49 protein-coding genes (2 of these 49 only partly in view) are annotated in these 57,671 nt (G+C 56.5%); 11 read left to right on the top strand and 38 right to left on the bottom strand.

The window, feature by feature from the left end:
• The 9 genes from OZX62_RS03460 to OZX62_RS03420 all read right to left on the bottom strand — a co-directional run.
• A protein-coding gene (locus OZX62_RS03460; protein ID WP_277176618.1) for a chloride channel protein crosses the window boundary here: on the bottom strand, positions 1 to 656 show its 5' portion. It extends 652 nt beyond the left edge of the window; the window shows 656 of its 1,308 coding nt (coding positions 1-656); it begins with the start codon at positions 654 to 656; its stop codon lies off the left edge, out of view.
• Positions 657 to 981: 325 nt separating this feature from the next.
• A complete protein-coding gene (tig, locus tag OZX62_RS03455; protein ID WP_277176617.1) occupies positions 982 to 2,361 on the bottom strand; it encodes a trigger factor in 1,380 nt (459 codons plus the stop codon).
• A gap of 49 nt (positions 2,362 to 2,410) precedes the next feature.
• The gene (locus tag OZX62_RS03450; RefSeq protein WP_277176616.1) at positions 2,411 to 3,742 is read right to left on the bottom strand and encodes an HRDC domain-containing protein; all 1,332 of its coding nucleotides are present in this window, start codon (positions 3,740 to 3,742) and stop codon (positions 2,411 to 2,413) included.
• A 138-nt stretch (positions 3,743 to 3,880) separates the two neighbouring features.
• Complete coding sequence (locus OZX62_RS03445; RefSeq protein ID WP_277176615.1) at positions 3,881 to 4,354, bottom strand: ASCH domain-containing protein; 474 nt, start codon at positions 4,352 to 4,354, stop codon at positions 3,881 to 3,883.
• 76 nt (positions 4,355 to 4,430) lie between these two features.
• Positions 4,431 to 6,422 carry a DNA helicase RecQ gene (gene recQ / locus OZX62_RS03440; protein ID WP_277176614.1) on the bottom strand — a complete coding sequence of 664 codons (1,992 nt, stop codon included), beginning with the start codon at positions 6,420 to 6,422 and terminating at the stop codon, positions 4,431 to 4,433.
• On the bottom strand, positions 6,422 to 7,045 hold the full coding sequence (locus OZX62_RS03435; RefSeq protein ID WP_277176613.1) for an isochorismatase family protein: 624 nt from the start codon (positions 7,043 to 7,045) through the stop codon (positions 6,422 to 6,424). The genes recQ and OZX62_RS03435 overlap by 1 nt, the downstream gene beginning before the upstream one ends.
• A gap of 117 nt (positions 7,046 to 7,162) precedes the next feature.
• A complete protein-coding gene (locus tag OZX62_RS03430) occupies positions 7,163 to 7,657 on the bottom strand; it encodes a PIN domain-containing protein (RefSeq protein ID WP_277176612.1) in 495 nt (164 codons plus the stop codon).
• On the bottom strand, positions 7,654 to 8,019 hold the full coding sequence (locus tag OZX62_RS03425) for a type II toxin-antitoxin system RelB/DinJ family antitoxin (protein ID WP_277176611.1): 366 nt from the start codon (positions 8,017 to 8,019) through the stop codon (positions 7,654 to 7,656). The genes OZX62_RS03430 and OZX62_RS03425 overlap by 4 nt, the downstream gene beginning before the upstream one ends.
• A gap of 138 nt (positions 8,020 to 8,157) precedes the next feature.
• A complete protein-coding gene (locus tag OZX62_RS03420) occupies positions 8,158 to 9,966 on the bottom strand; it encodes an alpha-glucosidase (RefSeq protein ID WP_277176610.1) in 1,809 nt (602 codons plus the stop codon).
• Positions 9,967 to 10,225: 259 nt separating this feature from the next.
• Here OZX62_RS03420 and OZX62_RS03415 point away from each other — a divergent pair, with 259 nt between their 5' ends.
• The 3 genes from OZX62_RS03415 (at position 10,226) to OZX62_RS03405 (ending at position 12,022) form a co-directional block, all read left to right on the top strand.
• Positions 10,226 to 10,720, top strand: coding sequence for a hypothetical protein (locus tag OZX62_RS03415; RefSeq protein WP_277176609.1), 495 nt, complete (start codon positions 10,226 to 10,228; stop codon positions 10,718 to 10,720).
• Complete coding sequence (locus OZX62_RS03410) at positions 10,707 to 10,910, top strand: helix-turn-helix transcriptional regulator (RefSeq protein ID WP_277176607.1); 204 nt, start codon at positions 10,707 to 10,709, stop codon at positions 10,908 to 10,910. The genes OZX62_RS03415 and OZX62_RS03410 overlap by 14 nt, the downstream gene beginning before the upstream one ends.
• Positions 10,911 to 11,029: 119 nt before the next feature.
• Positions 11,030 to 12,022: an NAD(P)-dependent oxidoreductase gene (locus tag OZX62_RS03405; protein WP_277176606.1), complete on the top strand. Its 993-nt coding sequence runs from the start codon at positions 11,030 to 11,032 to the stop codon at positions 12,020 to 12,022.
• 140 nt (positions 12,023 to 12,162) lie between these two features.
• Here the strand turns inward: OZX62_RS03405 and OZX62_RS03400 are convergent, their stop codons facing one another.
• From OZX62_RS03400 to OZX62_RS03380, 5 genes are all read right to left on the bottom strand, one after another.
• Positions 12,163 to 12,948, bottom strand: a complete 786-nt coding sequence (locus OZX62_RS03400) for a dipeptide/oligopeptide/nickel ABC transporter ATP-binding protein (protein ID WP_277176604.1) — start codon at positions 12,946 to 12,948, stop codon at positions 12,163 to 12,165.
• Positions 12,941 to 13,729, bottom strand: coding sequence for an ABC transporter ATP-binding protein (locus OZX62_RS03395; protein WP_277176603.1), 789 nt, complete (start codon positions 13,727 to 13,729; stop codon positions 12,941 to 12,943). The genes OZX62_RS03400 and OZX62_RS03395 overlap by 8 nt, the downstream gene beginning before the upstream one ends.
• Before the next feature lie 107 nt (positions 13,730 to 13,836).
• A complete protein-coding gene (locus OZX62_RS03390; protein ID WP_277176601.1) occupies positions 13,837 to 14,709 on the bottom strand; it encodes an ABC transporter permease in 873 nt (290 codons plus the stop codon).
• Complete coding sequence (locus tag OZX62_RS03385; protein WP_277176600.1) at positions 14,706 to 15,677, bottom strand: ABC transporter permease; 972 nt, start codon at positions 15,675 to 15,677, stop codon at positions 14,706 to 14,708. Before OZX62_RS03385 ends, OZX62_RS03390 begins: the two co-directional genes overlap by 4 nt.
• A 307-nt stretch (positions 15,678 to 15,984) precedes the next feature.
• On the bottom strand, positions 15,985 to 17,715 hold the full coding sequence (locus OZX62_RS03380; protein WP_277176599.1) for an ABC transporter substrate-binding protein: 1,731 nt from the start codon (positions 17,713 to 17,715) through the stop codon (positions 15,985 to 15,987).
• Between the two features lie 189 nt (positions 17,716 to 17,904).
• Here OZX62_RS03380 and OZX62_RS03375 point away from each other — a divergent pair, with 189 nt between their 5' ends.
• On the top strand, positions 17,905 to 18,681 hold the full coding sequence (locus tag OZX62_RS03375) for a type III pantothenate kinase (RefSeq protein ID WP_277176598.1): 777 nt from the start codon (positions 17,905 to 17,907) through the stop codon (positions 18,679 to 18,681).
• 110 nt (positions 18,682 to 18,791) lie between these two features.
• Here the strand turns inward: OZX62_RS03375 and OZX62_RS03370 are convergent, their stop codons facing one another.
• Both OZX62_RS03370 and OZX62_RS03365 read right to left on the bottom strand, forming a co-directional pair.
• On the bottom strand, positions 18,792 to 20,192 hold the full coding sequence (locus OZX62_RS03370; RefSeq protein WP_277176597.1) for a sugar ABC transporter substrate-binding protein: 1,401 nt from the start codon (positions 20,190 to 20,192) through the stop codon (positions 18,792 to 18,794).
• 189 nt (positions 20,193 to 20,381) lie between these two features.
• On the bottom strand, positions 20,382 to 21,404 hold the full coding sequence (locus OZX62_RS03365) for a LacI family DNA-binding transcriptional regulator (RefSeq protein WP_277176596.1): 1,023 nt from the start codon (positions 21,402 to 21,404) through the stop codon (positions 20,382 to 20,384).
• Between the two features lie 214 nt (positions 21,405 to 21,618).
• Here OZX62_RS03365 and OZX62_RS03360 point away from each other — a divergent pair, with 214 nt between their 5' ends.
• The 4 genes from OZX62_RS03360 (at position 21,619) to OZX62_RS03345 (ending at position 25,879) form a co-directional block, all read left to right on the top strand.
• Positions 21,619 to 22,872 (top strand): extracellular solute-binding protein, encoded by a 1,254-nt coding sequence (locus OZX62_RS03360; RefSeq protein ID WP_277176595.1) that lies wholly within the window; start codon positions 21,619 to 21,621, stop codon positions 22,870 to 22,872.
• A 135-nt stretch (positions 22,873 to 23,007) separates the two neighbouring features.
• Positions 23,008 to 23,955: a sugar ABC transporter permease gene (locus tag OZX62_RS03355; protein WP_277176594.1), complete on the top strand. Its 948-nt coding sequence runs from the start codon at positions 23,008 to 23,010 to the stop codon at positions 23,953 to 23,955.
• 95 nt (positions 23,956 to 24,050) lie between these two features.
• The gene (locus OZX62_RS03350) at positions 24,051 to 24,845 is read left to right on the top strand and encodes a carbohydrate ABC transporter permease (RefSeq protein WP_277177017.1); all 795 of its coding nucleotides are present in this window, start codon (positions 24,051 to 24,053) and stop codon (positions 24,843 to 24,845) included.
• A 107-nt stretch (positions 24,846 to 24,952) separates the two neighbouring features.
• Entirely contained in the window at positions 24,953 to 25,879 is a 927-nt protein-coding gene (locus OZX62_RS03345; protein ID WP_277176593.1) for a family 43 glycosylhydrolase, read from the top strand.
• 116 nt (positions 25,880 to 25,995) lie between these two features.
• Here the strand turns inward: OZX62_RS03345 and OZX62_RS03340 are convergent, their stop codons facing one another.
• The 5 genes from OZX62_RS03340 to OZX62_RS03320 form a co-directional block, all read right to left on the bottom strand.
• Positions 25,996 to 27,024: a glycoside hydrolase family 43 protein gene (locus tag OZX62_RS03340; protein WP_277176592.1), complete on the bottom strand. Its 1,029-nt coding sequence runs from the start codon at positions 27,022 to 27,024 to the stop codon at positions 25,996 to 25,998.
• A gap of 334 nt (positions 27,025 to 27,358) precedes the next feature.
• Positions 27,359 to 28,711: an extracellular solute-binding protein gene (locus tag OZX62_RS03335; RefSeq protein WP_277176591.1), complete on the bottom strand. Its 1,353-nt coding sequence runs from the start codon at positions 28,709 to 28,711 to the stop codon at positions 27,359 to 27,361.
• Positions 28,712 to 29,007: 296 nt separating this feature from the next.
• Positions 29,008 to 31,089, bottom strand: coding sequence for a beta-galactosidase (locus tag OZX62_RS03330; RefSeq protein WP_277176590.1), 2,082 nt, complete (start codon positions 31,087 to 31,089; stop codon positions 29,008 to 29,010).
• Between the two features lie 42 nt (positions 31,090 to 31,131).
• Positions 31,132 to 32,064, bottom strand: coding sequence for a carbohydrate ABC transporter permease (locus OZX62_RS03325; protein ID WP_277177016.1), 933 nt, complete (start codon positions 32,062 to 32,064; stop codon positions 31,132 to 31,134).
• Positions 32,065 to 32,216: 152 nt separating this feature from the next.
• The gene (locus tag OZX62_RS03320; protein WP_277176589.1) at positions 32,217 to 33,146 is read right to left on the bottom strand and encodes a sugar ABC transporter permease; all 930 of its coding nucleotides are present in this window, start codon (positions 33,144 to 33,146) and stop codon (positions 32,217 to 32,219) included.
• Positions 33,147 to 33,428: 282 nt separating this feature from the next.
• Here OZX62_RS03320 and OZX62_RS03315 point away from each other — a divergent pair, with 282 nt between their 5' ends.
• Positions 33,429 to 34,415, top strand: a complete 987-nt coding sequence (locus OZX62_RS03315) for a LacI family DNA-binding transcriptional regulator (RefSeq protein ID WP_277177015.1) — start codon at positions 33,429 to 33,431, stop codon at positions 34,413 to 34,415.
• A 128-nt stretch (positions 34,416 to 34,543) separates the two neighbouring features.
• Here the strand turns inward: OZX62_RS03315 and OZX62_RS03310 are convergent, their stop codons facing one another.
• The 11 genes from OZX62_RS03310 to OZX62_RS03260 form a co-directional block, all read right to left on the bottom strand.
• The gene (locus OZX62_RS03310) at positions 34,544 to 35,281 is read right to left on the bottom strand and encodes a pseudouridine synthase (protein WP_277176588.1); all 738 of its coding nucleotides are present in this window, start codon (positions 35,279 to 35,281) and stop codon (positions 34,544 to 34,546) included.
• Between the two features lie 5 nt (positions 35,282 to 35,286).
• On the bottom strand, positions 35,287 to 37,176 hold the full coding sequence (glmS, locus tag OZX62_RS03305; protein WP_277176587.1) for a glutamine--fructose-6-phosphate transaminase (isomerizing): 1,890 nt from the start codon (positions 37,174 to 37,176) through the stop codon (positions 35,287 to 35,289).
• Positions 37,177 to 37,638: 462 nt separating this feature from the next.
• Positions 37,639 to 38,433, bottom strand: a complete 795-nt coding sequence (locus OZX62_RS03300; RefSeq protein WP_277177014.1) for an amino acid ABC transporter ATP-binding protein — start codon at positions 38,431 to 38,433, stop codon at positions 37,639 to 37,641.
• A gap of 149 nt (positions 38,434 to 38,582) precedes the next feature.
• Positions 38,583 to 39,572, bottom strand: coding sequence for an amino acid ABC transporter permease (locus OZX62_RS03295; RefSeq protein WP_277176586.1), 990 nt, complete (start codon positions 39,570 to 39,572; stop codon positions 38,583 to 38,585).
• A 201-nt stretch (positions 39,573 to 39,773) separates the two neighbouring features.
• Positions 39,774 to 40,703, bottom strand: a complete 930-nt coding sequence (locus tag OZX62_RS03290) for an ABC transporter substrate-binding protein (RefSeq protein ID WP_277177013.1) — start codon at positions 40,701 to 40,703, stop codon at positions 39,774 to 39,776.
• 131 nt (positions 40,704 to 40,834) lie between these two features.
• Positions 40,835 to 41,314 carry an SsrA-binding protein SmpB gene (gene smpB / locus OZX62_RS03285; RefSeq protein ID WP_277158969.1) on the bottom strand — a complete coding sequence of 160 codons (480 nt, stop codon included), beginning with the start codon at positions 41,312 to 41,314 and terminating at the stop codon, positions 40,835 to 40,837.
• 158 nt (positions 41,315 to 41,472) lie between these two features.
• Complete coding sequence (locus OZX62_RS03280; protein ID WP_277176585.1) at positions 41,473 to 42,804, bottom strand: CHAP domain-containing protein; 1,332 nt, start codon at positions 42,802 to 42,804, stop codon at positions 41,473 to 41,475.
• A 103-nt stretch (positions 42,805 to 42,907) separates the two neighbouring features.
• The gene (gene ftsX, locus OZX62_RS03275; RefSeq protein ID WP_277176583.1) at positions 42,908 to 43,831 is read right to left on the bottom strand and encodes a permease-like cell division protein FtsX; all 924 of its coding nucleotides are present in this window, start codon (positions 43,829 to 43,831) and stop codon (positions 42,908 to 42,910) included.
• Positions 43,828 to 45,150, bottom strand: coding sequence for a cell division ATP-binding protein FtsE (ftsE, locus tag OZX62_RS03270; RefSeq protein ID WP_277176582.1), 1,323 nt, complete (start codon positions 45,148 to 45,150; stop codon positions 43,828 to 43,830). The genes ftsX and ftsE overlap by 4 nt, the downstream gene beginning before the upstream one ends.
• Positions 45,151 to 45,243: 93 nt before the next feature.
• Positions 45,244 to 46,407, bottom strand: coding sequence for a peptide chain release factor 2 (prfB, locus tag OZX62_RS03265; RefSeq protein WP_277176581.1), 1,164 nt, complete (start codon positions 46,405 to 46,407; stop codon positions 45,244 to 45,246).
• A 215-nt stretch (positions 46,408 to 46,622) separates the two neighbouring features.
• Positions 46,623 to 46,754 carry a hypothetical protein gene (locus OZX62_RS03260; RefSeq protein ID WP_277176580.1) on the bottom strand — a complete coding sequence of 44 codons (132 nt, stop codon included), beginning with the start codon at positions 46,752 to 46,754 and terminating at the stop codon, positions 46,623 to 46,625.
• Positions 46,755 to 46,879: 125 nt separating this feature from the next.
• Between OZX62_RS03260 and dapD the strand changes: the two genes are divergently transcribed.
• Positions 46,880 to 47,884: a 2,3,4,5-tetrahydropyridine-2,6-dicarboxylate N-succinyltransferase gene (gene dapD, locus OZX62_RS03255; protein WP_277176579.1), complete on the top strand. Its 1,005-nt coding sequence runs from the start codon at positions 46,880 to 46,882 to the stop codon at positions 47,882 to 47,884.
• A 150-nt stretch (positions 47,885 to 48,034) separates the two neighbouring features.
• On the opposite strand, the gene OZX62_RS03250 is transcribed toward dapD, so the two are convergent.
• The 3 genes from OZX62_RS03250 to OZX62_RS10000 all read right to left on the bottom strand — a co-directional run bounded on the left by OZX62_RS03250 (position 48,035) and on the right by OZX62_RS10000 (position 51,846).
• Positions 48,035 to 49,330, bottom strand: a complete 1,296-nt coding sequence (locus OZX62_RS03250) for a citrate synthase (protein WP_277176578.1) — start codon at positions 49,328 to 49,330, stop codon at positions 48,035 to 48,037.
• A 325-nt stretch (positions 49,331 to 49,655) separates the two neighbouring features.
• The gene (gene map, locus OZX62_RS03245) at positions 49,656 to 50,432 is read right to left on the bottom strand and encodes a type I methionyl aminopeptidase (protein WP_277176577.1); all 777 of its coding nucleotides are present in this window, start codon (positions 50,430 to 50,432) and stop codon (positions 49,656 to 49,658) included.
• Positions 50,433 to 50,694: 262 nt separating this feature from the next.
• The gene (locus OZX62_RS10000) at positions 50,695 to 51,846 is read right to left on the bottom strand and encodes a DUF308 domain-containing protein (protein ID WP_348519301.1); all 1,152 of its coding nucleotides are present in this window, start codon (positions 51,844 to 51,846) and stop codon (positions 50,695 to 50,697) included.
• Between the two features lie 220 nt (positions 51,847 to 52,066).
• Here OZX62_RS10000 and OZX62_RS03235 point away from each other — a divergent pair, with 220 nt between their 5' ends.
• Complete coding sequence (locus OZX62_RS03235; protein WP_277176576.1) at positions 52,067 to 54,145, top strand: M13-type metalloendopeptidase; 2,079 nt, start codon at positions 52,067 to 52,069, stop codon at positions 54,143 to 54,145.
• A gap of 132 nt (positions 54,146 to 54,277) precedes the next feature.
• On the opposite strand, the gene OZX62_RS03230 is transcribed toward OZX62_RS03235, so the two are convergent.
• The 3 genes from OZX62_RS03230 to OZX62_RS03220 all read right to left on the bottom strand — a co-directional run.
• Positions 54,278 to 54,925: a single-stranded DNA-binding protein gene (locus OZX62_RS03230; RefSeq protein WP_277176575.1), complete on the bottom strand. Its 648-nt coding sequence runs from the start codon at positions 54,923 to 54,925 to the stop codon at positions 54,278 to 54,280.
• A 390-nt stretch (positions 54,926 to 55,315) separates the two neighbouring features.
• The gene (locus OZX62_RS03225; protein WP_277176574.1) at positions 55,316 to 56,164 is read right to left on the bottom strand and encodes a 3-hydroxyacyl-CoA dehydrogenase; all 849 of its coding nucleotides are present in this window, start codon (positions 56,162 to 56,164) and stop codon (positions 55,316 to 55,318) included.
• 273 nt (positions 56,165 to 56,437) lie between these two features.
• A protein-coding gene (locus OZX62_RS03220; RefSeq protein ID WP_277177012.1) for a proline--tRNA ligase crosses the window boundary here: on the bottom strand, positions 56,438 to 57,671 show its 3' portion. It continues 581 nt past the right edge of the window; only the last 1,234 of its 1,815 coding nucleotides appear in the window; its start codon lies off the right edge, out of view; it ends in the stop codon at positions 56,438 to 56,440.

The raw sequence follows: 57,671 nt of genomic DNA, 5'->3' as shown, positions 1-57,671 counted from the left end.
ATACCGTAGAAAGTTCCGCGCCCACGAATCATCGAGGCGATGTAAGCGGATACTGCCGATGTACCGAGCGCCATAGTGACGGTTTCCATGGTGATGTCGGAAAGCAGGATCTCGAGGGCAAAGAACGTACCGGCAAGCGGGGCGTTGTAAACACCTGCAAGACCAGCTGCTGCAGCTACGGCCACAACGGTTCTGCGGTCTTTTTCGTCATTCAAGCGGAAAAGTTGCGAGAAGCGTTGGCCCAGCATCGCGCCGAACTCACGCGGTGCCACCTCGCGGCCGATGGACGAACCGGAACCCACAATAAAAATCTGAAGCAAGACATGGACGGTGGTCTGCCAGACCGGCATCCGCTCCCCCGCCACGGCTTTTTTGACCGACGGTACTTTGGTGGTTTTGGTGCGCAGCAGCCACCAGATAACCGCGGCGAAAACCGACCCGCCCACGATCGAAGCGATACGTCGCCATGCCGCCACCTGATACGGGCTCGGGTCCTGCGGATTCTCGACATACCCCAGCATCAGGCGTTCGACACCGCTCAGCATCAAACCAAGCAGCCCGGAGCTCACCCCGACGACACCACCAAGCAGGAATATCACGGCGGCGATGATGCCCAACCGCTTCAATCCGCTATTGTTATCCTTCTCTTGTTCCACCAGTACTTCCGACTTTCCGCAATCTTCATTTGCACCGAAGTTTCCGCTACCTCCGGCTTTACTGTCTGGAACCAATATAACCATGCCCGCGAAAAATAGAGATATACAATGACCAATTCGGTTCGTTCATCATTGACATTCGACAAAGCGGAAAGCAACCGAAAAAACAAAAAGCTCATAGCCACGAAATTTCTATGGCATCACATGATTTCGAATTCGAATGCCAACACCGAAACACGAACGTCGAGCATGCAGAAAGGGAGCCGGGGCGAACCCCGAACTCCCTTTCAGAAATTTTAATCAGAGATCAGTCGCTACTGCGATTTCACTCGGACTTGTCTTGGTCGGAAAGCTCGTCGGCGACGGCGGCAGCGGCGGATGCGGCCTCGACGCTTTCGTTCTCTTCGGCATCTTCAACGGCCTCATCCTCACCGAGGAACGGGGTCAGGTCGAGATCCTTGCCGTCGCAGGTGAACTTGACGGCGCGCATGCCGGCAAGCAGACCCTTGGAACGGCCGACTTCCTGAACGGCGGAGCCGAGCTGGCCGTTCTGGACGATGGCGTTGATGAAGGCGCTCGGATCCATGCCGTACTGCTGGGCGATGGAGGCGAGGAAGTTGGTGACGTCCATCTGGGAGACCTTGACGTCGAGCTGCTCGGCCAAGGTGTCGAGCACAATCTGGTCCTTGAGCTCCTTGTCGGTGGCCTCTTCGGCTTCCTTCTTCTGCTCGTCGGTGGCCTTGTCTGGATCGGCGGTGACCTGCTTCAGGCGGTCCTCAACCATATCCTTGCGAACACCTGCGGGCAGCGGAATCTCCACGTCCTTCTTCAGCGCATCGAGGAACGCATCGCGAGCCTCATTGGCCTGGCGGCCTTCGCTGTCACGCTCGCACTGCTTGCGAATGTCGGCCTTGAGCTCGTCAAGGGTGTCGAACTCGGAAGCTTCCTGAGCGAAGTCGTCGTCGAGCTTCGGCAGTTCTTCAGCCTTGACGGAGTTGACCTTGACCTTGATCTGGGCCTTCTCACCTTCGTGATCGCCGCTTTCCAGCGTGCCTTCGAAGGTGGTCTCCTCGCCGGCAGACAGGCCGTCGAGTGCTTCGTCGATGCCATCGAGCAGCTTGCCGCTGCCGAGCTCGTAGCTCACGCCTTCCTGGGAATCGACGGACTCGCCGTCAATCTGGGCGTCGAGGTCGATGTTGGCGAAATCACCCTTCTTGGCAGGACGATCGACGCCCACGAGGGTGCCGAAACGCTGACGAAGGTTGTCGAGACGCTTGTCGACGTCCTCATCGGTGACCTCAGTCTTCGGGACCTCAAGAGTCATGCCGTCGAGCTTCGGCAGCTCGATTTCGGGGCGGCGCTCGACGGTGGCGATGAACTTCACCTTGGTGTCGTCCTTTTCGCTGGTCGGCAGTTCCTTGACATCAAGCTCAGGCTGAGCCATCGGGCGAATCTTCTTCTCCTCGAGAGCCTTGGAATAGAGCTCCGGGACGGCGCTGTTGACGGCCTCACCGGCGACGGCACCGAAGCCGACGCGCTGGTCAATGATCTTGCCGGGCACATGGCCCTTACGGAAGCCCGGGACGCTGATCTGCTTGGCGATTTCCTTGCGGGCCTGATCAAGATAGGGGTCGAACTCTTCCGGATCGACGGTGACGGTGAGCTTCACCTTGGTGGGCTCGAGATTCCTCACGCTGATTTTCACGCTAGTGCTCCTGACGATAATTCCAACTACTTCTGCCTTTAGGCAACCCTCATATGATAACGCGACTTACGGACTCGGAGACAAGCGCAATCTGCCATTGCCGCGCCCCTTGCTCGCGCAGAAATTCGGGGATATCAAGCTCCGCTGCATTATCCTGCCAGCAAAGGTTGCGGATGATCTGCGGCTTGATGACCACATCCGGCGGAGTCCTCGTGTCATCGGCGATCTGGGCGATGACGGCACGGACTTTCTTGAGGCGGGCGAAACGATCCGGGTGATGAACAGACCAATATTTCATCGAACGCGGCGCGTTGGCCTGGGCTTCCTGCGGAGGTGCCGGGGGTTCCGGCCAATCTTTTGGCTTAAGCTTCAGAGCTTCCTGGATGGTGTCTTTCCATACGCTGGGCTTGATGGAGCGCTGGATGGGCGCATACCGTTCGAACATCTTGTCCTGCTCGTTACCCATGTGGATGCGCACGCGCTCGTTCAGGCTGCGGATGGCACGGAACTGTCGGGCGTTGTGCGGCTTCTTCTGCGCGGCCTCGATGATGGCGGCATCGCTTAGGAGCAGGGTCGGGGCGATGTCGTGTTCGCGGGCAAGCTCATCTCGTTTCTCCCAGAGGGCTTTGGCCACAGCCTGGCCACGCCTGTCGTGGCCGAGAGCAGTGAAGTGAGAAATGCGCATCCACGGCACCGGATGAGGCGTTTGCGGGCCGGTACCTTGAGCGAGCGCATGGCTGAACTCCTCGTTAGCCCATTCCATTTTGCCGGCCTTTTTCAAGTCGGCACGCATTTTCGCTTCGAGTTCGATCAATAGCTCGACGTCTAGCGCCGCGTAATTGCGCCAATCTCTAGGCAGAGGACGATACGACCAATCGGCAGCGGAATGCTCCTTTGCCAATGTAATACCAAGATAATGTTCGGTGACCGCGGCCAGGCCGAAACGCTTCAGCCCCAGCAGCCTTGCGGCGATTTCGGTATCAAAAAGATCGCGGACCTTCATCCCCAAATCGGTGAAACCGGGCAAATCCTGCAGGGAATCGTGGATGATCCATGTGGTATCACCGACGGCACGGTTGAATTCGTTCCAGTCCGCTCCCGCTTTGTTCAGAGCTATCGGATCGAACAGGACGATACCTGAACCGGTGCGTTTGAACTGCACCAGCCAATCCTCATGACCGTAACGATAGCCGGAAGCACGCTCAGCATCGGCGGCCAGTGAACCATTGCCAGCAGCTAACCTATCGCAGGCCTCGCGGAATCCGTCGAGCGTATCGGTCACTTCAGGTACGCCTTCACGCGGCTCTTCCTGCAATCGTGGCTCGCTCAAAACCGAACTCCTACTCCGTCCGCTACTAGGTCCCGTCGTCGCACTTTTCATAAAAGACGCCACGAGTCTCTATCCAGTGGACACTGCTATACACTAAATCCGGCGTCCACCATATCGCGAGCCTTGGGCAGCGCTACCTCCTACCAACTGGGACTCGGTTACGTCAATCATGATGCGGCCACTATCGGTTCAAAGTCGTTTGACCACACTGAAGCGTTCACAGACGACCTCGGTATCGTCATTAATCTTGAAATTGGGGTCACCTATTTCTTCCCGGAATTCGTCGCTTTCCCAAAATTGCTCATGCGCCTTGCGCCAGCCCGCCACATCGCCGTAGCCTTCGCCTTCGCCACGGGCATGTTCATCAGTAATGTCGCTTATTTTGCAGACCGTGACTTCCATCAGCCGGGTCACACATACCGGCTTGTCTTCGGAATCAACCACCACAGCGAGCTTTCCGACCTGCGGCAACGGCTCACGGTCGTGCTGGTATTCGACAAGCAACGAGGTCGTCCTCGTTTTACGCCCCTCAAGAATCGCCTCAACCAAGCTATCCCGCATAGGGCCGGGAAAGCCGTACTCATCACGTTCGAGGCTTGCCAAATCAACGATATCGTCTTGCCTGCTCGCTATATCGTCTGATTCAGAATGGCTGTTAGTCATTACTTCTCATTTCTTCGGCCGATGGCCCTTATTAGCCCTTAATAGATTTATCGTTTAGGCCGTTCGCTTCCGTTTGCTACTGCGCACGCACCACATCCATAAAACGAGGGCCGTAGAGATGCAGCTTGTTTTCGCCCACGCCGTTGACCGCGAGGAACTGGGCGTCGGTGACCGGCTTGATACGGGCCATGTCGCGTAGGGTCTTATCGGAGAAGACAATGTAGGGCGGCTTGCCGATTTCCTGGGCGATGGTACGCCGCAGCTCGCGGAATTTCTGGAAGAGTGCCTCGTCTTCGTCGGTGACTTCATAATCCCCGGCTGAAGAAACCCCTGCACGCATATCAGAGTCGGCATCGTAAGAGCCGAAAGCGGAACCCGACGTTGCCCCCACAGGCTTCTTGCGCTGGATACGTTTGATTTCATAGTGAAAATCAGGCTTGACCGTCTCCCCTGCACGCGCGCCGAAACGAACGATCGGCAGTCTGCCTTCAGAAACGAAGAGATAGCCGTCGGTTGCCATCTGGTTGATGACATCACGAATCCTGGCATCCGGCACATCGTGCAACGCACCGTAACTTGGCACGCGATCAAGGTGTCGGTTAATCAAGTCCTGTGCTTTCGAGCCTCGCAATACAGAGACGATTTTGCCCATGCCGAAGCTTTGATTGATGTCGTGAACACAACGGCTGACGGCCCGAGCCACGTCGGAGACGTCGATGGTCTCAAACGTGCTTTCGCAATTGGCGCAGTTGCCGCATTTATAGATTTCACCGTTTGTCGGGTCTTCTTGCGGTTGACTGTTTTCCGTAGGATTGACACCATTGGGATCGGCGAAATACCGCATGATATAGCGGTGCAGACATTCGGTCGTGCGGCAATAGCCGATCATGGCATTCAACAGACGCCGATGACTTTGGCGAACGATTTCCTGTTCCTCTGGACTCATCCGGTCGTTGTCGGAATCCATGTCCAGAAGCCTGCGGCGGGTGACGATGTCCGATTCGTTCCAGAGCAACGTGCAACGTCCGGGTTCGCCGTCTCGCCCAGCTCGACCGGCCTCCTGATAGTAAGCCTCGATGCTTTCCGGCATATTGTGATGGATGACGTAGCGGACGTTGGACTTGTCAATGCCCATGCCGAAGGCGTTGGTGGCCACAACCACCGGCACCTGATCGGTGACGAAATCACGTTGCGCCTTGTCGCGAGCCTCGGCGGACATGCCGCCGTGATAGGCTGCGGCACCGATGCCATGCCGGTTCAGCTCGTTGGCAAGCGACTCGGTCTCCTTGCGGGTGGCACAATAGACGATGCCGGATTCGTCGGGATGGTTGGCCGCATATTCCGTAATCCATACGTTCTTGCGTTTCGTCGGCATATTGATGATATCAAAATAGAGGTTGGGCCGGTCGAAACCGGTAACCGTGACTTTCGGAGTCTTCAAGCGCAGCAGACGTACAATATCGCGACGCACTTTTTCGGTCGCGGTCGCCGTGAACGCCGCAACGGTCGGCCGTACCGGAAGACTGTCAATGAACTCTCCGATACCTAGATACGACGAACGGAAATCCTGCCCCCATTGCGAAACACAGTGTGCCTCATCAACGGTAATCAGGGAAATCTTGACCTGCGAAGCGAAGCTGCGAAATCGTTCGGTTTCCAGGCGTTCGGGAGCGACGTAGAGCATTTTCACATCGCCACGTCGAGCTTGGGCGAAGACCATGGATTGCTCGTCACTTTCCTGCGTGGTGTTGATGAACGCAGCCTTGATACCTGCATCATTCAAAGCATCCACCTGATCGCGCATCAATGAGATCAACGGGGAGATGACAATGGTCAGCCCCGGCAGCATGGTGGCCGGCACCTGATAACAAATGGATTTGCCAGCGCCGGTCGGCATCACTCCCAGCACGTCATGACCGGCAAGAATGGCATTGACCAGATCCTCCTGCCCTTCGCGGAACGAATCGTAGCCAAAATACTGCTTCAGGGCTGCGAGCGCACCGCTGGAAGACCCAGACGATACAGACTCAGTCTGGGCCGATGACGAGGAAAAGGTCAATGCAGGCATCAGTCACCCAGTCCGTTCTTCAGCTCGATGCCGGCTTCGTTCATTTGCTTACGAGCGCTCACACCCTGATCCTCACTGACTGGTTCGGTCATGTCTTCAAAAACGGTAACGGAATATCCCAGCTTCTTAGCGTCAAGCGCGGTTTCCTTGACGCAATGCGATTCGGCCAGACCGACCACATCGACATGATCGACACCGACATCCTTCAGCCCTTGGGCCAAGGTCTTGCCGTCCTTCTGCATCTGGGCAAATTCCTCGCGGGTCTGTACGCGATCGGTATTGTCTTCGATACCTTCGAAGCCGGAATACGCCGAAGCATACTGGCCCTTCTTGAAATGATGCTTGAGATTCAGCGCTGCAATCTGCGGCATCAGCTCAGCATTCGGCGTGCCAGCAACACCGTGCTTCGGCCACGAATCGACGAAATCGGGATGATCGGAGAAATGCGAACCCGGTTCGATATGCCAATCCTGCGTGGTGGCGATATAGGCGTACTCATCACCATGCGCCTTCACATACTCGGCGATGCGGTCGGCCACAGCCGTACCGCCTTCGACGCCAAGCTCCCCGCCTTCGCAGAACGTGGGCTGCACGTCCACGATAATCAATGCCTTGCCTGCCATATCGACTCCTGCCACTACTTGAATCCGAACGATTTGTCGAATCCCAAAACCAACTCTACAAAGGTTGCACCGCTTAAATCGCCGAGCGCGAACCCACTCAACTCGAACCTCAGACGATCAGTCTTCTTCAATCTGTTTCAGCGCATCCTCGACGCTGACGCACAAATCCGGAAAATGCTTGATCAAATCCTGGTCGCCGGTCACCACCATGTCGGCATTAGCCTGGCGCGACGCGGCGATAATGAGGTCGTCCTCATAATCAGGATGTGCAGAACGCAATTTCAGCGCATTTTTGCAAACTTGACCATCAACAGCAACGACCTCACAAACCTCCATGATTGATTCAACACTGTTCCAGCCAACCTGAGCAACAAGCTGCTGCACCGTGGCCTGCTCAACGCCTGCCATGGCATCTTTGAAATCCCGTTTGGTGTTCACTTTCACAATGTAATCAACATCTTTGAGCGACAATGCCACGCACATAGGATTTAAAGTCTGATTGGCACATACGTCCATGAGCTTTAACGCTGCGGACTCCCGCAATGAACGATGCATAACGATATCGATAAGGATATTGGTATCAAATACAATATTGCGTTTGCTTTCCTTCATCGTACTGCCACGCTTTCTTGAATGTAATCCTCATACCGTTGTTCGTCCGCATAATCATGAAGTTCCTTTGCAGACATCGACTTGAACGGATCATCGCCACGCCCGATAAGTCCCATATCGCTCAAAGTTCGCGGGACTATTCCGCTCATATTGTCGATCTTCTCAAGTTTCTTTCGTTTTTCGAGCTCCTGATCCTTTTTCTCGCGAGCCGTTTCCAAATCGGGAATCTCGCCAGAATCCTGGATGTAGTCCCACAGCTCGCGGATCACGGAACTCGGAGTCTTGCCAATACGCTTCAGTATCTCGTCGACCTCGTCTTTCAAGTCGGCATCGATACGAACGTTCATCTGCACCATCGACATGGTTTCTCCTTACCGCGAATTCATAACTCTATATGCTATACAATATATTATATTGTATAGCATAATGAAAGTCAAAACGAAACAACAGCATTATCATACCTGATTTTTAAAAGGTTTCAGCTATCAATAGCATTTATGCTATACATAATATACAAAACCTTCCCACGGTCCAAGCTGACCATTCACGGGCAGCGAACCAGTGACAGAAATCAGTAACCGACCCTCATCAAGCTTCCCGCTCGACGCCAGCAACTTGGCCGCCTGACGCGGAATCGGAACGGTCTGACCAGAACAGTTCACTGCCACCAACAACTTCTCGCCACCCAACGAACGAGTGAAAGCGTAGACATGCTCGTCATGAGCATCGACCAGCTTCCAGTCTCCAGCGGCGACCACAGCATTGGTGTGCCGCAGCTCGATAAGCCTCTTATAAAACGAATACACAGAATCCGGATCGCCCACTTCCGCCTCAGCGTTGATGACATCATGGTTCGGGTTGACGGCAATCCACGGTTCAACCGAAGCATCCGCTGCCGTAAAACCGGCATATTTGCCGCCATCCCACTGCATCGGCGTACGCGCGTTGTCGCGGCTGCGCTTGGCCAGCACGTCCATCATTTCCTCGGGAGAAACCCGATGCTGCTCGTCGACGCGTTCCTTGTAGATATTAAGCGATTGGATGTCGCGGTATTGCTCGAGCTGCGTGAAGTGGGCATTGGTCATCCCCAGCTCTTCGCCCTCATAAATATAGGGAGTTCCGCGGTGCATGTGAAGCAACAATCCAAGTGCCTTGGCGCTTTTGACCCGCATCGCCTCGCTGTCGTCACCCCAACGCGAAAGCGCACGCGGTTGGTCGTGGTTGCTGAAATACAGGCTCGCCCAACCGGCTTTGCTCACCACCTTCTGCTCCTTGGCCATGATTTTGCGCAGGCCGTCGACCTTGAACGGCACCGGCGTCCATGTGTCGTAGTTCTTGCAATCGAACAGCACATGGTTGAACAGGAACATCATATCGAGCTCACCGTGAACCGGATCGGTGATATAGCCGTCGCGTTTCAAGCGGATCCCCGGAGCTTCGCCCACGGTCATATAGCCTTCACGCCCGTCGAAAACCGCGTGCCGCATCTCGCGCAGGAACTCGTCGAGCCGCGGCCCGTCGGTACAGGCCAGGAACGGCGTGGAATAGCCATGATTTGCCGGCAAGTCTGGAATATGGCCGCCCTGTTCGCCCGGCAGTTTGCCGTTGGAATCGACGCGCTTGGAGATTTCGGCGATGACGTCCATGCGGAATCCGTCGATGCCGCGATCCATCCACCAGTTCATCATCTTGTAAATGGCCTTGCGCACCTTGGGGTTCTCCCAGTTGAGGTCGGGCTGTTTGGCGGAATACTGGTGAAGATAGTATTCACCCCGTTTCTGGTCGTAAGTCCACGCCGACCCACCGAAATAGCTGCCCCACTTATTCGGCTCCGCGCCCGGCGTGCCTGGTTCGTGCCCCTTGCGCGCCGGCCTCCACCAATACCAGTCGGCATGCTCGTCGTTTTTGTCACGGCTGGCCCGGAACCATGCGTGCTCGTCCGAAGTGTGGTTGACCACGAGGTCCATCACGATCTTGAGCCCGCGTTTGTGAGCTTCTCTCAGCAGCTCGTCCATATCGTCCATCGTGCCGAATCTGGGGTCGATGTTCTGGTAATCGGCGATATCGTAACCGTTGTCGACCTGCGGCGAAACGTAGACCGGACTCAGCCACAGCACGTCCACGCCGAGACCTGCCAGATAGTCAAGCCGCGAAATAATCCCTTGAATGTCGCCGAAACCATCGCCATTGCTGTCTTGGAAACTGCGCGGGTAGATCTGATAGACCACCGCGTTGGCCCACCAGGGATTCGGCGTAGCCCCGTTGGTCCGCACGTCGTCCGCAATCGTCATTCGCTGCCCATCAACCATTGCCAACACCTCTTTTCGCTGCTGTATCTTCGCGCTACGTACCAAATCTCGATATTCATCATATTCGTGCTGCGAGAACTTGAAATCCTTCGATGCTTCGTTTCTCACGACCCGCGATTGCCACACGTCATTCCGCTTTGCCTAAGCCTTGAATCGCCGACAAGACCGAATCAACAATGTGATATATTTGCAACATAGTGATAAATACATCACTACATTTACAGCCACGAAAAATCTGTAATTACGGAAAGGAACCAAGATGCCAACGCCGTCACATCGTTTCAATCCCAAAAGCTGGTCGCTGAACCAGATTCGCAAGGCGCAATTCGTTTGCATGTTGCTCGCCACCCTTGTTTCGCTTCCCTCGGTGTTCTTCCCCGACACTTGGATCTGGCAGCATTTTCTTTGCATGGTTGGCTTCATCGTTCTGACAGGAATCGATGTCGCCTTCAACAAACTCATTTCGCGCGGCCCAAACGGTATGTTCACCATGGGATTGAACGACTCGGCGGAAAACAGACTGAAGGACGAAAGTGCGCTGCTCCACGAGAATCAGGCGAACACCATGTCCATTTTCATCCTGTTCTTAGTACTCATCTGCATCGCCATGATCAACCAATTCGTTTTAAACAATTGGCTGCGTTTCAACGTCTATCTTCTGCTTTTCCTTGTCTCTTTGATGGAGACACTGCAACTGGGCTGCTATCTCTGCCTCGAACGCCGTGACTTGAAGGCCGCCGATGCCAAGGCTTAACACCACCCTTAAGCAGGTTCGTCAAAACGCCGGCATGACACAATCCGAACTTGCCGCTCTCGTCGGTGTGCGACGCGAGACCATTATCCGGCTGGAAGCAGGGGCCTACAACCCCTCACTCAAGCTGGCGCTCGACATCGCCCACGTCTTCGACACCACCGTCGAAAAACTGTTTTCCTTCGACGATTAATACATAAAGCCAAGCACTGCTACAGCAGACATAACTCCCGGCGATATCCATCCACGACATCTTTCGTAAAGCGATAGTCTTCGTTTCCATAGGCCAGAGGCGGAATTATCCTTGGGGGTATGGAGTATATCGAAACGCAATCCGAACACACCGAACTGCCGCTGGTGGTCATTCCCTCGATGTTCGAGGCCATGTACCAGCCCATTGCCACGAGCATGCGGATGTTGCGCAACGTCGCGCGCGTACGGATGTACAAGGATTTCAACATCGAACCCGACACCATCCTCGAACGCTGCAAAAACGCCGATATCGTCGTGGTCATCGGCTTCCACGTCACCGGCAGACTGCTCGAGGAGCTCGGCACCCACGTACGTTGCTTCGTTTTCGGTGGCACCGGCGTCGCCAATTTCATCGATCTCAACCGCACCCGCGAGCTGGGTATCCGTGTTTGCAACACAGTCCATTACGGCGACGAAACCGTTGCGGAATATACGTTCGCGCTGATTCTCGAACTTGCGCGCTCAGTCGGCGCCATGGACCACAACATCCGCGAGGGCAATTGGAGCGGGCTCGAAGGCATGTCGCTCAAGGAAAAGACGATAGGACTGATCGGTTTCGGCGGTATCGGCCAGACCGTCGCTCGCATCGCCGACGGTTTCGGCATGCATACGCTGGTCTGGAACTCCCACGTCAACGCCGCCACCGCACGCTCCCTGAGGACGACACCTGTTGACGATATCGGAGAGCTTATAGCCCATTCGGATATCGTGAGTCTTCATCTGCCACTGAACGAGGAAACGCAGAGGGTCGTGACCGCTGCCGACCTCGACCGACTCAAGCCAGGCAGCTACTTCATCAACACGGCACGCGCCGAGCTCATCGAGGAAGGTGCGCTGGTCAACAGGCTCAAGCGCGGCGACGTCAAGGCCGCCATCGACGTCTACGACAAGGAACCCCTGCCGCCCGACGATCCGCTGCGTTCGGTTCCCGGCACCATCCTCACCCCGCATGTCGCCTGGCGCGCGGACGATGCCTATCGTGATCTTTCACGCCAGCTTGCACGCTCGATTCACGCCTTCTGCAACGGCGAGCGCTTTAACGTCGTGGAGTGATCGCTGACATCAACACAACGGGGCACGATTTTCGACAATTCCGCCCTAACTTTACAGACACATGGGCTCAGCCAACGCGGTCAAAAGCACCTTTCTGCATGCTTTGGCCTCAGTCATCACCAATCGACAGCCAGCAAACCCTACAGCGATGCGGCTGCAACCAGCTCGCAGGTATAGGCGGTTTTCGGACGATTCAATACATCATCGGTGCTGCCACTTTCCACTACGTTGCCATCGTGAAGGACGACGATCCGGTCGGCGATGTGCTGCACCACACCCAAATCGTGCGAAATCATGATGATGGCCGTCTCCGGTCGGGACTTGCGGATGGCGGCGAACGCTTCAAGTATCTGCAGACGTGCAGCCACGTCAATGGCGCTCATGGGTTCGTCGGCGACGATGAGTTTGGGATCGGTGACCAATGCGCGGGCGATGGCGACGCGCTGCGCCTGCCCACCGGACAGGTCGATGGGATAACGATTCAAGAACTCATCGGGGTCGAGGCCGACCAGAGCCAAGGACTCACGCACTTTCGCGGCTATATCCAGATTGTCGGTTTTCGTACGCTTACGCTGAATATTCAGCGGTTCCGCCACGGACTTGGCCACCGTCCAGCGCGGGTCGAGCGAAGTGAACGGACTCTGGAACACGAGACTTGATTCGCGTCGCAAAGCCTCATATCCAGCGGATTTGCGCCCGTCAACTGGCTCGCCTTCAAACGTCACCGTCCCCGAAGTCGGTCGGTCAAGTCCCAGCAGAATCCGCGTCAACGTCGATTTGCCCGATCCTGAACCTCCGATCAATGCAAGGCACTCCCCCGACCGCACTTCGACGCTGACATCATCCAGCGCGGTCTGCCGGTTTTTGCCTTTTCCGAAAACTCGGGTGATTTTCTCGCCGGTCAGCAGCATCTGTTGTTCAGTCATCACCATCCTGCTTTCGTTGCAATGTCAGCTCTCTCGCTGCACCGACCAATTTTTTCGTCTGTTCGTTTTGCGGATTATCCAACAAATCAGCAGTATCTCCGGATTCGATAATCCGACCATCATCAAGCACATAACAACGCGTTGTGGCACGGGCGAGCACCGAGAAATCGTGGGTGATGAAGAGCATCGAAGCACCAGCCTTGTCAACCAATGAAACCAGCAAATCAACGATCTGACGCTGGGTGATGGAGTCAAGCGCGGTCGTTGGTTCGTCGGCGATAATCAAACGCGGCGAAGTGATCAAAGCCGTGGCGATGCCGACGCGCTGCTGTTGACCGCCGGAAAGTTCGCTGGGATATTTTTTCGCCGTCGCTTCGTCAAGCCCCACTTTTTCGAGCATGGTGAGGACGCGCTTCTGACGGTCGGCTTTATCCAAGTCATAATGGAGTTTCAGCGGCAGCTCGATTTGCTTGCCAACGGTCAAAACCGGATTCAACGATGACGCGGGATTCTGGAACATCGCGCCGACATAACGCCCGCGCAAGCTTGCGAGAACGGTTTCATTGGCCCCAATAACCTGCGTATCACCGAGCATCACAGAACCGGAAGATTGCGCGTTTGTCGGCAAAAGACCAAGCATGGCCTTGGAAATCATAGATTTGCCGGAACCGGACGAGCCGATGAGCCCGACCCGTTCGCCGTCGCCGATATGCAAATCAACACCGCGAACAATCTGTTTACCGGCAATGGAAACGCCAAGCTGTTTCACTTCAACGCTCATGACTTGCCTTTCCACTTTGGTATCCGTACATTTTCCCTTCGCAAGCTGCGAATACCTGATTGACGCAATAACGCAGCTTCGTCATGTCTGATTGACAAACCGTCATTTCAGGACCTCCGCAATTCCGGATTCGTCACAGGATCGATGGCATCGCGCAACACGTCGCCAAAGACGTTGAGCGCGACTACAACAATGGTGACGATAAGCCCCGGCCAAAGCACGGTCAACGGATAGACGTTGATGAACTTGACTGACGTGGCCAGCGAATGGCCCCAGCTCGGCACACCGCTGGGCACGCCGACGCCGAGATAGGTCAGGCCGGATTCGGCCAATACTGCGGTCCCTGCGGATAGCGAGAGCTGGACCATGATGGTCGGCATTGCGTTGGGCAGGATATGGTGCAGCATTACTGAGACTCCGGAAGCGCCATAGGAAAGTGCCGAGCCGACATAGTCGGAATTGGCCGCCAGCAACGCCTGAGGCCGTGCTATACGCGCCAAATTGAAGCCGTAACCAATGCCGCAAGCGATGATGATGACCGCAACGGAAGCGCCCATCGGAACGGCCAGAATCAGGGCGATAAGCACAGTCGGTATGGAAATCAACGCGTCCACCGCGACTACCGACACGTTCGCCACTGCCGAGTTGCGTGAGACCATCGCGCTCATCAGCAATATGCCCAATGCGCCGGCGAAAACCACGGCCAGGATGGCGATGAAAAGGTTCGTGCGTGCCCCAGCCATCAGCCAGCTGAACACGTCCGCTCCGGTTCCATCGGTACCGAGCCAATGCGCGGCGGACGGTTTGGCCCACACGTGATAGCCGTCGGTTTTCCATAGCGATTGAGGCGTCCAAACCAGCGAAATCAGCGAAACCACAACCCACAACGCCAACACAATGAGCGCAAACTTACCTTCCCCGCGTCGCCAGATAGAACGTAATGCAACAGCGAGCTTGTTTGAAGACCTGGTTTTCGTCATTGCGCACCTCCTTGGACAGCGTGCTTCAGGCGCGGGTCAAGGAAACGATGCAGCAAATCAACAAGGAAACCGACGAAGAGGAAGAAAGCGGCCAGCATGAACAGTTCGCTTTGCACGGCGATGAGGTCACGGTTGCCGAGGTCGGTAACCAGTCCCGCACCGATGCCGGGCAGCGCGAAAAGGTTTTCGATGACCATGACGCCGGTGATCATGCCAGCGAACATCAGCCCGACCACGCTCACCAGCTGCGGCGTCGCCAACCTCAGTCCGACCTTGAACGCGGCCTGACGGCGCGTATAGCCGCAGGCCATCGCCTGGTCCATATAGCCGCTGTTCATCACATCGCCCAGCGCCGAGCGAGTATAGCGCATGAGGCTTGCGCCGTCGATGATGCCGACCGTCAACGCCGGCAGCACCAGCGAGGCCAGCGCCGAGCCGAAGCTGCTCCAACCGGCCTCAGGGAACCCTTGCGAGGGCAAGATGCCCAGCAGTCCGGTGCCGCGTCCGAACAATAGAATCAGCAGCAATCCGCCCCACAGAGCAGGGATGGCACCGCCGACGATGGCGACGAAATGGAACGCTGAACGCACCGCCGAACGCGTGGCTAAAGTAGCCACCACCCCAAGCGTCAGGCCGATGGCGAGCGCCACGACAAGCCCCAGCACGATAAGCGGGAAGGTGACGGAAGCGCGCATGGCGACGGTCGAGCTGATCGAACGGCCGGTCAAAAGCGAGGTGCCGAAGTTGCCGCGCAGCAAACCGCCCATCCAGCTGAAATACTGCACAACCAGCGGCCGGTCAAGCCCCATCTGCGAGCGCAACTGTGCCACACGTTCCGGCGGCGCGTTGAGTCCGGCCATCACGCTGGCCACGTCGCCCGGCAGGATGCGCAGCGCCGCGAAAATCACCACCGAAATGGCGAGCAGCGCCGCCACAAACAGCAGGAAACGCCGAATGACGAATCGCATCGATTCACCTATTCCTTTCCAAACCAATCCCCTGAGGCAAAAACATAAGCTCGACTACCTTGATTTCGTGATTTACTCTGTATAAACTCCGAAATCGCAATGCAAATCACGTTTGTTGGCCACATTTCGTGATTTATTCTGCACGGACTCTGAAGTTGCAATGTAAATCATGGAATACGGCCACATTTCGTGATTTTCTCTGCATGCATGCTACTTTTGCAGAGAAAATCACGATTCCGCGCTCCATTGCCGATTTCCATCGCATCTTCATCATGAGTCCCAAATCGCATAACACTCACGCAACCAGCTATTTGACCGGCGTCATATACCTTACGTTGTAGAGCGGCAGCAGCGTCTGGTTCAGGTTGAGCGGGAAGCTCGACACGCCATTCTTCATCGCCGTAGTGATGCGGTAGTTGAAGAGCCAGTCTGCCGGCGCATCCTCGCTCACGACGCGGGCGGCCTTGGCCAGCAACGCGTCGCGCTGGGAATCGCTGGAAGCGGCCATCGCCTGATTGTAGTAGTCCTTGACCTTCTGATTGCTGTAGTTGTAGTAGTAGGTGTCTTGGGTCCACTGCGAGAAGTCGTGACTTTCGTTGTGGTCGACCAGCGACAGATCGTAATCCTTATTTTTCAGCACATCCTGCAGCCACGTGGAGAATTCGACCACATTGACTTTCAAGTCGATGCCGATGGGCTTGAGCTGGCTGCGCAGCTGGTCGCCGAGCTCCGTGCCGTAGGTGTTGGCATAGGTCAACCGCAGCTCGAGCGGGTGGTCGGGCGTATAGCCGGCCTCCTTCATCAGCGTCTTGGCCTTGTCGACATTGTGCGGATACAGACCTGTCAGGTCCTGATAACCCGGATCGAGCGAAGGAATCGGCCCGCCCAGCACTTTGTCTGCCCCACCGCGCGAAGCGATGAGCTGTTTGTGGTCGATGGCGTAGCGGATGGCCTGGCGCACGCGCAAATCCGAGGTCTTGGCACCTTTGGAATTCATGGCGAGTACGAATTTATCAGTGTCATCGCCGGCCGCGACGCGATAATGCTCACTATCTTTCACGAAAGGCTCGGCAAGATTTTCCGTCACGGGCGCCAGCACTTGAACATCCCCGGACTTCAGCGCGTTGACAGCCGCGTTGTCATCGCCAAAATAGCGCAGCACGATGATCGGGGTCACAGCCTTGTGCACTCCCCAATACTTCGGATTGGCTTTCAGCGTGATGGAATCGTTCGGCACGAACTTGGCGACGGTGTATGGTCCGGAGCCAATCGCCTGCGTCTTCATATCGTAATTGGCGTTCTTGTCGAACACCAGTCCCGGCCGGCAGGCCAACTCCCACAGAAGGTTGGCATAGGGTGCGGTCAGGTCGAGCCTGACAGTATCGGCGTCTGTGGCCGTCACCGCCTTGAAGTTCATCAGTGACTCGGAATCGTGGTAGTGCTTGGCGATCAGCTCGTTGATGGACCACGCCACGTCACTGGCGTCGAGTTTGTCGCCGTTGGAGAAGTTCATGCCGCGGTTGAGATGGAATGTATAGCTCGTACCATCGGCGTTTTTCTCCCAGCTTTTGGCGAGCCCTGGCACGACCTTGTTGTTGGAATCGCGGGCGACAAGCCCCTCATAGACATTGCCGACGAGCACCTGGTCGAGCGAGGAGCCGGACTGGTTGCGGATATCGAGGTTCGTGGGGGCAAGTTTGAGCCCGACGGTCACGGAATCGGCTGTATGAACCTGGGCAGGCGCGATACTGGCTTTTTGATTGTTGCGAATCACGACAAACGCAGCGACAAGCGCCACCACGACGATTGCCGCAACACTCGCCCAGATCCAGCGTTTCTTCTTGCCTTTTCCGGTCTTGCCGTCGGAACCATTACCGGTGTTTCCGCCTTTTACATGCGCATTGAGCGTTTCATCGGTGCTGCCCGCATTGGCCGAACCGGCTGCAGCGTTCGTCACCATCTCATTTACGTCGGTGCTGCCTGTTGATTTGTTATCGGTTGCGTCGTTTTCGCCGTACGCACCTGAATTGGTAGGCATACTTTCCTCTTTGATAGATATTATTAAATTCGCTAGCCGCCCTCACGGGTCGTCTGCAATTCACAATCATACGAATACCGATAGATTTACACCGCCCGCAGCGTATGATGGGACGCAAGACGAAAGGCGATACGGCACCCCTATAAAGCGCCGTAAAATACGCCGGTAAATCTTTGGAAGGCGGACAACATGCTACTCGCGATTGACATCGGCAACACGAACATCGAAATCGGCGTGGTGGACGACAGCTCCCCCAATACCGCCATCACCGACACGTGGCGCATCACCACCAAAACCTTCCGCACCAGCGACGAATACGGCCTGTTGCTGCTCCAATTCCTCGAATCTGGTGGATACACCGCGGACGACGTCGACGATGTCATCGTCGCTTCGGTCGTCCCACAAATCATGCATTCTTTCCGTTCCAGCATCATCAAGTTCCTTGGCATCGACCCTATCATCGTCGGTCCTGGCGTGAAATCCGGCCTTTCCATCCGCATGGATGACCCGAAATCATTGGGCGCGGACTGCCTGGCAGATTGTGTCGGCGCCTACGGCACATACGGCGGCCCGGTGCTGGTTGCAGATTTCGGCACGGCGACCACCTTCAATTACGTCGATGGCAACAAGTCCATCACCGCAGGCCTTATCAGCCCCGGCCTGCAGACCTCCATCAGTTCCTTGGTTTCCGGCACCGCCCAACTACCCGAAGTCGAAATCACAAGGCCAGACTCGATTCTTGCCAAAGGCACTAAAACAGCCATGCAAGCCGGACTATATTACAACTTCCTCGGTGGCATCGAACGCACCATCAAGCAGTTCCATCGAGAGATAGACGAGGATTTCAAGGTAGTTGCCACCGGCGGTCTCGGCGCGGTTTTCAAAGACGATACTAAAACTATCGACGTCTATGACCCTGACCTCATTTTCAAGGGCATGTCCATCATCTACCGCCTCAACGCCTGAAGCGTTCCAAACAGAACTGGATGACATCTCGCAACTTCGAATTGCGCTAAATACGACTTTCCGCACATCTCAGCGCCGCGTTTAGCCCATGTTGGTCCGGATTAACCCCATCACTGCAGCGTAAAGCCTTGATTGGTGCCGTATTCCTTGATGTCCTTCTGCCAGAGCGCGATTCCTTGCATCAGGCTTATCTTCGGCCCTGGGTCCTGCGGCAACGTCAGCGGGCTTCCGTCCGGATTGGTCTGCCCGGCGTTGATTCGCTCCTGCACCTTTTGCACCGCACGCGTGGCATTCGCCCATTTATAGGACTGCCCGACAGTAGCTCTGAAATCGCCCCGGGCATAGACCTCGAACGGCAGATACTGGTAGCCAAGAGACACTTTCTCGGCGGCACGCGAAAGCACACGGTTGAATTGTTGCCCGCCGAAATAGGGCACGTCGATGCCTCGCGAGTCGCGAATCGTGGTCTTCGTCAGGAACGCGTGGCTATTGAGCGTAGCCGTGTCCGCAGGAAATGCGCCACCGTCCACGCGCTTGGCGATGCCAGAAGGGTCGAGGCAGACATAGCGGATGAAGCGCATCGCCGCTTCCGGCTTACGTGTCAAATGTAATACAGAGAGCGCCGACCCACCGTTCTCCGAATTGGTTTGTGTTCCATCGGCCGTCGGCATCGGGGCGACGCGCCACAGCCCTGCGCTGCCCGGCACGTCGGAAAGCAAAAGCGAAGGCATCCAAGCCCCGGTGAAAACGGAAGCGACGTTGCCTACCGCCAATGCGTTCTTCCACCCGTCCGACCAGGTGTTGAGCTGGGTGTTGATCAGCCCTTCGTCAATCATTTTCTGCCAAAACTCGCTGAAACCCTTGGTTCCCGAGTCATCGGTGAGATTGACGGTAACGGTTTTGCCGTCACCGGTGGTATGGAACGGACGCCCGCCGTTGAGCCAGATCATCGCATTGTAAAAGCTCGCATCCCCCGCATCGGCGGCGATATAGACGCCTATCGCCTTGAGCTTTTTGGCCGCTTCATAGTAATCGTTCCAGGTATGGATCTGCGAGGCGTCCACGCCGGCCTGGCGGAACACGTCATCGTTATAGAAGAATGCCATCGGCCCCGAATCCATCGGCACCCCGTAGACCCGACCGTTGGTGTGCACGCTCGACCATGTGCCGGGCGTGTAATTGTCGCCGTAACCCTGCGTCTGATCGGTGATGTCGCGCAGCTGGCCGCTGACCGCGTACTGCGGCAGGGCGAAATATTCGAGCTGCACCACGTCGGGCATGTTGTAGCCGTCCTGGATGGCGGAATTGAGGTTGTCGTAGCCGCTGGTGGATTTGATGTCGACGCGGATATCGGGGTTGGCTTTTTCGAAGTCCCGGGCCTCGGCCTCCATGCTGGGTTCCCACGACCAGACGGTGATGACGGTGCGGTTGTCCTGCGTTCCGCAAGCGGCCGTCGCCGCGAGCAGCAGCCCGGCACATACCGCCGCAAACAGCCGTCGGACCTTATTCATACCACCCCTGTCGTCAATCCACCGTTCATTCAACGACAAGTCTATCCTCACCTTGCGAAGCCGCGGAAACCAGAAACCCAAACCTTTCCAGCATTAGCAGACATATACCACGAACACACACCACAAAGCTGCGCCGCCAGACCCACATGACAAATCCATGCAGCTAATTTGGAGCACAGGCCCTTGTACTCAGCGCCTTTTCGCAGTAGATTCGCGGGCCACAAGCTTAAATTTTGCAGTGAGTTTTTCGGCCACGAAAGGCTCATCACTACCTTCAAACCGCTTGAGAAGCAGTGAGACCGCTTTATGGGCAAGATCCTCGATGTCTACGCTAATCGTCGACAGGGAAGGCGTCATATATTCGTCTTCCGCCACGCCGTCGAATCCCATCACCGCCACATCGTCGGGAACACGCAGTCCGCAATCCACCAACCCTCGTATGGCTCCGAACGCCAAGGAATCCGTCATACAGAAAAGTCCGTCGAAAGATCGTCCCGATTCAACAAGGCAATGAACCTGTTGTCTGGCAAGCGAAAAATCCCATTGATCACATTGCACAAAGTCATCTTCCGTAACTGCCATGCCAGATTCAGCAAAACCTTCAAGTGCGCCCTTGAGCCTTCGTCCCGCAACCGTCGTCGGCTCCCCGAGTGCACGCAACGGTCGATAGCTGTTGCCCAGCACGCAGATATGACGACACCCGACATCGACAAGATGAAGAATCGCCGCTTTGGCACCGGCTTCGCAAGGGGTGAACACCGTGTCGAATATCGCTTCGTCGGAAAAATCATCCAGCAACACCATCGGTTTGTTGTCGGAAAGGGCACGAATCTCCTCATCGGACACCTGTCCGGGACTGAAAATAGTCCCGTCGCACAACTGGCTGGTCACCTCTTTCAACACCGCTATCTCCCCCTCTTGGGAATTCGATGTCTGTTGAACGATGGCTTGGAGACCTTTACGGTTCACTTCCTTGGAAATCGCCGCGCTCATCTGCGACGGGTAGGCTTTGTCAAGTTCGAAAATCGCCACGCCGATAACACCATTACGCCCGGAGCGTAGAGAACGTGCCGAAAGATTGGTCGTATATCCCAGCGTTCTGGCGGCCTTTCGGACTTTTCCCGCCGTTTCTGGCACGATCCTCGGGTCACCGCGCAACGCATAGGAAGCCGTGGCCCTCGAAACGCCGGCAACCTTGGCGACATCACCCATTGTGACCATATTCTGTCACCCTTTCGAATCGCACCCCATCATGAAATTGTGGTCCATTTTGTCTGACCTGAATCAGCTTACCATCTCAAACGCCAATTTGACACGATTCAAAAATATGGTAAAACTGGAGCTATCCGCTTTTGAATCGTGTCAACGATGGCCGAACCAAACGGATACCACATAAATCTTTTCAGATTTTTGCAAAGGAGAGACAATGAAGTTGCACAATTTCATCAAAGCCGGCATAGCCGCACTCGCGGCCACTGCCATGCTGCTGCCCATGGCGGCCTGCGGCTCGAACAACAACGCTTCCGGACAAGTAAAGCTCAGTTGGCTGAGCTGGAACAATGAGCAGGCCTCCAGGCCCTTCATCGACGAATTCCAAAAGGAAAACCCGAACATCAAGATCGATTTCTCCTATTCGCCGCCGACCCCGGAATACATCCAGACCTTGCAGACCCGTCTTGTCGGCAATCAGGCTCCCGACGTGTTCATCATCACCTCGGAAAACAAGGCCGACCTGATGAGCAACCATTACGTCAAGGACCTCACCAAAGAACCGTTCATGAAGAACATCTCGCAGGCGAACAAGGACTTCGTCTCCCGTGACGGCAAGGTCTACGGCATGTCCACGAGCTCGTGGGCCTCCGGCATCGTCTACAACAAGGATCTGCTAGCAAAAGGCGGTGTCAAAGAGGTGCCCAGAAACTGGGACGACTTCCTGGCAGCCTGCGCAAAACTCAAGAAAGCCGGCATCACCCCTTATCTGGAAACGATAGCGGACGGCCCGAGCCGCATCACCGACGCCTTCCTAGGAGCGCAGTTCGCCAAGAACAAGACCGACGTGACCACCCTGGCCACCAAGGCCAAGCAGACCCCCGGCTCCGATCAGAAAGAAGCCGTCAAGGAGTGGATGAAGCTTTATGACCAGAACCTCGTGACCAAAGACACCGTCGGCATGAGCGGCGACGACATGAAGACCCAGTTCACCAACGGACAGGTCGCCATGATCTGCACCGGCCCTTGGGACTTCAGCACGTTCGAGAAAGCCCAGGGCCTGAACTGGGGCTATGCACAGATGCCGGCGCTTTCGGCCGATTACGACCAGTACGCACAGGGCTCACCATCCCCCGCATTGACGATCTATTCCAAGCTGAGCGGCGAAAAGCTCAAGGCCGCGGAGAAGTTCCTGAGCTTCATGGACAGCAAGTGGGCGTTGAACCAGCAAAGCAAGAACGGCGATGCGGTCAACACCACGGATTTCAACTCCAAGGTCGTCAGCCAGTACCAGGACGTCTACACCAAGAACGTGAAGACGGGCAAGTACTTCCTGCTCAATAACTTCTACAAGAAGCCCGACGTTCTGGTCACCGCCACCAAGGCCGAGACCCAGCAACTGGTACAAGGCAAGATCACCGTCGACCAGTGGGCCAAGAACGTGGACGCCAAGATGGCTTCGGCCCAGTAATCGGGAACGTTCAAAGCAGTGGGGTCTGTCGTGTTGCCAGTTGCATTCAACGATTGAGCAACATACTTGGCATACGCAACATGCGCGGCAAATATGCGCAACACGGCAGACCCATTGCAGACATAGGAGATTCACATGAGTGAAGTAGCTTTGACCGCGGCTTCAAGCGAGGAAGCGCGGGAATACCGCAAGAGGAAACGCGCCCAGGGATTTCGCGAAGACGTGACTTCGTTCTGGTTCCTCTTGCCGATTCTGGCGGTGTTTGTCGTCCTTTTCCTGGTGCCTTTGGTGCAGACGCTGTATTTTTCCTTCACGGATTTCAATGGTTACAGCATGGACCTGCACTGGCTGGGCCTGGAGAACTACCGCAAGGTGTTTTCCGATCCGTCCACTCTTGAAGGCCTCGGATTCACCATTCTTTACGCCATCGTGGTGATGGTCGGCGTGACGATCTTCGCCATTCCGCTGGCCGTCATCCTCAACAAGAAATTCTTCGGACATAATTTCGTACGAAGCGTGTTCTTCTTCTTCTCGGTGCCGTCACTGGCCATCATGGGCATGGTATGGAAATACATCTTCTCGCCGATGAAAACCGGCGTGGTCAACAGCGTCCTTTCCATTTTCGGCATCGCCCCTGTCCCTTGGCTGAGCAATTCGGGACTTGCGAAATTCTGCGTCATCTTCATCGCGATCTGGGCCCAGATCGGCTGGCACGCCACGCTCTATCTGGCGTTCCTGCAATCCATACCCGGCGACCTTTACGAGCAAGCGACCGTCGATGGAGCCAGCCCCTTCCAGCAGTTCGTGCATATCACCCTGCCACAGCTGATGCCCGGCATCGTCACCTCCACCTTCCTTTTGATGTCCGGCGGACTCAAGGTCTATGACCTGCCGTTCACCATGACCAAAGGCGGACCCGGATACTCTACATACACCGTCACGCAATCCATCATCCAGCAAGGCATCGGCCAGTCCCAGTACGGCGTCGGTTCGGCTCTTGCGGTGCTGTTCTTCATCGCCACCACCATTGTGGTGCTGCTGCAGCTGTGGGTTTCCAACATCATTTCACAGAGGTTCGAATAATGCGTAATACAAAAGACGATACGTCAACAACAACCAACGCAACAAGCCATAGTGGACTGACTTTCGGACGACGCAAACGCATCACATCCGGCATCATGAGCTTCTTCATGATCGTCATCGCCCTGGTCTGCGCAATCCCCCTGTGGTACATCATCATCAACACCTTCAAGACCATTCCCGACATGGCCGCCCATCCGCTGGCCTTGCCGGAGCATTGGACTTTCGCGAATTACGCCAACGCCTTCAAAACCGTTCCGATTCTGCGCTCCCTATGGAACACGCTGATTGTCACGTTCTTCGGCGTGCTCATTCAGGTGATTGTCGGAGCCCTCGCGGCATATGGGATGATACTGCGCAAGTCCGTGTTCACTTCCGTGGTCGGCACCATTCTGATGGTCGCTTTCGTCGTACCCTCACAGTCGACACTGATTCCCCTCTACCGCATGGAGGCACAGGTCGGATTGGTCAATACGCTGACCGGCCTGATCATCATCTATCTGGGCGGAGCGGTTTTCTGCTACTTCCTCATCGTCGGCTATATGCGTTCGCTGCCTTTCGAGCTTATCGAAGCGGCACGCATCGACGGCGCGGGAGCGCTGCGAATCTTCTGGAGCATCGTCATGCCCCTGATTCGCCCCATTCTCATCACCGTCGTCGTCTTCCAGACGATGAGCACGTGGAACGACTTCATGAACGCCAATGTGTTCCTGAGCTCCTCCAATCTGCGCACCATCGTCTTGCAGGTCTATAACGCCGTCGGCCAGTTCTCGACCGATTGGCCGAGCTTCATGACCATCACGGTGCTCTCCTTGCTGCCGGTCTTCCTCTTCTTCATCTTCTGCCAGAAGTGGATCGTCTCCGGCTTGGTTGCGGGTTCCGTCAAAGGGTAGACCATAGTTTTCCACCATTTCCGATCGGCAATCCCTGCTTGCAGGGGTTGCCGAAACCATCACCTGAATTCCAAGGCCTATATTCACAAATGCATTATCAAGAAAATATGTACAGCAACCCGCCCCGAGCCAACGAGACCAAACTACATACCACACCATTGGGTCGTTACTGCGCCGACCCGAATCTCACCATTTTCGACAACCGTTATTTCCTCTACTGCACCGACGACGGCATCGAGGATTGGAGCACGACTTCCTTTAGCGTCTACAGCTCATCCGACCTGGCGCAGTGGGACCGCCACCCTATACTCGATCTTCACGACGTGCCCTGGTGGCAGGGGAAGGGTGGCGCCTGGGCACCTTCCATTATCCGTAACGCCGAAAACAAATATGTCTTTTATTTTGTAGCCGACTCACAGATAGGCACCGCAGTTGCGGACTCCCCATACGGACCATTTACGCCGACCAATATGCCGCTGATTTCGCATAATGAATTCAAGGGCTACAACATCGATCCGAGCGTATTCATCACTCCAAACGGCTCCCCCTACTTGCTTTGGGGCAACGGCAAGGCGTTCGCGGCACCATTGAGTCCGGACTGCCTGAGCTTCGACGGCAAACGCATCGTTTCCGCCACCCCGGGTAATTTCCGTGAAGCCATCTGGCTGCACGAGCGCCGCGGAATCTATTACGCATCATGGTCGGAAAACGACACCAGGGACCCGGCATACTGCATACACTATGCCATGGCTCCCTCCCCCACCGGCCCTTGGAGCGAGCCGGCGACGTTGGTTGAGCAGGACCCAGAACATGGCCTCTATGCCACGGGCCACCACAGCATCGTCAACATCCCCGGAACAGACGAATGGATTATCGCTTATCACCGGTTCGCTTACAATCTTTCAGGCCGCTGGGAAGGCGGGAACGGTTCCCATCGTGAAACCGTCTTCGCTCCTCTCAGCTACCGAAAGGATGGCAGTATCCGACAGGTACACCCGCAAGTCGGTTCATATGTCAGGCCACTGGATATATAAGGAAATTCAGCAACTTTCAAACGTGACGATTCAAGCAAAGCAAAAGCAGGATTGCTTGAATCGTCACGTTTTGTGTTTCCATGCGACTTTACGAATCGCCCCGAAAACGCAGCAGCTCAACGTTGCGAAGAAACGCACACTTCGATTCGCCGGTACTCATCTTCGGTAATCGGCAGAATACCGCCGTGCCGTTTTTTCAGCGTTCCGAGATCGACATCGTCCGCCTGCTGCCAACAGCTTTTGTCCGCTTGCGACAAATCCGCGCTTCGGAATGGCAGATAGCCTTTCCCTTCCTTGTATTGGTCGCACATCAGTCCATATTTCAGAGCTTTGCCGTTCTTGCGCACAATGTCTGCATCGTTGAAACGGAAGAGTTCCGGACCTTCCAAAAAGTCGCCGCTGAACCTTTCGTCTCCAAAAATCTGGGAGAGCGTACCGACATAAGACCATTCTTCACTGCCTGCGCCAGCTTCAAGCCTTGCAAAAGCGGCGGTCGTGGGAGCGTAGGGATTTTTCGTGCGTTCAATGGTCATTTCGCCATCGCCCGTCACCCGATACCACCAACCATCATCGGCTTTGAGCATCGTGGTGTCGATGCATCCGGGCTTGCGATCAATCCATCGCACTGGCTTGGAAAACGAAACAAAGTCCTTGGTCGTGACGTAATAGACATTCCTAATCTCACCTTGCAGGTTGGCAGCCGCGGAATCCGTCGTCCAATAGACCATATATTGGTGCCGTTCATCATCCCAGACGGCTTCCGGAGCCCAGGCCATGCCGCACTGCGGGATCGACGGCGCGATATCGGCAAGCCTTGGTTTCGACCAATGCACCAGATCTTCGGACTCCCAAATCACGATGGAACTACTGCCGTCAATGGTCGGTATGCCGTTTGCCCAGCCGCCGCGATGAAAGATGCTCAGGTCGGTCGCCAGCAAATAAAAGCCGGTACCGTCATGGGCCCTAATCAGAAACGGGTCACGCACACCATGCTCACCTACATCGCTGGTCAGCACCGGGTCGCCATTTTCGCGCGTATCCGTCCAATGGCAGCCATCACGGCTCAAAGCGAAATAGATCTGCTCATCCGTCTCGCTCTCCTCATTCCCTGTGAAATGAACGAACAGATACGCTGTCGTAGGCACTTTCCGGTTTTCGCTTGCATAGGTATTATTCAAAGTTATAAACTCCGTTGTATCGATTCAAAACCTTGACAATTCTATCATTCTTTCCGTATCTGTTTCAACCGGATTCCGCATAATTCAGCCGTTTTAAAACTTGCCAAGCATAATTGCTGGCGGCACACAAATATCTATTCTGTCAACCACCGAGTCCCACCCATTGTCAGAACAATAAATATAAAAATGTTCCATGAATCCGGGCGAACAATCGTCCGGATTCACGGAACATCATTTATCGATATTACTGAGTTACTGGCAAATTACCGACCGCTATCAGTTGATAATCAACCAACGCCAATCACTGCTTGACGGTGTAGCCCTGCTGCTTGGCGTAGTCGGTCATGTTCTTCTGCCATGCCGCAATGCCCTTGTCGAGGGTGATCTTCTTATCGGTGAAGGCTCCGCCGGCATCATCGGAGAACACGCCGCGGGCATAGACCTCGAACGGGAGGAACTTGTAGCCAGGAATCACGTTCTTGGCGGCCTTGGCGAGCTCCTCGTTGAACTTCTGTCCGCCGAAGTACTCGTTGGGCTGGCCCTTGGCGTCGGTCATCGAGGTCATGTTGAGGAAGTCGCTGGAGGAAAGCGTGTTGTTGTCGGCCGGGAAGGCGCCGCCGTCAACGCGGGTCTTGATGCCTTCCTTGTTGTGGCAGGCATATTCCATGAACTTGTACGCGGCCTTGGCCTTGGCGCTGTCCTTGGTCTTCATCAGAGCGAGCGAGGAACCGCCGTTTTCGGAGTTCTCGGTGCCGCCCTTTTCCCAGGTCGGCATCTGCGCCACGCGCCACTTGCCGGACGCCTGTGGAGCGCCGGAAAGCAGGTTGTAGGGCATCCAAGCGCCGGTGAGCAGCGAAGCGATGGAGCCATCGCCCAAGCCCTTGTTCCAATCGTCGGACCAGCCCGGCGTCTTGGTGTCGATCAGGTCCTCATTGATGAGCTTCTGCTCGAAATCAGTCCACTTCTTGACCTTGTCGTTGCCGGTCAGGTTGATGGTCACGGTCTTGCCGTCCTTGCTGGTCTCGAACGGCTTGGCGCCCGCCTGCCAAGTCATGGAGTCGAAGAAGCCGGCATCTCCGGAATCGGAAGTGATGTAGCTTCCGGTGGCGCGGATCTTCTTTGCGGCGTCATAGAACTCGTCCCAGGTGGTCGGCACTTGCGTGACGCCGGCCTTGTCGAAGACCTCCTTGTTGTAGAAGAAGGCCATGGGGCCGGAGTCCATCGGCAGTGCGTAAACACCTCCGTTGACGTTGACCGAGTTCCAGGTGCCCGGAGTGTAGAAGCTCTTGTAGCCCGAAGCGCCCATATCCGCAAGATTGGTCACATTGTTGCGGATGACGTATTCAGGCAGCGCGTAATATTCGATCTGCGCGACGTCAGGCGCGCCCTTGCCTGCGGACATCGCGTTGTTGAGTGCGGTGTATTCCTTCTTGTTGGTTCCGGCGTTGGTCACCTTCACGGTGATGTCCGGATTGGCTTTCTCGAAGCCTTTCACGGTACGAGGCAGCGTAGAATCCCAGGACCATACGAGAATCGAGGTCTTGCCGCCCTTCGACGAGTCTGCAGAGGAACCGTTCGAACCGCCGCATGCCGCCAGCGGCACCAACATGGCAGCCGCGCCGACCATTGCGATCACTTGCTTAGTGAACTTCATCGTTCTTTCTCCTTCCCCAAATGCCTTTAAGACAAATGGAAACTTGTTCAACGTAACCAATCCTTTGAATCTTGATATCCCTTCAAACTCCTAGAAGCAAGAAGGAAATATACGATAATCGGTTCGTAAAATGATTGCGATAACATTTTTAAGTATACTTCACTTCACGTCAGTTTGCAAAATCGGAAGTGAGGCTTTTTACATTTTTCTTTCTATGGGCTTTGGCAGGAAACGACTGGAATTATTGGTCGTTGCCTGCTAAAGCCTGCAAAACACCTACTTTTTATCTGAAGTTTTCATTGTCCTTTCACTATGAGCACACCGTTCGGCGAAACCGAAGCGGCGTTGCCGGCCTCGCGAATCTGTGCCAACGAAGACACCACGGCTTCCCCATCGAACTCGACGTTCACGTCGTCGTCGCCACGGTTGAAGTAGAACACGAAATTACGACCATCTTTGCCTTCTCGCTCGATACGAAGTATCTGGCCAGCATCCGGCGCCGACGAATATTCGACACCCATCTCGTCAAGCACCTGCGGCAAGGAAATTCGCAATCCCTCGCGCCCCAGCTTGCAGCCGACATAGGCGCTTTTGCCCGAACCGAAGGGGTTGACCACGATGGCGGGCACGTCGTTCATGCCGGTTCGCGGGTTCGCCTTATAGGTCGCCAGCACTTTGGCATCCGGTGACGTCGAGGTGATCCAATCGGCCAGATCGTGGGCCACGGCACCGTTGCTCAGATCCAAGTGATCGAGAGCGCCGGGATGGTCGTCGCCCATCGGTGTGAATTCCTCGCTGCGCACGCCAACGACGTCCTGAATCGAGCCGGGATAACCGCCCAGCCAGACATGGTCGCGCTCGTCGGAAATGCCAGTGTAATACGTTACGAAGAGCTTTCCGCCCTTCTCCACGTAGTCGCGCACGCGCTGCGAATCAGCCTTGCCAAGCAGATAAACACACGGCAGCACAGCAGCCTCGTAGGTGTCCCAGTCGCCTCGCATCGGCACTATATCGGCGGTGACGCCCAGATCGGCGAAAGCCCTGAACCAGTCCAAAGGCTCCGTGAAATGACGAACCTTCTGCGTCGGGCTCGCGCTATGCTCCGTGGCCCATTCACTCTGGTAATCGAAGACGACGGCGACTGAGGATTTCTTCAGCTCAGTTCCTTCGAGACCGGCTTCGGAGAGCTTTTGCAGGTCCTCGCCAAGCTCACAGACATCGCGGAAGATCTGGCTGTTTTCACCGGCGTGAGGCAGCATGGCACTGTGGAACTTCTCGGCACCGGCGCGGGACTGACGCCATTGGAAATAGCAGATCGCATCGGCACCCATGGCCACGTGGGCCAGCGCGTCACGCACCGTCTGCCCCGGTTCCTTGCGATAGTTGATCGGACGCCAATTGACGGCGGCCGTCGAATTCTCCATAAGGAACCACGGCTTTTTACGGGCCAGGCCGTCGACCAACGAAGCCGAAAAAGCCAGCTCATCTAAGTGCTGTTCGCCAGGAGTGAAATAATGGTCGTTCGAGACGAAGTCGACCTCGTCGCTCCACGCGTCATAGTCAAGCGTCGTACCGCCAGCGCTGACCATGAAATTGGTCGTCAACGGCTTATCAGGCGTGATCTGGGCCAAAGTGTCGCGTTCGGCAGCGAAGAAATCCTTCAAAGCATCGGAGCTGAACCGCTTGAAATCAAGCAGTTTGCCGGGGTTCATGAAGTTGCCTTCGCCGATATAGCGCGGCGGGATGATCTCGCTGAAATCATTCATCCGTTGGGCCCAGAACGCGGTGCCCCAGGCGTCGTTGACGGCGTCGATGGTGCCATAGCGCGCCTTGCACCACTCCTGGAAGGCACGCATGGCGTCATCGGAATAGTCGAAGCGGTTGTGGCATCCGTATTCGTTGCCGACATGCCACGAGACCACGTAGGGGTTGTCCTTAAAATGCTCGGCCATCTTGCGGCAAAGCCTCAGGGCGTACTCGCGGAAGACCGGCGAGGTGGGTCGCCAATGCTGGCGTGCACCCGGCCAGCAGATGTCCCCGCGATCGTTGCGCCAGAGCACTTCCGGATGCTTTTGCGTCAGCCACATCGGCGGCGAGGCGGTGGCGGAGGCCATATCCACGGCGATCCCTGCGCGGCCCAGCTTGTCTACGATACGGTCAAGCCAGCCGAAATCGAAGACACCGTCGCTGGTTTCGATTTTGGCCCAGGAAAAGATACCGAGTGAAACGATATTGACCTTGGCTTTGCGCATCAGGCGGATGTCGTCGTCCCAGATTTCCTCAGGCCATTGGTCGGGATTGTAATCACCTCCATACCAGAGCCTTTGCCTTTGGCCGTCAAGAGGCTGCGGCCAACGATATGTTCTGCGTGTACTCATTGCTTTATATTCCTTGTAGTATCGTCTCGTTTGTTGTCGTTTTTATTCTTTGACGGCGCCTGCGGCGAGGCCGGACTGCCAGTACTTCTGCAGCAGCAGGAACGCGATCACGAGCGGCACGATGGTCACCAGGCTCCCGGTGATCACCAGGTTCTGGATGGCCTGCCCGCCCGCGGTGGAGGCCTGGTCCTTCCACTGGTTCAGGCCGATGGTCAGGGGGTACCAGTCCGCGTCCTTGAGCATGATCAGGGGAAGGAAGTAGTTGTTCCACGTCGCCACGATGGTAAAGAGCGCGGTCGTCACGATGCCGGGAGCCAGCAGGGGCAGGGCGATGGTGAAGAAGGTGCGGAACTCGCCCGCCCCGTCCACGTGCGCCGCCTCCAGAAGCTCGGTGGGGACGGCCTGCTCGCTGAAGATCCACATCAGGTACAGGCCGAACGGAGAAATCAAGCTCGGCAGGATCATCGCCCACGGCGTGTTCGTCAGCCCGAGCTTCGCGAACAGGAGGAACTGCGGGACGGCCAGGGCGATGCCCGGCACGCTGATCGCGCCGATGACCACCGCGAACACGGCCCTGCGGCCCGGGAAGCGGAACTTGGCCAGCGCGTAGCCGCCCATGATCGCCAGCAATGTGGCGCCGCCCGCGCCCACCACCACGTAGAGCAGCGTGTTCAGCAGCCACCGGCCGAAGATGCCGTCCTGGTAGGAGAACACCTCCGTCAGGTTGTCCCACAGGGCGAAGGTATGCCCGAAGCCCAGGCCGAACGTCGAGGTGAAGTCGGCCTGCGTCTTGGTGGCGTTGACCAGCAGGTAGACGAACGGGAACAGGCAGTACGCGGCGAACACCGCCACCACAATCGTCAGCGGCCAGCTGCGGCGCGGGTTCTCCGGGTTGCTGAACCCGCTGTGCGCGCTCCGCTTCCGCTCCGCGGCCTCGTCCCTCGCCACCCGGCGCTGGCGCTGCTTCTCGTCCATCCTCGCCCGGCGCTCCTGCGCCTTCAGCTCCGACGGCGACAGGCGCGACACAGCCCCGCCCGCGGCCGCGGCCGTGCCGGCGGCCGTCTCCGAAACCGTGGCGGCGCCCGAAGCCGCAGACGTATTCACGTTCTTCTGCATGATGGTCTGGCTCATTTCATCTGCTCCTTCATGCTGTTCAGCTGCACCGCATACGCCACCGCCATGGTGATCACCGCCATCACGATCGCCAAAGCCGCCGCATAGTTCGACTGCCCGCCCGTGAAGCTCAGGTTGTAGGCGTACATGTTCGGCGTGTAGTAGGTCGTGATCGCGTTGCCCGGCACCATGTTCTGCATGATCGACGGCTCGTTGAACAGCTGGAAGCTGCCGATGATGCTGAAGATCACCGTGATCGCCAACGACCCCTTCAATTCGGGCATCTTGATCCTCCTGACGATCTGCCACTCACTCGCGCCGTCGATCGCCGCAGCCTCATACAGGGAATGCGGGATCGTGGAAAGCGACGAGTAGAAGATCAGCATGTTGTAGCCCGTGAACTCCCAGGTGACGATGTTGCCGATCGAGGCGAGCAGGACGCTCGGCTGCAGCACGTCCAGGTGCACACCCATCCACGAGTTCAGCGAACCCACCAGACCGTACTTCGCGCCGTACATGAACCCCCAGATCAGCGTGGAGACCACCGCGGGCACCGCGTACGGCAGGAACGTCGAGATACGGAAGAAGCGCGTGCCATGAAGCCTCATCGAATCCAACGCCAACGCCAGCAGCGCCGACAGGGCCAGCATGACCGGCACCTGCACCAGCGTGAACAGCGTCACCCGCCACACCGAACCCCAGAACTGCCCGTCACCGAACAACCTCGCATAATTCTGGAAGCCCACGAACACCGTCCCCCCGATCATACGAGTCTGGAAGAACGACAGGAACACCGCATAGACGATCGGCACGATGAACACGAACAAAAACACCACCACAAACGGCCACAAAAACTTCCAACCACGCCAATCCACACGATGTTTGTTAACCGAAACCGAGTCCACCTTGGGACTTGGCCCGGCAGAAACCTCTGCTGCACTCATTTTGCATCTTCTCCTTCGAAGAAATCTCAGTGACGAGCCAACCAGCTCGTCGGGGGAAAAATGTTTACGTTACCATTATAGCATTTATTCTCAAAAGTAAAACACCAGTCGTGTCGATATCCATTTATCTGTCACTCAGGCTCTTGATAGGATTAATGACTTTTGAGAAACGCGGTTACGCAATATGTCTTGGACATGGTATCGTCACCAATATAAGTGCAATATGACCAACGGAACAACGATATAAGAGGTCAAGCCATGCCAACCAATCGGGTAGTGTCAATGCAGGATGTCGCCCGTGAAGCAGGGGTTTCCCCGCAAACCGTCTCACGCGTGGCCAATCACAGCAGCGCGGTGAAACCGGCTACTTACAGACGTGTCGAAGACGCGATGCAGAAGCTCGGCTACCGGCCGAATTACGCGGCCCGCGCCCTGAAACACGGGCATTTCAACAATATCGGCGTCGTCCTTTTCGACATGACCTCATACGGCAACGCTCGCATCCTCAACGGCATCAGCAGCGCGGCACTCGACAACGATTATGCCGTCACCCTCCACCAGATCGGCTACGACAGCACGCACACCCTGCAGGCAGCGATCAACCGCATGAAGCAACTGCCCGTCGACGGGGTGATCGTCGTTCTGGAAAAGAACCTTCCCGACGTCAACTCGTACGTGCCCTTGCCGGATTTGCCAGTAGTCCTCATCAGCGAGGAACCCTCGGACCACTGCCCCACCGTGGACGCGGACCAATACGGCTGCTCCATCGCCATCGTCGACTATCTGCTGAGCCACGGGCATTCCACGGTCTATCATCTCGCTGGGCCGACCTCCTCACGAGCAGCACAGAGCCGTGAACTGGGTTGGAGGGACGCACTGGAGCAGGTAGGCGCGCCCATTCCCCAGACCTATATCGGCGATTGGGATGCCGACAGCGGCTATCAGGCAGGCTTGTCATTGGCGACCAATCCGCGCTGCACCGCCATTTACGCGGCGAATGACCAGATGGCCTATGGGGTCATCCAAGCCTACGAAAGCCTTGGCAAGAAAGTTCCGCAGGACGTCAGCATCGTAGGCGTCGACGATTCGTTGGTCGGCCTTGTGCCCCGGCTCAACCTGACCACGATGAAGATGCCGTTTGACCAAATCGGGCGTACCGCCTTCGACATGATCAAGTGGCAATGCAACGGGCAGCACGTTCCTGCGGGAGTTAAGACCGTTATTCCGACCCAGCTCATCGAGCGCGGTTCCGTGCGGTCGATTGGATAGGGGTATGACAAGCTAGCTCGGGGCCTGCAGCTTGCAGGTTAGCTTAACTTTCAGGATTTGCATTATTGCCCCATAGCGATTCCGGCAAACAAACGCAGTTCCATTCGAAACGGCTCGCTTGTAACAGCTCAGCCGAGAGCGACTTGCGAAGTAAAAGTAAACGGCACACGGGTGACAGGATCAATGAAACTCATGGAACGGGCCACGAGTTGAAGCGGCTTGGAGAAGTCGGTATAGTCCGGTTCAAGGATTTCCGGGTATAAATCATCGCCTTTAATCGGCAGACCCAGCGCATTCATATGAACACGCAATTGGTGCGTCTTACCGGTTTTCGGATGAAGAACGTAACGTCGATAGCCTTGAGACGCAATATTCCCGCCGGCCGCCGCCAGCTCGATGACGGTTTCGGCGTTGACGTTTCCCGGCATTTCGTATGCCTGCAACCGCCCGCGTTCCTTGACGATATGCGAACGGCGCCGCAACGGAAACACCGCTGGCGGGTCCAGACGCTCGGTGGTGCCGGTTTTCGGACGAATTATCGGTTTTGCCGGCGCAAGGCATTCGTATACCTTCTCGACCCGATGTTCCTGAAACAGCATTTGGTAAGCCCCGCGCAGTTCGGGATTTCGAACGAAAAGCACCACCCCGGCAGTCAGTCGATCGAGCCGATGAGCCGGGGTAATCTGAGGTTCTTTAAAATGTTTGCGCAACCGAACAAGCGCGGTCTGCCGATACCACATCCCTCGCGGCGTAGTCGCGAGAAAATGCGGCTTGTCCACCACGATGATGTTCGTATCGATGTAAAGAATCGTCAGTTCAAACGGCACTTCCGGCTCGTCGAGCACAAACCGATGCTTGGGTTGCAAATCTTCTACTCGACCGTCACGGACTTGGCGAGGTTGCGCGGCTTGTCGACGTCGTAACCCTTGAGCGTGGCCACGTCGAGCGCGAAAAGCTGAAGCGGGACCACGTCGACCAACGGGCTCAAAAGCGTCGGACATTCGGGACGCCAGAAGACGATATCCGCGTACTTCTCGGCGTCCGGGTCGCCGAGTTCAGCCACCGCGATGGTAAACGCACCGCGCGCCTTGACCTCTTCGATCGCGGAGATGACCTTGTTGTGAAGCACGTTGCGCCCGCGCGAAGACGGGACAATGACCACAACCGGCTCCCCCGGCTCAACCAGCGCAATCGGCCCGTGCTTGAGTTCACCGGCAGCGAAACCTTCGGTAAAGGTATAGGCGATTTCCTTCAATTTAAGTGCGCCTTCCAGCGCCACCGGATAGCCGACGTGACGGCCGAGGAAGAGGAACGACTTGGCGTTCAGAAGCCTCTTCGCCGCATCGTTTACCGATTTGGCGTCGTTGTCGAGCACCCACTGAATCTTCTCCGGCATGGCCTTGAGCTGATCCAGAATCTGATGAATTTCATCGCGATAGAGCGTATTTTTGACCTGTGCGAAATACAGACCAAGCAGGTAAGCGGCGATGATCTGGGCCACGAACGCCTTGGTGGAGGCGACGGCGATTTCCGGACCGGCATGCGTGTAAAGCACGGCGTCGGATTCGCGCGGAATCGTGGAACCTTGCGTATTGCAGATGGCAAGCACGCGAGAACCCTGCTCTCGAGCGTGACGCAGGGCCATCAACGTGTCCATGGTCTCACCGGACTGCGAGATGGCGACCACCAGCGTACGCGGGGTCAAAATCGGATCGCGGTAGCGGAATTCGTGCGCCAGCTCAACCTCGACGGGAATGCGTACCCAGTGCTCGATGGCGTATTTGGCCACCATGCCGGCGTAACTGGCGGTACCACAGGCCACGACGATGATCTTGTCGATCTGTTTGAAGGCTTCCGGATCGATATGCAGCTCATCAAGCTTGATCTCGCCGCCTTCGTTGAAACGGCCGAGCAACGTGTTGCGCACCGCCGCGGGTTCCTCGTGGATTTCCTTGTCCATGAAGGAGTCCCAGCCGCCTTTTTCGGAGGCGCTGGCGTCCCAGTCGACGGTGAACCGCTTGGAATCGGTGACCGGATTACCGTCGAAGTCAGTGACGGTGACGGTGTCGCCGGAAATGCAGACCGCCTGGTCCTGGTCAAGTTCCATCGCTTCCTTGGTGTAGGCGACGAACGCCGCCACGTCTGAGCCGAGGAAGTTTTCGCCGTCGCCAAGCCCGACAACCAGCGGTGAGTCATGGCGTGCACCGACCACGATATCGGGCTGACGAACGTCGACGGCCAGAATGGTGAACGCGCCTGAAAGCATACGCGCCATGCGACGTATCGCCTCGAATAGGTCGGGCTTGCCAGTTTCCTCGATGATGGTATTGGCAATCTTGCCGAGCAGCTTCGCCGCTACTTCGGTGTCGGTGGCGGAAAGGAACGTGTAACCTTCGGTCTGCAGGTCCATCCTCAGTTTTTCGGCGTTTTCGATGATGCCGTTGTGGATAATGGCGATCTTGCCGTCTTGGCTGGTATGCGGATGCGCATTGACGTCACTCGGCTCACCGTTCGTAGCCCAGCGGGTATGGCCAATGCCTACGGTCGCGTCCGGCATGGGGCTGCGTTCGACGTCCGCGGCGAGATTGGCCAGACGACCGGACTTCTTGCGTACGGCGACGGTATCCATTCCCGGGGCGGCCAACGCCACGCCGGCCGAATCATATCCGCGGTATTCGAGGCGCTTGAGCCCCTGCATGCACACTTCGAGCGGTTTCCCACACGCGGTTTTGTTTCCTGCAAATCCAACAATTCCACACATAGCACCCCAGTCTACGTGACAACCCTGAAACGCAACACCTCCCCCGCGAAAGTTTCACTATCTCCAACTTTCCGGGATCGTCTTCTAGCCCTCATCTATTTATTCAATTTGATATCTAACTGACGTGGTGGGGTGAGGATATACGATGTCCGACACGCTCCGGGCTGAGCCGTTAAGCAGAAAGTCCGATGGACTTTCTGTAGGCGAAGTGAGCGCGATGTATCGAGCGCGAAGGCAAAATCTCTGATTTTGCACAGGCCAAGTCTTTACGGTCAAGCATCGCATATCCCAACCCCACCACTCAACCTAACTTATGCCATCTCAATTGTTCTAATCGTTGAGTAGCTGGGCGGAGATATGCGATGTTCGGGCATAAGACACGGCCGAGCGGCCAAGGAGCGTCCCGAACATTGTATATCTCCGCCCAGCTACGCCAGTCAGAAACCTAGTAAAAATTATTAGCTAAAGCACGTGGCTAAGGAAGTCTTTGAAGCGGGACTCCTGAGGATTGTCGATGATTTCGGGGCCGCCGTGTTCGACGACCACTCCATCGTCCATGAAGACGATCTGGTCCCCCACTTCGCGGGCGAACCCGATTTCGTGGGTCACCACAATCATGGTCATGCCGGCGTCGGCCAGCGAGCGCATCACGCCAAGCACTTCGCCCACCAGCTCCGGATCGAGCGCTGAAGTCGGCTCGTCAAAGAGCATGATCTTCGGGTTCATCGCAAGGGCACGTGCGATGGCGACACGCTGCTGTTGCCCGCCGGAAAGCTGCATCGGATAGTAGTCGGCCCGGTCGGCCATGCCTACGCGCTCGAGCTCGCGCATGGCCTCTTCCTTCGCCTTGGCCTTGGGGACCTTGGCGACGTGGACCGGCGCCTCCATCACGTTTTCGAGCACAGTACGGTGCGGGAAGAGGTTGAAACGCTGGAAGACCATCCCGAGCTTCTCACGCTGCCTGGCGATTTCCTTGTCGTTCAGCGTCTGCAGTTCGTCCTTGCCGCCGTGGTTGACGTGCTTGTAGCCGATGAGTTCGCCGTCGACCTCGATGCTGCCGCCAGTCAGCGTCTCAAGCTGGTTGATCAACCGCAGGAACGTGGATTTGCCGGAGCCGGAAGGCCCCAGAATCACCGTCACCGTGCCCGGCATCACCGTCATATCAATGCCTTTGAGCACATGCAGGCTGCCGAAGGCTTTGTGCACTTGGGTCGCTTTGACGGCTGGCACCGTCGCTTTGCTCAAAGGCGTCTGCATTGCGGTGTTGACGCTATCGGTGCTGTTAGTGCCGTTGGCAGCCTCAGAACCGCTGGCGCCCTTGAGACTTTCGTTTCCCCGCGAATCTGGCTTTATCTGTGCAGGCGAATTGTTCTTGGTCATATCGTTCATCTCCGTCTCGTCCTTCCTCACGCGTTCAGTCCGAGGAACGCGGTTTCACCTTCATTGCCTTCGGCGACCTTTGCAGCCGGTTTTTCCTCTTTAGCGTCGCCGTCACCGGCTTTGGGACCGTTGGAACCTTCGTTGAAGCCCTTGCCGAAGTATCGCTCGATCCAGGATTGCGCCACCATGAGGATGGAAGTGATCACCAAGTACCAGAAGCACGCCACCATAAGCAGCGGAATCGGCTTGTAAATGCGGTTGGCGATGGCGTTGGTGGCGAACTGAATCTCGAGGCTGAACGGCACCGCGGAAACTAGCGAAGTGGTTTTGAGCATGCTGATGACCTCGTTGCCCGTTGGCGGCACGATGATGCGCATGGCCTGCGGCAGGATCACGCGGCGCATAATCATCGAACGCGGCATACCCAGCGCCTCGGCGGCCTCGCTTTGCCCCGGATCCACGGCCTCAAGTCCGGCACGCACGATTTCGGCGAGATAAGCGGATTCGTTCAACGCCAAGCCAAGCATCGCGGCGAGGAAGCCCGGGGCTATAAGCTTGTTGAGCTGCGCGGTGTCCATCGACCAGAAATTGATTTTGGTAAACGGAATTCCCAGCGAAATCGTCGGAATCAGCACCGAGAAAAGGCCCCAGAACACCAACTGCGTGTAAATAGGCGTGCCGCGGAAGAACCAGATCCAGAACCAGCTCACCCCGCGCAGCACAGGGTTGACGGATTTGCGCATCACGGCAAGCAGCACGGCCAGCACGATGGCGATGAGCATGGAGGTCACGGTGAGCACGAGCGTCCAGCCGATGCCGTTCAAGACGTGCTCGTTGAAGAGATATTTCCAGACAATCGGCCATTCGAAATGGCCGTTGGTCACCATGCCATACCCGAGCAGCACCGCAAGGAACGCGACGATGATACCCGCAATCAGCGAACCGGGGCGAAACACCGGCCTTGCGTGGATCCGATTGGGAATATCCAGCCCGTCAGATTTGTCTTTATGCACCATAACGTTTCTACCTCTTCCGTAACTGCCTTTTCGCCTGCAAACTACATCAATCACCAATACAGAACGTCATAAACCTATCTGTATAATATACGAGGCTACGCATAATCGTGCTCTTGTCTCATATTCCAAAAATCCGGATACAACAATCCGATCGACACTTCATATCAGCATCGATCGGATCGCATACGTACCAGCCGAAAACTACTTGACGTCCTCGTAGTTGTTGATCTTGGCCTCTTTGACAGCGCCTGACTCGCTGCCCCAGGACTTGAGGATCTTCATGTACGTGCCGTCGTCAATCAGCTTCTGGATTGCGGCCTGAACGGCCTTCGCTGTCTGCATGTCGCCCTTCTTGACCACCACTGCTTCGGGGGTGAGGTTGAAGGCCTTGCCAAGGAACTCAAGCGAGCCGTTGCTCTTCTTGACGGCATAGCCCGAAACCGGCGAATCGGCGACGAACGCATCGGCCTTGCCGGTGGAGACGTTCGTGGCCACCACGGTTTGCTCCTTCATCGACTGGATGTCGATGGCCTTCTTGCCGGCGGCAGTGCACTGGGTACTCAGTTTCTTGACCGTATCCTCATGCACGGTTCCGGTCTGCACCGCGACGCTGTGGCCGCAGAGGTTGTCGGTCGTCAGCTTCTTCGGGTTGCCCTTTTGCACCACGAAAGTGGCGCCTTCGTTCATGAAGGAAACGAATTCGCCGGCGTCCTTACGTGCGGGGTCCATGGTGAAGCCAGAAATGCCGACATCGTATTTCGAGCCGACGCCCGGCATAATCGAGTCGAACTCGGCGGAGGTCGGGTCGAATTTGAGGCCGAAGACCGCGGAAATCGCCTTGGCCATGTCCATCTCGTAGCCGATCGGGGTCTTGCCATCCTTGTCGAGGAACTCGGCAGGCGCATAATCCGGTGAGGTGCCGACGGTGAACTTGCCGTCTTTCTTGATCGAATCCGGAAGCATCGCAGCAATCTTCGGATCCTTCTTCACCGAGCTCGTGATGGAACCGCTGCTCTTCGGCGTCGAGCTCTGATCGCTTTCGTCGGTGGTGCCGCACGCGGCCACGCTGGCCAGCATCGCGGTGGCACAGACACTCGCCAGAACGACCTTGATCGACTTGGAAATTTTCAGCGACATATTGAATCCTCTCTGGGGCGGATTCACACGTTCCGCCTTCTTCGTATAAATGCATAATATACTCACCTACGTATTTATGCAAAAAATCCATCTCAATAAATGGACAACAAAAATGAGAAATAGACTTACCGTACGAGCTTGTTCTTGTAGCGCATCGCACGCAGCGCCTCGCGCTTGTCTTCTGCTTCGCGCAAAGACTGGCGTTTGTCATATTCCTTCTTACCTCGAGCCAAGGCAATCTCGGCCTTCACACGGCCATCCTTGAAATAAAGACTCAGCGGCACGATGGTATAGCCCTTGGCTTCCGTCTGGCGGCTGAGCTTGGCAATCTGCGAGGCGTGCAGGAGCAGCTTGCGCTTTCGCTTGGGAGCGTGGTTGTTCCACGTGCCGTTGAGATATTCGGGAATGTTCGCACCTTCCAGCCACATCTCACCGTTGCGGTCAATCGAGACGAACGATTCCGCCAGCGACGCGCGGCCTTCGCGCAACGACTTCACTTCAGTGCCGGTGAGCACCAGGCCGGCTTCGTAATGATCTTCAATCGTATAGTTGTGGCGCGCCTTGCGATTCTGCGCGATGAGCTTTGTACCTTGTTCCTTCGCCATGCCTCTCCCCTTTGCCTGAAACCCTGTTTCCCGATTTTCCTTCACATCTGATATGCCCCGACCATAGCACGAACGCGCCACCCGGTAAGGGCAGCGCGTTCGCGACTCGGAAGCTATCGGCAATCAATCAAACCAACAACCGAAACCAGCCGTCAGTATCAGTAGATGTATTCGTAAGCGCTCGAGGCACCGATGGTCTCATAGGCCGGGAACGTGGAGAATCCAGTTCCGCCTTCGGAGATCATCATCATGCCGCCGCTGATCGACTCGACCACGGCCACATGGCCATAGGTGTAATCGGAAGTCCAATGTCCGCCGACGCTCTGGCCACGGGCGAATACCACGACCGCGCCGACGGCGGGCGTACGGCCGACCGACCAGCCTAGAGCACGCGCGCTGTTGGCCCAGTCGCCGCCGTTACCCATGGTTCCGGTGACAGGCCTGCCCAAGGCATTCCTACGCATCCAGGCCCAAAGCGTGCACTGACGAGGCGGGTACGGCGCGTATCCACCGCTCCAGGCCGGAACCGAAGGAGCTGCAGGAGCAGGCGCTGGCGCGGGAGTATAGCTGCCGCCGCCGGAGGATGAGCCACCGCTCCATGTCTGCCCGCTGGAATGCGCGTTGTAATTGTTGTTGTAGGCGGCCGCCTGAGCTTGGGACTGCGCATCGATCTGCGCTTTCAGCGAGACCATCTGCGCCGCGGCCCTTGCGGAATCCGTGGTCAGCTGGCTCTGCTGGCTTTGCAGATAATCACGTTGGCTCATGCCTTGGTTGAGCAGGTCCTGCAGGCTGCTCTGCTTGGCCTGCGCGGTCTGGGCGGCCTGCTGGGCCGCGGCCGCGTCGCTGTCCGCCTGAATCTTGAGCTTGGAAATCTGCGCTTCGATGGCGTCAAGACGCTGCTTGCGATTCATGGAGGAGTTGAGCGTATTCGCGTCCTCGTCGGCGGCGTTGGCCTCGCTGCGCTTGACAGCGGCCTGAGACTGCATCTTATCAACGAAATCCTGGGTGGTGGAAGACTTGGTGACCACGTCCATCACCTGCGTGGCCTGCGTGGCGTGGAAGCTGTCACGCGCCACCTGTGCGACACCGGCCTTCGCATCATCGTAATCGATGCCGGTCTGCTTGATCTTGGCCTGCAGGTCGTTCTTGTCTTTGATGGCGGCGTTGAGGCGGTCCGTTGTGGACTGCGCAGCGGTCTGGGCCTGTGTGGCGCTGCCCTGTGCGGCATCGGCAGCCTGCTGGGCCGCAGGAATCTGGTTATCGGTCAGATCGTTGAGCTGGATGATCTTATTCGCCAAATCGGAATTGACCCCGGCAAGCTGATTGCGCAGATCGCTGGTTTCCTGTTGCTTCTGCTGGTAATCCCCCCAAGTGGCGGCCTCGGCCTGTGCCGGATTGATGGTAAATACCGCAGCGGCGGAAGTCAGAAGCGTAGCGACGGCAAGTACCATCCCCACAAACAGACGCAAACGTTGAGTGACTTTCAGCACGACAACACCTTTCTTAAGTAATGCAAGTGTCCCCATTGTAACAAACCCATATTATCGGTCCGGATAGTGAGTCTGCTACAACATGATAGTAGGTCTTGGTCTCCTAAACCCGCAGATATCGCCGTAGGGATACCGTCGAAACGATAGCGGAAAGCAGCATCGCGCCGACAACCAGCGCCGGGGCCATCAGCCACACCGTCGCCTGATTGACAAACGGCATCCACTGCACCGTCTTGGCAAGCCAATCAGTGATGAACAGCTTGACGATGGCGCTCAGGGCCGCGCAAGAGAGCAACGAGCCCAACAACGAGGCCAAAACGCCTTCAAGCACGAACGGTAATCGAATCGTCCAGTTCGAGGCGCCCACCAGACGCATGATCTCGGTCTCGTTTTTTCTGCTCGCCGCGCTCATACGTATGGTGATCGCCGTCAGCAGGACGGCCACGACCACCATCACCGCCGCCAATACCAACGTGACCACGGTGCCCTTGTTGAGCACCGCGAAGACCGGGTCGAAGATCTGCCTCTGGTCGAGCACCTCCTCGACCCCTTGGCTGCCCGAAAGCGTTTCGGAGACCTCTTGGTATTTGGTCGGGTCTTTGAGCTTGAGCCTCAACGAATCCTGCATATCCGCGGCCGTGAGCGTCCGGCCCTGATAAATGCCGTTCGGGTATTGCTTGAGGAAGGTGTTCTTATAGAAGTCCTCGCGGCTTTCGTAGGTGATCTTGGAGACCACGTTGCCGAGTTCGCTGTGAATCTTGTGCTGAAGCTGGAGAATTTCCTGCTGGGTGGGCGCCTTACCGGCCGAGCAGTTGGCCGCCTGGCTGGTGCCGTCGGGGCAAAGCCAGACCACGACTTCGACCTCTTTGTACCAGTCGCCCTTCGCCTTGGTGATCTGCGCCTGCATCAGGCCGGAAGCGCCGATGAAGAGGAAGGAGATGAAGGTGACCAACAGCACGGAAAGAATCATCGAGACATTCTGCCTCAAGCTCGTCCATGTTTCAGAAAGAATGAACCGTGCTCTCATTTCCGCTCCTCCGCATTCTTGCCGTTGCTGTTGCTACGAACTTGTGCGTCCTGGACTTGTTTGTTTTGCGGCGTGCGTTTGCCTGCCGCCTGGGTTGGTTGTGATTGCGATTGCGACGGCGGAACCGGGGGTGCGGGAAGCGACGGCGCTTTGGTCTTTGCTTCTGATTTGCTTGCCTTCGCTTTATGGGCACTCGTTTTATCAACGTTTACCGTGTCGGCCTTCGTGGCTTGCGCTTTACCAGCATTCGCCGCATCGGGTTGAGCTGAACCAGATAGCGGCTTGTGCGCGCTGGTCATCTCCTCGGCCGTAAGGCCTTTGCCCCAGGTCATCGTGGTCTCGGCCGATTGGAAGGCTTCGCCGTATCGTCCCGTTCTGCCGGAATGCACGGCATTGGCGAGGCGTGCGATGCCTTCATTTTCGCCGGTTCCGTTGGCCACTGCGTCGGCAACAACATCCATGGCCTGGGTGGCGACGATGGAACGGTCATCAATGGGTTGGGCATTGCCGGCCTGCCCATCTGCCGGCGATATGACCTTGGCAAACGTCTGTGGACGCTTGAATTTGCTGGCGTTGGGGTCAATGACCTGTTTGGCCTTGGATTCCACGTCGGCATCCGGGAAGTAGCGAGCCGAATCATAGCTGCCCTTGGCTTCGTCACGCACGATCTTGCCTGCGTGCAGCTCAACAACGCGCTTGCGCATGGAATTGACGATTTCCTCGTTGTGGGTGGCCATCACGATGGTGGTGCCGGTACGGTTGATCGCGTCCAGGACCTCCATAATGCCCAAAGACGTTGTCGGGTCGAGATTACCGGTAGGCTCGTCGGCCAAAAGAATCTGCGGGTGGTTGACGTAGGCGCGGGCGATGGCCACACGCTGGGCCTCGCCACCGGAAAGCTCGTGCGGATAGTTCTTTTCCTTGCCGGTAAGTCCTACGGTTTCAAGGACTTTCGGCACCAGCGACTTGATGGTCGAACGACGCGTGCCGATTACTTCGAGCGCGAAGGCGACGTTCTGCCAGACGGTTTTGTTGTTCAGGAGCTTGTAATCCTGGAAAATGAAACCGATCGAACGGCGATACTGCGGAATCTGACGGGAATTGAGGCGACGCAAATCATTGCCGGCCACACGGATTTCGCCGTCCGTAGCCTCTTCCTCACGCAGCAGCAGGCTCAGCAATGTCGTTTTGCCAGAGCCGGAAGCGCCGACAAGAAAGACGAAATCGCCGCGTTCGATGTTGAGGTTGATATGGTCGAGGGCGGGCCTGGTACCCTTCGGGTAGATCTTGGAGACCTTGTCCAATGTGATCAACGCCATAATGCCGTTTCCTTACTGTTTGCTGCTCAAGCCCAAGTCTACGGACTCCAGCATCGCAGATTGTCCTGATTCTATCGAAGTCACCGAAAGTCTTTACTTTTTACCGTTTGCTTTGGTTTTGTCCTCGGCCTGCTCAGCCTCAAGCGCTGCCTGACGACGCTGTTCGTGACGCCAACGAATACCGGCATCGATGAACCCGTTGATATCGCCGTCAAAAACCGCCTGCGTCTGGCTGGTTTCGTAGCCGGTGCGCAAATCCTTGACCATCTGGTAAGGATGTAATACATACGAGCGCATCTGGTCACCCCAGCTGGCCTTGATGTCGCCAGCCAGCTCTTTCTTCTTCTTGGCTTCCTCTTCGTGGCGGAGCACGAGAAGGCGGGACTGGAGCACGGCCATGGCGGCGGCACGGTTCTGAATCTGGCTGCGCTCGTCCTGCATGGTCACCACAATGCCGGTGGGTAAATGGGTGATACGGACCGCGGAATACGTGGTGTTGACGCCCTGTCCGCCGGGGCCCGACGAGCAGTAGGTGTCCACACGGATATCAGAATCGGGGATGTCGATGTGGTCGGTCTCTTCGACCAGCGGCACCACTTCGACCGCCGCAAAGCTGGTCTGACGGCGACCTTGGTTATCGAAAGGTGATATACGGACCAGGCGGTGCGTGCCGCCCTCTACGGAAAGACGGCCATAAGCGTAAGGCGCATCTACTTCGAACGTTGCCGATTTGATGCCCGCTTCTTCGGCGTAGGAGGTGTCCATCACCTTGGCCTTGTAACCGTTACGCTCGGCCCAGCGAAGGTACATGCGCAAGAGCATCTGCGCGAAATCGGCGGCATCCACGCCACCTGCGCCGCTTCGGATGGTGACCACCGCGCTGCGTTCGTCGTACTCGCCGTCGAGCAGCGTCTGAATCTCCATCTCGTCGAGGTCCTTTTGCAGGGCGTCAACGCCGTTCTGGGCCTCTTTCATCGAATCGACGTCATCCTCTTCCTGGCCGAGCTCGTAAAGGGTCTCGATGTCGTCAAGCCTACTCGAAAGGGAATCGAGCTTCTTGATCAGCCCCTGTTTGTTGGAAAGTCGGCTCGTGACCTTCTGCGCGTTCTCGACGTCATCCCAGAGATTCGGCGCCGATGCCTCTTTCTCAAGTTCATCGATTTCGGACTTCAGGCGATCGACGTCCAACGCCTTTTCGATCGTCTCGTATTTGCTACGTGCCTCGCCCAACGCTTGTGAAAAATCAAATTCTGCCATTGCACTCCACCTTATGTTTGCTCGCTGAAAACTCTCTGATTGCCGTCTCGGCGCAAGATTGCCGGATATCCGATTTCGTTTCCCGTTCTTACGGTTTCCGCAAACCTTCTGGTTTTATAAGGCACGTAGCGATTCATTATCTTCAACGAATTCTGCGCCACAAAACCGGCTGCTTCGACCGTCACGACCTTGCCACCGTAATATACGCAAAGTCGTCAAAGACCCGCATAGATTGCAGGAATCACCAACGCAAGCAGCATCGAAGCAGCCACGACGATGCAAATCGCCCGCACGATATTGCGGCGACGGCTCTCGCGGCGTTCGCGATCTTTCCTGTAATCACTCACAATCCTTCATTGTATCGAGCCTACGGGATTTAGCGTCGCTCTTGGGCTTTCCAGGGACAAAAATGCCAATATGCGCTAGATTAGAGACATATTTATTTCAAACAATTGAGCAAAAAGGAGCGAGCATGAGTGACGAACGGACGGCTTGGGGCTGGGGTCTGGCCTCGATCGACGAGGCAGGCAATACGCTGGATGTGTGGTACCCGAAGCTTGAGATGGGTGCAGCGCCCGATGAGGCTTCGCGGCCGCAACACGGCTTCGGCGCTTTGGCCTATGAACAGCCGGATGCCCGCGGGGTGCGGCGCGTTCCTGTGTTCACCGTCTCATCTCTCGACTCCCCCATCACCGACGCTGCCGACGCCTACCTGCGCCTGCATTTGCTGAGCATGTGCATGGTCGAGCCGAACACCATCAATCTCGATGGCATCTTCGCCAAGTTGGCCAACGTCGTGTGGACCAACTACGGACCATTCGCCACCGAGAACTTCGCGCTGCGCAAGATGGACGTGATGAACGCCGTGGCGAAGTCTGGCGCTGTTGCCGGCGGCATGCCCGCTCCTCGCGTCGATGTCAATGTGCTCGGCGTTGATAAATTCCCACGCATGATCGACTATGTGGTGCCCGAAGGCGTGCGCATCGGTGACGCGGACCGCGTACGTCTCGGAGCTCACCTGGCCGCCGGAACAACTATAATGCACGCTGGGTTCGTCAATTTCAACGCCGGAACGCTCGGCACTTCCATGATCGAAGGTCGGGTCTCGCAGGGCGTCACGGTCGGCAACGGCTCTGACGTCGGCGGCGGATCGTCCATCATGGGCACGCTTTCGGGCGGTGGCAAGCTACGCAACTCCATCGGCGAGCACAGCCTCTTGGGTGCGAACGCCGGCATCGGTATCTCGTTGGGTGACAACTGCGTGGTGGAGGCGGGCTTGTACGTCACCGCCGGCACGAAGATCACCATCCATGATAAGGCCAAGATCGCGGCGGGCGAACCGCTCGAAGTTGTCAAGGGCTCCGAACTTTCCGGCAAAGACAACATCCTCTTCATCCGCAATTCGGTGACCGGCGCCATCGAGGCCCGCTACCGCAAGGTTGGCATCGCTTTGAACGAGAAGCTGCACAAGAACTAAGGCTTTATGGCTTTATAGCAAAAGGTTGGTCAATAGCTTTCAGAAACGTTGGCATTCTGCCAATGTCATTGAACTATCGACCAACCTTTTATTGTTTAAAAGTCGCCAAACATAAAGTACTGTCTCAGAACCCGTTTCCTGTCACCCGTTTCAGCGCCGGTCCATCGGCACATAATCACGTTCGGTTTCGCCGGTGTAGACCTGGCGCGGACGGCCTATCTTGGTCTGTGGGTCCGCCAGCATTTCCCGATATTGCGCGATCCAGCCGGGAATGCGGCCGAGCGCGAACAGCGGGGTGAACATCGGGGCGTCGAAGCCGATGACCCGATACAGCAGTCCGGTGTAGAAATCGACGTTCGGATAGAGATGGCGTGAGATGAAATAATCGTCGTGCGTGGCGATGTCCTCAAGTTCGGTGGCGATGGCGAACAAAGCCCGTTCGTCGGCCGGCAGATGATTGTCAACGTCGCCTCGCGCCATCAGCTGCTCAAGATAATGCTTGGCGACCACCGCGCGCGGGTCGTAGCATTTGTAGACGCGATGGCCGAAACCGGAAATACGTTTCCCGTCCCTCTTCGCGTTCTCGACGAACTGACGTACGCATTCGCCGGAATCGCGGATGACCTCGAGCTGCTTGAGCACCGCTTCGTTGGCACCGCCGTGCAGCGGCCCGGAAAGCGCGTTGACACCAGCCGCCACCGCCGAATACAGATTGGCGTGGGCACTGCCGGCGATACGCACCACGGAAGTCGAGCAGTTCTGCTCGTGGTCGGCGTGGATGATGAGCAAGCGGCCAAGCGCGTGGATGGAAAGTTCGTCGGATTCGTATGGCTCGTAGGGCACGGCGAAGCACATGCGCAGGAAATCGTCGACGTAGCCGCGGGCGATATCGGGGTACAGCATGGGCTCATCGCGACGGCGGCGATAAATATAGCTGACAATGGTACGAGCCTTGGCCATGATGATACGCGCCGATTCGTCGAGCTGGTCGGGGTCGCTGATATCCGTGGTGTCCGGATAAAAAGCCGCGAGCGCATTGATGGCCGAGGCGAGCACGCTCATCGGTTGGGCGGAACGCGGGAACGAAGCCATGAAGCTGCGGAAGTCCTCGCCCACCATCGTGCGATGGTTCAGGTCGAGGCAGAACTGGTCGTATTCGGACTTGGTCGGGAGCTCGCCATGTTGCAACAGCCAAGCCACTTCAAGGAAATCGGACTGCTCGCAAAGCTGCTCGATCGGGTAGCCGCGATAGCGCAGAATGGAATTCTGGCCGTCGATGAAAGTGATTTTCGACTCGCACTGGGCGGTGTTCAGAAAGCCTGGATCAAGGGTGACGAAGCCGTCGTTTTTGAGGCTGGAGACCACGATGCCGTCCGCGCCTTCCGTGGCCTTGACCACAGGCAAATCGAACTTGCTCGCGTCAACATTGAGTTTTGCCTCCACCATGGCTTTCACCTTCCCTTTCAGCCCCATTGGCGGCTTTGCCACCCGTTTTCCTGTATAAACAGACAAAATCGAGAGCACTGTCGCAACCAATCAGGGATTGAACATACCTTATTGCATGAATGTAAACTGGCGCAACCGATGTCCACGTTCCGTACATTCCCGGTCTCAAAAATAGGGTTTTGGGATCATTTGGGGTTATTTAGGATTATAGAAATTATCGATTATAGGAAAAACACCGAGGTTAAACCAAAAGCGGCACCCGCACTTCAAGTTGCGGATGCCGCTTTGATAAATATGAGGGCTTTTTATTCAGCCAAATCGACGATTACTCGCGAACGGTCAGAATCTCGGGGCCATTGTCAGTGATGGCGATGGTGTGCTCGCTGTGGGCGCCGTTGGAACCGTCGGAGCTGCGCAACGTCCAGCCGTCCTTGGCGTCCTGATAAATCTCGTCGGTGGTCTTCATGAACCACGGCTCGATGGCGATCGTGAGGCCCGGGCGCAGCTTGTAGCCGTGATGGGCCTTGCCGTCATTGGGCACGAACGGGTCGCCGTGCATGACGTGGCCGATGCCGTGTCCGCCAAACTCCATGTTGACGGTATAACCGTGCTCGTGCGCCACGTCGCCGACGGCGGCGGAGACGTCGCCAAGCCGGTTGCCGGACTGTGCCGCTGCGATGCCGGCTGCGAGCGCCTCTTCGGTGCACTTGATTAGAGCGATATCCTCAGGATCCGGGTCCTTGCCGACCACGAAGCTGACCGCAGAATCGCCGCACCACCCGTCGACGCTGATGGCCAAGTCGAGGCTCACCAGATCGCCGTCTTTCAAGGCGTAATCATAGGGAACCCCGTGCAGTACCGCGTCGTTGACCGACGTGCAGATGTAATGCTTGAAGGGGCCGGTGCCGAAATCGGGTGCATAATCCACATAGCAGGATTCGGCGCCCTTACGGCTTTCGATGCGACGACGGACGAGGTCATCGATCTCGAGCAGGTTGGTGCCGACTTTGGTGGTTTCCTGCAGCTCTTTGAGGATGCTGCCGACGAAACGGCCGGCCACCTTCATCGAAGCGATTTCCTTTGGCGTTTTCAATTCAATCATGCCTTCACCCTACTTCGCTCGGCCAACAATCTGAGAGCTATCTTTCGATTCGGTTCATGAAAGAATCGGCAACGAAATATTATCGAAAGTAATTTGTTGTTATCAAATCTGAAAAATACCCCGACGTTCTGAGTGAATCGTTCAGAACATCGGGGCGTTATGTATCTAATGAGCTCTATCAATGCTAAATATCGACAGCTGTGATAAGCGCCCTGCAACCCTATCGGCCTTGCAGAGCGCTACCGGCTTTCAGATGTCGCTATCAGTTCTTGCCGAAACGGAAGGCACGGATGATGGCAAGGATACCCATGACCACCATGGCGATTCCGGCGAAAACGACCAGGATGATAACCGAAGCGAACGGAGAGAACAGGACGACGATACCGGCGAGGATGGAGATGATGGCGTAGAAAATGGCCCAGCCGGACTTCGGCAGACGCCATGTTTCCACGAGCGCCATGATGCCTTCCATAATCCAGCCGATGCCGACGGTAAGCGTGACCAGAATCGTGAGCAAAGCCGTGGAAATCGCAGTGTTCTTGAGCATAATCACACCACCAATCACCAGAAGCAGACCGACGAGAATGTCAAGCACGCGCCAACCGCCCGGCAGCCCGTTTTCTACGATGGCGCCGATGACGCGGATGACGCCGGAAACCACGAAATAGGCACCCAAAACGATGGCCACGGCCACCAGCGTCTTGCCTGGCCAGATCAGCAGGGCCAGGCCGAGCAAAAGAGCAACGATTCCGACCACGCCGTAGACGATACGGATGGTTTTCTTCGCTTGGTTCGGCAGCCACTCCTCAGCCAGCTTGAAGGGGTTCATGCGCCACCATTCGTTGCTGCCAGGCTCGGCAGAGCGGGGGTTGAAATGGTTGCCGTTGACTGCGGGGCCACCGTTGCCGGCTTGCTGCTGGCCGTTCTGCGCGTATTGGTACTGGCTGCTCTGGTTGGCGTTGGCATATTGGTTACCGGCAGCGTAGGCATTGCCGTTCTGATACTGCTGACCATACTGGTTGGGATTGTTGGCATACGGACCGTAACCGTTGGGACCATAGCCGCTGTATGGAGCCTGATTCGGGTTGGCATTCTGACCCTGTCCATTGTACGGAGCCTGGTTCGGGTTCTGCCCTTGACCGTTATAGACGTACGGATTACCGTTCGGTCCGCCCTGCGGAGCGCTACCTTGATTGCCGACATATTGGCCGTAATTCTGGCTGCCCTGGCCTGCGTTCTGTGAGTAGGTATTGCCGTTCCCGGGCTGGCTCGGATTCCCGTTCATAGCGTTGGCATTGGGCGTATAAGCCCCATATTCCGGCTGGCCAGCGGACTGGCTGGTTGCCTGTTCCTGATCGTTGCCGCTATTCTCATTCACGTTCGAATCATTTTCATTGGTATTGGCGTCTGACATATCGACTCCTTTTTCTTGTTGCCGTCACCATGAAATCATGTGACGGCACTTCAATTCAACTACCATGTCATTCAACAGATAAAAATAAAAGCTATTCCTTTGCTACCGCCTTATCGCTGCTGAAACCGCAGCAAATCCCGATAAAAACCACCCAATCCCGCACGGTTTTTCCTTCATTCTTTTCCCGCTTCTTGTCAGCGAACGCCGATACAGTGGAGCCATGTCTACACCTTTGATTTCAGGCCTTGATACGACCTCATTCTCCAGCACCATCAGCCCCGGCGACGACCTGTTCCGCTTCGTCAACGGACCGTGGATCGACACTTACGAACTTCCCGACGACCGCTCGCGTTACGGTGCTTTCGACAAGCTCGCCGAAGACGCTGAAAGCCAAATCCGCGACATTCTGGAAGACGAAAACTGCCCGGCGCACAAGTCGCAGAGCCTTTACCGTGCATTCCTCGACACCGATGCCATCGAAGCAGCCGGCATCAGCCCCATTAAGGACGCGCTCGATCGCATCGACAACGCCGCCGACAAAGCGGAACTGACGAAAGTTCTGGGCGAACTGAGCACGCTCGGCGGCCCCGACTTCTTCGATTGCGGTGTCTACGGCGATCCGGGTGACCCAGAGCACAACATTCTGCATATCGAACAAGGCGGCATCGGCCTGCCTGACGAAGCCTATTATCGCGAGGACCATTATGCGCCGATCCGCGAGCAGTACGTACACATGGTCATGAAGCTTCTGATGCTGGCCAATTACGGTGACAGTGCGAAATGTGAAGCCGATGCCAAGCACTTCCTCGAAGTTGAAACCAAAATCGCCTCGAACCACTGGGACAACGTGGCCACCCGTGATTCTCAGAAAACTTACAACCCAACTAATTTCGCAGAGCTGGATTCGACACTCTCCCACTTCGATATCGCCTCATACCTTTCCGCTTGGCAGGACGCATATGATAAGCTGCCAGCCGCCAAGTTCCAGCCATTGGACCTCACGGCAGCATTTAGCCGCACCATTGTGCACGAGCCGAGCTTCCTTTCCGGTTTCGACAAGTTCTGGGACCAGAGCGACCTCGATGATCTGAAGCTGTGGGCGCGCGTGACGATGATCAGCGGTTCCTCCAGCACATTGAGCAGCGATTTCGACAAGACCCAGTTCGATTTCTACGGCAAGGTGCTTTCCGGCGCCAAGCAGCAGCGCGACCGCTGGAAGCGCGGTGTCTCACTGGTCAACGGCATTTGCGGCGAAGAGGTCGGTCGTGAATATGTCCGCCTTCACTTCCCCGAAAGCTCGAAGGAACGGATGGAGCAGCTGGTCGCTAACATCATCGAGGCCTACCGTGTTTCGATTTCCGGCAGCAACTGGCTGGGCGAAGAGACCAAGGCCAAGGCCCTCGAAAAGCTCTCAAAGTTTACTCCGATGATCGGCTACACCAATCACTGGCGCGACTACACCGCTCTTGACATCAAGCCCGAAATGAGCCTGATGGAAGACCTCAATGCCGCCGTCGCCTACGAGACCGGATTCCAGTTCTCCAAGGTCGGTCAGGTCGTCGACCGCGAGGAATGGCTCATGAACCCGCAGACGGTTAACGCCTACTACGAGCCTTCCATGAACGTCATCGTCTTTCCCGCCGCCATCCTCCAGCCTCCGTTCTTCAACCCGGATGCGGACGACGCGGCCAACTACGGCGGTATCGGCGCGGTCATCGGCCACGAAATCGGGCACGGTTTCGACGACCAAGGCAGCCAGTACGACGGCGACGGCAAGCTCAATGATTGGTGGAGTGCCGACGACAAAGCGAACTTCCAGAAGCTCACCACAGCTTTGATTAACCAATACAACGGATTCATCCCCTCCCAGCTTCAGGAAAAGTATGCGGACGATTTAAGTCAGGCCTCGCACGTCAACGGCGCGCTGACCATCGGCGAGAACATCGGCGACCTCAGCGGCGTCAACATCAGCCTGAAGGCCTACGCCTTCGCACTCGACAAGGCTGACGGACGTCCGGTAGACGGCTCTCCGGAAGCGGTAGCCGTGTCGCTGGCGAGCGCCCCGGAAATCGACGGTTACACCGGATTGCAGCGCTTCTTCCTGAGCTACGCCTCCATCTGGCGCACCGCCCAGCGCGAAGAGCTGACGGAACAGTACCTGCAAATCGATCCGCACTCTCCTGCCGAGTTCCGCACCAACGGCATCGTGCGCAACGTTGACCTCTATTATCAAGCCTTCGACGTCAAGCCGGAAAACAAGCTCTGGCTTGCCCCCGAAGAGCGCGTATCCATCTGGTAGCCGATACTCAAGCGAGTCGACGGCAATATGCAATAACCGATTGCCTGGGACTTACTTGAGTACGATGAGACGATATTGTGGTCGGAGCACAGCCATTGTGCCCCGGCCACTTTCTTATTCAATTCACGTTTATTATCCGACAGAGGCCACCAAGCGATCGGCCGTGGCATGCCCTTCAAAGACTTCGCTGGCATCCCACGGGTCTTCACCGGCTTCGTCTCCGGGTTCCACACTCCCGCTTGAGCTATGACCGCTGCTTCCACTGCCCTGCCGGTTATTGTTCCCGTCGTCTGAACCCAGATTCTGGCCTCCGTTTGGCTTATCGGCTTGTGCCTCACTGCTGCCGGCCGCCACGTTCTGATTCTGGCTCTGCCCTGCATCCCCCGAATTATGCGCGTTCCCCTGTTCCTTGCCGCTCAGTTTCACGCGTCGGAATGTCGAGGTGCCGAAGCTCAGGTCATGGCCGACACTGGTTGCTTCCATCACTATTTTGCTGTGCTTCGTACCGTCACGAGTCCATTCCTCGGTCGCCAGATTTCCCGTGGCGATGACCGGATCACCTTTGTGCAGGCTCGAATACACGTTCTCGGCCAACTGACGGAATACCTTGACTGCGATCCACGTCGTCGGACGGTCGCGCCACTCATTGACCGCTGGATTAAAATACCTCGTCGTGCAACCGATTCTGAACGAGACGGCGGCAGGACCTCCTTCCTTGCCGAAACTTTGCGGGTCTGCGCCCATGAACCCTGAAATCGTCACCGTACCTTGCTGCGTCATCGGCTCTGCTCCCTTGCGAAATTGTGTTCGTCTGTTGGTGGACTGCGGGATACGTCACCGGCAACGGAACCCAGCCACATATGCAGCAAAAATCCCGGCGCTGAAACCAGCTCAACCGTACCCCGCGGTTCTTCCAGTATGCAGGCCGGAACCTCAGGTTTTCAAGCCAAACCGGGCACTGTGGTCGAACGCTCGGGGCCTCGGCGTGTTGTGGATGCAATGTGGACGAACGAGGCAGTATCCACAGCGAAATCCGAAATGTGCACAACACGTAACAGGGATAACAGAGGTCAGAAACAGCGGTGTATCAACCGAATCGCCAAAAACGACAGCGGCGCCGCTATCGGATTTGAAGAAAATAATGAATGCGTGCACACGCTTCGGAGCTACTCACTCATAGTCACAGAAGCCATGACCTGAGATCTTGCCCATCTTGCCCTTGTCGATGAAGTCCTCCTTCAAGCGACGCGCAAACTCCTTCTGAACGGGGTCGGGCGAATCCTTGGAAAGGTTGTAGGGAGTCATCATGCCAACGGTGTCATAAATCTGGAACGGGCCGGTGGGCGCGCCTGTGGCGATGCGCCAGGTCTTGTCGATGTCTTCGAACGAGGCCACACCACGCACCCACAGATCCGCGGCGGCGTTGAGCAGCGGAACCAGCAGCGAATTGAGCACATAACCCGGCTGCTCCTTCTTGATGCGAATCGGGACCATGCCGATTTCCTCGGCGAATTCAGCGACCTCTTCAAACACTTTCGGATCGGTCTTCGGCTGAGCCATGACCTCGCCGGTGTTGAACTTCCAGATCTCGTTGGCAAAGTGCAGGCTCAGGAACTTGTCGGGACGGTCGACGAACGGCGCCATCTTGCTCGGCAGCAGCGTGGAGGAATTGGTGCAGAACACGGTCTTGTCCGGCGCATACTTGCTGACCTTCTCCCATGTGCTCTGCTTGATGTCGAGACGCTCCGGAATGGCTTCGATGATGATGTCCGCGTCCTTGACCGCGTCCTTCAGATCGGCGGTGGTGCGGATGCGCGAGACGGCGGCATCGAGCTTCTCATCGGTGGCATCGGGAATATCACGCTTGTACTGCTTCTTCAGATATTCCCAGCGCGCCGGAAGTCCGGCCAAAATCTCATCACTGATATCGTAGGCGACAACGTCCTTGCCCTTATAGGCCGACTGGAAAATAATCTGGGAACCAAGGACGCCAGTGCCCAAAACCGTAAGATTCTGCATTGATTTCTTCTTTCGTAATCGTCGCTGCGGATGCATTCGACGAATTCGCAGCGATCTGGATACGTCGGAATGGCATCAGCTCTTCGATACGATTCCGAGTCTTACATTTTTATCTTACCTAAAATGCGCTCGATTGCATATTTAAATCATCGTTTTGATATGAATTTAGGTAATTTTTCCATATTTTTCGACGATTTATTTATTTTCTATCACAAAAAAATATGGCCGCCTCCGTTATAGGAGACGACCACATTTGGTTTTTGTTCTAATGTTTTAGAGCATCGCGGCGTAACGTTGCGCCAGAGTTTCGGAGGCCTCGCCAGCCGGAACCTTCACTGCATTCTCGCCATTACGATCACGCACCTCGATGGTGCCATCGTTGAGATAGTCACGGCCGACCACGGCGACCAGCGGCACGCCGAGCAGCTCGGCGTCCTTGAACTTGACGCCCGGAGAGACCTTCTTACGGTCGTCGTAGATGACTTCGAGACCCTTGGCTTCGAGCTCTTCGACGAGCTTTTCGGCACCATCGAACGCCTCGTCTTTCTTACCTGTTGCGACGACGTGCACGGCGGCAGGCGCGATATTGACCGGCCAGGCCAGGCCCTTTTCGTCGTGATGGGTTTCGGCGATGCAGGCCATGACGCGCGAAACACCGATGCCGTAGCTGCCCATCCATACCGGCACGGCCTTGCCGTTCTGGTTCAGGACCTTCAAACCGAGCGCCTCGGAATACTTGAGACCGAGCTGGAAGACCTGTCCGATTTCCACACCGCGCTCGAAGCTCAGCGGGCCGGAGCCGTCCGGGCTCATGTCACCATCGCGGACTTCAGTCGCCTCGACGGTGCCGTCAGCCTTGAAATCACGGCCATAAACCATGTCGAAAGCGTCAACGCCGTCCTTGTCGCCGCCGGTGACCCATGCGGAGCCTTCGGCAATATGTGCATCAACAAGGTAACGAACCGGATCCTTGATAGCGGAGCCCTCAACGCGAGCCTGCGGTCCCAAAACGGACGGTCCGATATAGCCCTTGACCAGTTCGGGATGAGCCTTCAGATCGGCTTCGTTGGCCTCTTCAATCTCGGCAGGTGCGAACTGCGCTTCGAGACGCTTCATGTCGATCTGACGATCGCCGGGCAATGCCACGACGACGACCTCGCGCCACGGCTTGCGATGGTCCTCGTTCTCATCATCGGGCTCACCGGGATGCTTGACAGTGATGACGACGTTCTTGAGCATATCGGTCTGCGCCCATTGACGACCGTCTTCGCGAGGATACAGCGCGTTGCACTGGCTGACCATCTCGTCGATGGTCTTGGCATCCGGCAGATCACGCAAGCTCATCGCCGGAGTCTTGGAGCAATCGATAGCAGGAACTTCCGGAGTGGTAAGGGCTTCAACGTTCCATGCCTTACCGCTCGGAGCCTTGGCGAAGGTATCCTCACCAATGGCCATCGGCGAAAGGAACTCCTGAGATTCGAAGCCGCCCATCGGACCGGAAACCGCG

Source organism: Bifidobacterium sp. ESL0690, assembly GCF_029392315.1.
In the GTDB taxonomy this organism is placed as follows: Bacteria; Actinomycetota; Actinomycetes; order Actinomycetales; family Bifidobacteriaceae; genus Bifidobacterium.
The sequence above is the reverse complement of the archived record's forward strand: the minus strand, read 5'-3'. Positions and strand labels throughout refer to the sequence as shown.

Coding starts and splice junctions, on each gene's coding strand:
- OZX62_RS03380 (WP_277176599.1), bottom strand. CDS start 17,715: ATGCCTACCAATTCAGGTGCGTACGGCGAAAACGACGCAACCGATAAC.
- OZX62_RS03375 (WP_277176598.1), top strand. CDS start 17,905: ATGCTACTCGCGATTGACATCGGCAACACGAACATCGAAATCGGCGTG.
- OZX62_RS03315 (WP_277177015.1), top strand. CDS start 33,429: ATGCAGGATGTCGCCCGTGAAGCAGGGGTTTCCCCGCAAACCGTCTCA.
- dapD (WP_277176579.1), top strand. CDS start 46,880: ATGAGTGACGAACGGACGGCTTGGGGCTGGGGTCTGGCCTCGATCGAC.
- OZX62_RS03450 (WP_277176616.1), bottom strand. CDS start 3,742: ATGAAAAGTGCGACGACGGGACCTAGTAGCGGACGGAGTAGGAGTTCG.
- recQ (WP_277176614.1), bottom strand. CDS start 6,422: ATGCCTGCATTGACCTTTTCCTCGTCATCGGCCCAGACTGAGTCTGTA.
- OZX62_RS03225 (WP_277176574.1), bottom strand. CDS start 56,164: ATGCAGAATCTTACGGTTTTGGGCACTGGCGTCCTTGGTTCCCAGATT.
- OZX62_RS03445 (WP_277176615.1), bottom strand. CDS start 4,354: ATGACTAACAGCCATTCTGAATCAGACGATATAGCGAGCAGGCAAGAC.
- OZX62_RS03335 (WP_277176591.1), bottom strand. CDS start 28,711: ATGAAGTTCACTAAGCAAGTGATCGCAATGGTCGGCGCGGCTGCCATG.
- prfB (WP_277176581.1), bottom strand. CDS start 46,407: ATGGCAGAATTTGATTTTTCACAAGCGTTGGGCGAGGCACGTAGCAAA.
- OZX62_RS03435 (WP_277176613.1), bottom strand. CDS start 7,045: ATGGCAGGCAAGGCATTGATTATCGTGGACGTGCAGCCCACGTTCTGC.
- OZX62_RS03235 (WP_277176576.1), top strand. CDS start 52,067: ATGTCTACACCTTTGATTTCAGGCCTTGATACGACCTCATTCTCCAGC.
- OZX62_RS03330 (WP_277176590.1), bottom strand. CDS start 31,089: ATGAGTACACGCAGAACATATCGTTGGCCGCAGCCTCTTGACGGCCAA.
- OZX62_RS03385 (WP_277176600.1), bottom strand. CDS start 15,677: ATGCGATTCGTCATTCGGCGTTTCCTGCTGTTTGTGGCGGCGCTGCTC.
- OZX62_RS03320 (WP_277176589.1), bottom strand. CDS start 33,146: ATGAGTGCAGCAGAGGTTTCTGCCGGGCCAAGTCCCAAGGTGGACTCG.
- OZX62_RS03370 (WP_277176597.1), bottom strand. CDS start 20,192: ATGAATAAGGTCCGACGGCTGTTTGCGGCGGTATGTGCCGGGCTGCTG.
- OZX62_RS03250 (WP_277176578.1), bottom strand. CDS start 49,330: ATGGTGGAGGCAAAACTCAATGTTGACGCGAGCAAGTTCGATTTGCCT.
- OZX62_RS03400 (WP_277176604.1), bottom strand. CDS start 12,948: ATGACTGAACAACAGATGCTGCTGACCGGCGAGAAAATCACCCGAGTT.
- OZX62_RS03360 (WP_277176595.1), top strand. CDS start 21,619: ATGAAGTTGCACAATTTCATCAAAGCCGGCATAGCCGCACTCGCGGCC.
- OZX62_RS03365 (WP_277176596.1), bottom strand. CDS start 21,404: ATGGGTGATGTCGCCAAGGTTGCCGGCGTTTCGAGGGCCACGGCTTCC.
- OZX62_RS10000 (WP_348519301.1), bottom strand. CDS start 51,846: ATGTCAGACGCCAATACCAATGAAAATGATTCGAACGTGAATGAGAAT.
- OZX62_RS03395 (WP_277176603.1), bottom strand. CDS start 13,729: ATGAGCGTTGAAGTGAAACAGCTTGGCGTTTCCATTGCCGGTAAACAG.
- OZX62_RS03410 (WP_277176607.1), top strand. CDS start 10,707: ATGCCAAGGCTTAACACCACCCTTAAGCAGGTTCGTCAAAACGCCGGC.
- glmS (WP_277176587.1), bottom strand. CDS start 37,176: ATGTGTGGAATTGTTGGATTTGCAGGAAACAAAACCGCGTGTGGGAAA.
- OZX62_RS03405 (WP_277176606.1), top strand. CDS start 11,030: ATGGAGTATATCGAAACGCAATCCGAACACACCGAACTGCCGCTGGTG.
- OZX62_RS03420 (WP_277176610.1), bottom strand. CDS start 9,966: ATGGTTGATGGGCAGCGAATGACGATTGCGGACGACGTGCGGACCAAC.
- OZX62_RS03230 (WP_277176575.1), bottom strand. CDS start 54,925: ATGACGCAGCAAGGTACGGTGACGATTTCAGGGTTCATGGGCGCAGAC.
- map (WP_277176577.1), bottom strand. CDS start 50,432: ATGATTGAATTGAAAACGCCAAAGGAAATCGCTTCGATGAAGGTGGCC.
- OZX62_RS03415 (WP_277176609.1), top strand. CDS start 10,226: ATGCCAACGCCGTCACATCGTTTCAATCCCAAAAGCTGGTCGCTGAAC.
- OZX62_RS03430 (WP_277176612.1), bottom strand. CDS start 7,657: ATGAAGGAAAGCAAACGCAATATTGTATTTGATACCAATATCCTTATC.
- OZX62_RS03345 (WP_277176593.1), top strand. CDS start 24,953: ATGTACAGCAACCCGCCCCGAGCCAACGAGACCAAACTACATACCACA.
- OZX62_RS03425 (WP_277176611.1), bottom strand. CDS start 8,019: ATGTCGATGGTGCAGATGAACGTTCGTATCGATGCCGACTTGAAAGAC.
- ftsE (WP_277176582.1), bottom strand. CDS start 45,150: ATGGCGTTGATCACATTGGACAAGGTCTCCAAGATCTACCCGAAGGGT.
- OZX62_RS03325 (WP_277177016.1), bottom strand. CDS start 32,064: ATGGACGAGAAGCAGCGCCAGCGCCGGGTGGCGAGGGACGAGGCCGCG.
- ftsX (WP_277176583.1), bottom strand. CDS start 43,831: ATGAGAGCACGGTTCATTCTTTCTGAAACATGGACGAGCTTGAGGCAG.
- OZX62_RS03390 (WP_277176601.1), bottom strand. CDS start 14,709: ATGACGAAAACCAGGTCTTCAAACAAGCTCGCTGTTGCATTACGTTCT.
- OZX62_RS03300 (WP_277177014.1), bottom strand. CDS start 38,433: ATGCAGACGCCTTTGAGCAAAGCGACGGTGCCAGCCGTCAAAGCGACC.
- OZX62_RS03355 (WP_277176594.1), top strand. CDS start 23,008: ATGAGTGAAGTAGCTTTGACCGCGGCTTCAAGCGAGGAAGCGCGGGAA.
- smpB (WP_277158969.1), bottom strand. CDS start 41,314: ATGGCGAAGGAACAAGGTACAAAGCTCATCGCGCAGAATCGCAAGGCG.
- OZX62_RS03295 (WP_277176586.1), bottom strand. CDS start 39,572: ATGGTGCATAAAGACAAATCTGACGGGCTGGATATTCCCAATCGGATC.
- OZX62_RS03350 (WP_277177017.1), top strand. CDS start 24,051: ATGAGCTTCTTCATGATCGTCATCGCCCTGGTCTGCGCAATCCCCCTG.